Below are 57,295 nucleotides of genomic sequence, written 5' to 3'. Positions count from 1 at the left end.
TCGCACCAGCCGACGACCCTGCCGCCGTCCACCGCCACGAAGTGCGGGAAGTCGCTGGCGATCACATTCCGGTAAAAGGCGATCGATTGCGCCAGCGGCGGCGCCTCGGTCAGCGCAAGGTACTTGTGCTCGCGGGCGACGACATCGAGCGCGCGGTGCAAGCTCTCGAAATGCGATTCGGTGGTGGGGACGACGACGGCCTGGCTCATGGCCTGGGCCCCTGCGATGCGTGGAAGCGGGCCTCGAGCCGGGCCTTCACCTCCGGCCACTCGTCGTCGATGATGCTGAAGCGCACCGAGTTGCGCTTGCGGCCGTCCGGCATGATGCGCTCGTGGCGCACGATGCCTTCCTGCTTCGCGCCCAGCCGCAAGATGGCCGCGCGCGATTTCGCGTTGATCTCGTCGGTGGTGAACTGCACGCGCACGCATTGCAGTTCCTCGAAGGCATGGCGCAGCATCAGCAGCTTGGCCTCGGTGTTGACGAAGGTCTTCTGCCAGGATGCCGAGATCCAGGTGCTGCCGATCTCGAGCTTGCGGTTGATCCGGTCGATCTTCCAGAAGCGCGTGGAGCCGATCACGCGGCCGGTCTCGCGGACCACGGTAGCGAACGGCATCACGGTGCCGGCGGTGCGGCCGTCGAGGGCGTTGCCGACATAGGCATCGACCGTCTCGGCCGAAGGAACCACGGTGAACGGCAGATTCCAGAGTTCGCCGTCGGCGGCGGCATCGACAAGGGCGGCCGCGTCGGATGCGAGCAGCGGGCGAAGAAGGATCCGGGGGCCGGCAAGGGTGGGCTGTGGTTGCGACATGCGCAAGACCATAGCCGATGAAGGCCCGGCGGACCTGACTCGCCGGTCGTGCAACCCGGCGTCCGAGGCTACCGCTGCTGCGCCGACAAGGCGGCCTCCACCGCCAGCGCCACCGCTGCCAGCCGGGCATCGTCGCCGCGCACCGAGGCCAGCATCAGACCCACCGGCAGTTCGCCCGGCGCATGGCAGGGCAGGCTGAAGGCGCAGCCGTCGAGCAGGTTGACAGCGAAGGTGTTGCGCAGCAGCAGTCCGTTGACCTTGAAGAAGGCCGCGTCCTCAGCCAGCGCGGCGATGGGCGGTGCGACGATGGGCACGGTCGGGCACACGAGGGCGTCGAAGCCTTCGATGGCGTGCTCGACACGGCCGATCCAGTCGCGACGGCGGTCCTGCATGGCGATGTAGTCGGCGGCGCGCACCTCGGTGCCCAGCGCAATGCGCGCTGCCACGCGGGCGTCGAAGCCGTCGCGCTTCGCGGCGAAGCGCTCGCGGTGCACGGCCGAGGCCTCGACGGGCGAGAAGCCGCCGGGCGCGTTGACGGTCGCGATCTCGGCGAGTTCGGCCAGCGTGATGTCCACCACCTGCGCGCCGGCCTTCGACAGCGTCTGCAATGCGCGATCGAAGGCGCCAGCCACCGCCGGCTCGATGTCGTCGAACATCAGCGTGCGCGGCACCGCGAGGCGCATGCCCTGCAGCGGACGCCGGCGCACCGCCAGCGGCGTGTCGGCAATGGCGGCGTCCACCGTCAGGCAGTCTTCCACGCTGCGAGCCATGGCGCAGACGGTGTCGAGCGAGCGCGCGAGTTCGAAGGCGCCGGTGCGCGGCACGCGCGACTGCGTGCTCTTGAAGCCGACGAGTCCGCACAGCGCGGCGGGAATGCGGATCGAGCCGCCGGTGTCCGAGCCCAGCCCGGCCACCGCGAGGCCGAGCGCCACGGACACCGCCGCGCCGGAAGACGAGCCGCCCGGGATGCGCGGCGTTTGCGCGTCGGCCGGGTTGTGCGGCGTGCCGTGGTGCGGGTTGATGCCCACGCCGGAGAACGCGAACTCGGTCATGTTGGTCTTGCCTACGATGGCCGCGCCCTGCGTGCGCAGCCGTGCGACGGAGACCGCGTCATGCTCGGCCGCAGGCTCGCCCGCGCACACGGCGGAGCCGGCCATGGTGGTCTCGCCGGCGATGTCGTAGAGATCCTTGACCGACACGGGCAGGCCTGCGAGCGGACCGAGCTCGATGCTGGCCTTGCGCGCCGCATCGGCATGGCGCGCGGCGGCGAGTGCCCCATCGGCATAGAGCCGAGTGAACACATGCCGCGCGGCGGGCTGCGCGGCCGCTTCGAGCACCTGCTCGACCAGCGCTTCATGCGACAGCTCGCCGCCTGCGATGCGTGCGCGCAAGGAGGAAATGGTGAAGTCGTCGTTCATCGTCAGGCCACCACGGGCAGTGCTTCGACCGCATAGCGATGCACGATGCGCCGCCGCAGCAGCGGGTCGTGCAGTTCGATTTCCATCTGCGCGGCGGGGCGGATGCCTTCGCCCTTCGCGTTGGGCAGCGCGCCGAGCGTGCCGCAGGTCATGAACAGGCCTTCGGGTGCGTCTTTGGCATGGGCCATGCCTTCGCGCAGCGCCGCCAGCGGACGGATCGATGCCAGCGTGCCGCGCTGGTAGTCGACCCAGCGGCCGTCCTCGAAGATGCGCGAGCGCAGCTCGAGCGTGTCCTGGTGCGCCTCGATGTCGGACCAGCGCCAGGCGGTCTCGGCCACCGGCTTGGCGCACATCTGCTTCGACACGGCGACCGAGTAGCTCTCCACATGGCGGTCGGTGTGGTCCGAGGCCACGCTCAGCCACCACTCGCCGTGCGAGAAGAAGAACACCGGCTCGGCCTCGCCCGAGCTCTGGTCGCCCAGCGCCTCGATAGTTGGCGACTGCGTCAGCAGTTGCGTGGCGACGCGGTAGTACAGCGGCACGCTCGACGGGCGCGGCACGCCGAGCGCGGCCAGTTCCTCGATGTGGTGTTCGATGGCCGCGACGTCGCGGCCGGTCCAGCCGGCCACCACCAGCGCGCTGGGCGCGACGGTGTGCAGGGCGGTGGTGCGGGTGCCGTCGGCTTCGACGGCTTCGCAGGCAAAACGCAAGCTCATGCGCACCTCAGTTTTCCAGCGGGCGCTTGGCGGTCTCGCGCGCCACCACCAGGGCGACCAGCGTGACGCCCAGCGCGGCCACCACGTACAGCGACACGGCCACCGTGCTGCCCCACGACTTGAACAGGCTGGCGATGATCAGCGGCGCGAAGCCGCCGCCCACGATGCCTGCCAGCGTGTAGGCCAGCGAGGCGCCGGCGTAGCGCACGCGGCCGGGGAACTGCTCGGTCACGAAGGCGGCCTGCGGGCCGTACATCATCGCGTGGATCAGCAGGCCCACCACCACCGCCGCGCAGATGGCGACCGGGTGCGCGCTGTCCATCAGCACGAAGAACACGAAGGCCCACACCATGCCCAGCAACGCGCCGGCAATGTAGACCGGGCGGCGGCCGATGCGGTCCGACAGGCTGCCGAACCACGGCACCGCAATCGCGTTGCAGGCCGCGCCGATCATCGTGGCGGTGAGCGCCAGCGGACGCGACAGGTGCAGCACCGTCGTCACGTAGGTCAGGGTGAACACCACCACCAGCGCATACAGCACGTCGGAGCCGATGCGCGAGCCGCCGGCCACCAGCAGGCGGCGCCAGTGCTGCGTGAGCACTTCCTTGATGGGCGTCTTGGCGGTGGCCTTCTTTTCTTCCATCTCGCGGAACACCGGCGTCTCGTCGACCCCGCGGCGCAGCCACAGGCCGAACAGCACCAGCGCGACGCTGGAGATGAACGGAATGCGCCAGCCCCAGCTCTGGAAGTCTTCAGGGCTCAGCCAGGCCGACACGATGGCGATGAAGCCGGTGCCGATCAGCGTGCCGCACGACGGGCCGACCTGCGTGAACGAGGCATTGCGGCCGCGCTCGTCGGGCTTGCCGTGCTCCATCGACAGCAGCACCGCGCCGGCCCATTCGCCGCCGAGCGCCACGCCCTGCACGAAGCGCAGCGCAACCAGCGCCACGGGCGCCCAGATGCCCCAGGCCGCGTAGGTGGGCAGCAGGCCCATGAGGCCGGTGGACACGCCCATGATGACCAGCGTGGCCACCAGCACGAAGCGCCGGCCCAGCCGGTCGCCGAGGTGGCCGAACACCACGCCGCCCAGCGGGCGCGAGATGTAGCCGACCGCGTAGGTCGAGAAGGCCAGGATGGTGCCGGTCAGCGGGTCGAACGACGGGAAGAACACCGCGTTGAAGACCAGCGCCGCCATGATGTTGTAGACGGTGAAGTCGTACCACTCCAGCGTGGTGCCGATGGAGCTGGCCATGGCCAGCCGGCCCATCTTGGCGGACGGCGCATCGGGCGCGGTGCCGGAGGCGGCCGGCGTGGGAAGAACATGTTCGGTCATGGAGATACCTTTGTTCGGTGAAGACATGAAAGTCGGATCGGGTCAGCGCAGCTCGGCCGCGCTCAGCTTCCAGCCGAGCGCGAGCAGCCAGCCGGTGGCGGGGTCGGCGTCGAGCGCGGCGGCGGCCGTGGCGCGCGCGGCGCGGGCGGCGTCGGCGCTGCTGGTCTCGATCACCAGCATCGGCTGCAGCACGCGGCCTTCTGTGGCTTCGCGCGGCAGCGGCGTGCTGAGCGTGGCGTCGGGCACGAGCAGGTACGACTGCACGAAACCTGCCTGCTCTGCCAGCTGGCGGCCGGCGCGTTCCGCCCCAGCCACCGGCGCCTGTGTGTCGGCGGCCACGGGCAGCGGCAGCACCACGGCATGGCTGCCGCTGCCGAAGCCGGTGACGGCCTGCACGGCGCACACGCGGCGAATCGGCTGGCGCATGCGGTCGAGGTTGGCCACCGACCAGGGCGTCTGCTTCTCGAACGCGGCGCGGTAGCCGGCGGAGCGGAACACGGCCAGCGATTCGGTGCGGTACAGGCCCAGGTACTTGCGTCCGCCCTCGAGCGAGAAGTAGCGCGCGCCCGACAGGAAGCCGGGAATGCGCACGCGCTCTTCCACATGCTCGCGGTCGTACCAGCGGTTGAAGTCGGCGTCGTCGGCGGGGTCGACGTCGGAGGCGACGAACAGCAGGCCGTTGATGTTCGCCGTGGCGTTTTCAGGGGAGAGTAGGGAGTCGCTTGCAGTCATGGCGGCACAGGGGCGGGCGGGCCTTCGAAAAATGAAGGCGCGATCTTCCGCCGCAGTGCCGTGCTGTCACAAACGAGTTTTTCTGGGCGGCAGCCACAAGAATTACTGGCCCCCTCATGGGGCGCGAATGCGCTGTTTTGAGGGTTAACCCTCTGTCGTTCCGCGCCAGGTTGGTGCGACGGCGGAGGCCGTGAACTGGTCGGACGCGCGGCAGGCCAGCTCGGCCACGAGGCGGATGGCGTCGGAATCGGCCGCTTCCAGGTGGCTCACCACCAGCCGCTGCGGCGAGATGAGCGCGTCGCATTCGACGATGCGCACGTCGCCGGCGGCCACGTACTCGTACACCGGCGGCAGCGGCACAAGCGCGTTGCCGAAGCCCGCCTTCACCAGCCGCGCCAGCGCGGAGATCGAGCTCACGCAGTGCACCTTGCCCAGCGGAATGCCGACGGAGCGGTAGAGGTTCTTCAGCGCCTCGTGCGGCTGCGAGCCGGGGCTCATGGTCAGCACGGGCTGGCGCAGCAGCTGGTCGACGGTCTGCACCGGCTCCGCACCCGGCGCGCCGACCCAGCCCATGGGCATCGGCAGGCAGGGCGTGCTGACGATGCCCGCACCGGCGATGTGGTCGGTCTGCAGGGCGATGTCGAGTGCGCCTTCGCGCAGGCCGCGATGCAGCGCCAGTGTGGTCTCGGAGGTCAGCTGCACCTCGATGCCCGGATAGGTGGAGCGCAGGTTGGTGAGAAAGCCCAGCAGCCAGGTGTGCACCACAGTCTCGATGGCGCCGATGCGCACGAGGCCGAGGATGTCTTCGCGCGGACGCCCGAGAGAGACGATCTCGCGGCGCAGCTCGAGCAGCCGCTCGCCGTAGTCCATGAGCCGCACGCCGACCGGGGTGAGCCGCAGCTCGCGCGCGTCGCGTTCGAACAGGCGCGCGCCGATGTCTTCTTCGAGGGAGGCGACGCGGTTGGACACGGCCGCCTGCGTGATGTGGAGCCGGTCGCTGGCAGCGCGGAAGCTGCCCAGCCGCGCGGCCCAGAGGAAGGCTTCGACAAATCTTGTGTTCATGAGGGCACCTCCGGGCATTTTGCCGGTATTAGGTCCGGCGGTGCGCTGAGGGCCCTCATGGCTGACCCGCAAGCGCCGTGAGGCGAAACGGGCGTTCCGGTCAGCGCGAGGATCGGCGCCTGGCGGGTGCCGGCGGCGGCAGGGTGATGTCGTCCGCCATGCGCGCCGCTCCGGCCGACGCATTGCTGGCCACCATCACCGCGGCCTCCTGCGTGGCCGGCGCGAACACCAGCAGCGCGCGATAGCCGCCGGTCTGGCCTGTATGGAAATAGAGCCTGCGTCCGGCGTTCTCGCGGATGCGCACGGCGTAGCCCAGCTCGTAGATGTCGCTGTGGCCCTGCGGGGTGAGCGCGCGTTCCGCCGCGGCGCCCAGCGGACCCTTGCGACCGGCCATGAGCGCACGCGCGAACACCAGCAGGTCGGCGGCCGTGGAGCGCAACGCGCCGGCACCCGCCAGTGCATCGAAGTCCCATGGCGCGCGCGGTGTGCTGTCCTCGTAGCCGGGCGCCAGGCGGCCGGTCTCGGGGCCGAGGTGCTGCATCGTGTCCTTCATGCCCAGCCGCACGGCGATGTTCTCCTGCACCAGAATTTCCCAGGGCTTGCCGTAGCGGTCCGCAAGCACCTGCCCGAGCAGGCCGAGGCCCAGGCTGCTGTAGGGGCCGTTGCAGGGCGGCACCCGGTCGAGCCTGAGCGTCGACAGGCCAGTGAGCAACCGCGCGCGATCGGTATGCGCGAACGGGTTGCCGCCATCGGCAACCGGGGAGGCCGGCAGCATGCCGGGCAGGCAACCCGTGTGCGTGACCAGTTGGCGAAGCGTGATGCCCGCGGTCTCCCGCGGCAGCGTCGCCTGGCCGGCCAGCAGCGTGCCGAGCGTGTCGTCGAGCGACAGGTCGCCGCGCTCGACCGCCTGCGCCAGCAGCACGCCCGTGAAGAGCTTGCTGATCGAGCCGACTTCGAAGATCGGCTGGCCATCGGCGGCGATCTCCCGGACCGGGCCCGCCTGCGCGACGCTGTTGCGCTGCATCGCGAAGCGTGTTTCGCCCTGGCGCAATACGCCGACCACGATGCTGCCGGGCGCGTCGCGCATCACGTGTGCGGCGATCTCGGCCGGCGGCGTGGCGAAGCTCAGCGGCTCGGCTTGCGCGCAGGCCGCGGTTAGCAATGGAGCAAATGTGGCAATGGCCCATGCGATGAGGTGAAGGTGGCGCATGTCGTGTCGCCTCAGCGCGATGTGTCGGGCATCACGCCCAGGTCGGCCAGCAGCGCACGTCCGATCGTGATGCGCTTCGGCGCATCCTCGTCGCGGCGCATGTCCATGTTGAGCGCGAAGCTCTTCACGCCGCCGTCCGCGCCGGCGACCCAGCCCACCCACCAGCCGAGAGATTCCGGCGGCTTGTAGTACCAGCCGGTCTTGGCGTGCAGCGCATGGGTGGGCGTTTTTTCGACGAGGGTGATGTCGTGCACCATGTCCTGCGTGCGCGCCGACAGCGGCAACTGTCGCTGCCCCAGCCGCGCAAGAAAGCGCGCCTGCTCGATCGCGGAAATCTTCAGCGGCCCGTCGAGCCAGAAGCGGTCGGCCACGTCGCCCAGCGCCTCGTTGCCGTAGTGCAGGCGCGCGATCCACTCTTTCATGCGCGCCAGGCCAATGCGCCGCGCCACGCCCTGGTAGACCGGCAGGTTCGACACGCGAATCGCGTCGCGCAGGTTCATGTCGTGCGCCCACTCCGCGCGGCGCTGTGGCTTGCCGCCGTAGGGCAGCACCTCGTCGATGTCTTTCACCGCGCCGGTCTCCAGCGCGATCAGGCTGTTGGGAATCTTGTAGGTCGATGCGGGCACGAAGCGCTGGCCGGCGCGCCTGGCATCGACCAGCGTGAGCTTCGCCGTGGCGGCGTCGAACAGCGCGAAGGTGCCGGGCGTGCCGGCGGCGGTGAAATGGCGGGCGAGGTCCGCGCGCTCCTGGGCGGCAGCATCGGGCGCGGTGGCTGCATGGGCCAGGCCGCCGTGCCACGCGGCGGCGAGTGCGGCGACGGTTGCGCTGCCGCGTACCAGCAGTGCGCGGCGGTGTTCGTCGGGTGTGGAAGAGGGCATGAAAGCACGAGAGCGGAAGTTGTGACGGCGCGAATCATCCGGCCGCCCTCGCGCCGCGACAACGCGGGCGGCGATGCCTGTCGTCACTGCCGTAACCGGCGTAACCGTTACGCCGGTTACGCCGGTTATGGGAGGCGGCTACGCGCCCATCGAATAGAAGAACTCTTCCCGCACGATCGCGCCGTCGCGCACCGTGTACAGGCCGGCTTCTTCCATCTTGAAACGCTGGCCGGTGGCCTTCATGGTCACGTCGAATTCGAAGCCGACGATGAAGCGGTCGTCGTGCGGCCACGGGCCCGTGACCTTGAACGAATGCACCTCGTGGTTGTCGCTCCACCACTTGCCCTTGGCCTCGATGGCCGCAAGGCCCACCGCCTCGCGCTGCTGGCCCGGCGGAGCGCCCGCCTCGACGCTCACGGCGTCATCGGCATAGAGCGATTTCGCGTCTTCGAACTTTCCCTGCCGGCACAACGCGACGAGCTGGTTCGCGATTTCAAGCGTGGTCATGGCCTGTCTCCTGAGGAAGAGGGGAAGGCAGTTTAGGCCGATGCGTGTCTTGCTGGGCGTGCGATTTCAGGAGTAGATAAAACCGACGGTCAAAAAGTAGATGACCAGGAGAACAGCCATTACACCCTTGGCGTTTTCTATGGCGAACTGAATCCGGCTCGATATGGCTTCGTCCGTGAGTCGCGATTGAAGCGCATGTCCCGGAGGCAGAAGCCTGCGAAGCAAATAGCTGCCGACGCCGATGACGAGGGCAAGAACAATCACGAAGAGTATGGGCAACAGGTAGACCATCGATCGGCTCGTAACAAGATGAAGCGATTGTGCGTGCCTACCAGCTGCACTTCTTGCCGTCGTCGGACCCGACATCCTGCGAGAACGAATACTGCTTGCCGTTGCGCAGGTTCTTGTAGTCGAAGCCGTAGATGTTCGCGCCCTGGGTCGTCACCACGTACTGGCCGGCGATGCGGCCGTCGAGGATCTCGGCCCAGGTGGTGATGTATTCCCACGGACGGCCTTCGGGCTTGTCGCCGACTTCGTTCTTGACCGGGACGATGGTGATCACGCGGGAAGATCCCTTGTACCTGACGTAGCCACCGGACCAGTTGCTGTTCGGGTCGGAAAACACCCGCCATTCCAGGCGGATCGATTGCGCGGAGGACTCCGTCAGGCAGCGGTAGTCGACGGAAACCGGCGCATCGCCCGATGCGGCCAGTGCAGACAAGGGCAGCAGAAGTCCTGCGAGCGCGAGGCGGATATTTTTCATTTCGCCGCTATGCGTCGTCGTTGGGTTGGATCAGGTCCCATTTGTTGCCGCAGAGGTCCTGGAAGACCGCCACGGTGCCGTGCGGCTCGTGGCGCGGCTCCTCGAGGAAGCGGACGCCGTGCGATGTCATGTGGGCGTGGTCGGACGCAAAGTCCGAGGTGTGAAGGAACAGGAAGACGCGGCCGCCGGCCTGCTTGCCGATGCCGGCTTCCTGGTCGTCGGTCACTGCCTTGGCCAGCAGCAGCGCCGCACCCGCATTGCGCGCGGGCGCGACCACCACCCAGCGCTTGCCGGGTCCGCGCGGTGTGTCTTCGAGCAGCTCGAAGCGCAGCGCCTCGGTGAAGAAGCGGATGGCTTCGTCGTAGTCGTGCACGAGCAGGGTGACGGTGGCAAGTTGGCGTGCGGCGGGCGAGGCCGTTTCTTCGAGCGTGTCCCATGGCTTGGTGCACGCCAGGGCCTCGTCGTGCGGCGTCGTCGGCGTGGAAGCCGGATGAAGAGGCGCGCGGCCGATGCGGACGGGCTTCTTCATCTTCATGGCCTCCGGGGTTGCTCAGTTAAAAACAATCGCGGTCTTGTGCGCAATGCTCAGCTGGGCCGCTTCGTAGAGCCGCAGCCACGAAACGTATTCCCGGTGGAGGCCCTCGTCGGCGTCGATCAGCCTGCCGATTCGCGCCACTTCCTCGTCCGACAGCTGGCCGTCGGTGAGGGTGATGCCTAGCGCGGGGGCGACCAGTACCAGCTCGTCGCGCAGTCGGTACGAAGAGCCGAGCATGCCGCCGGCCAGTTGCTTGTCGTCATCCGGTTCGGAATACAGCACCTCGTCGAAATCGACCGGCACATAGAACCCCTCTGCGTCCGAGTGGCAGACCAGGTGGCTCTCCGAGCTATAGAGCACGTCTTCGACTGCCGGATCTTCCGAGGGGTCGACACCGTCTTCCACCGGCGTTGCCATCCAGTCGGGCGAGTTCGCGCGGTGCGCGTAGGCCCGGCGCAGGTAGTGGATGAACGAGTACGGGAAGCCGCCGATGGCCGCACGCGAGTGCAGCGGCGGCAGTTCACGGGGCTCGGCGTGCGGCGGAAGGCCCGCCGCCGCCAGCACCTTGTTCACCACCGCGAGTTCCTCCTGGAGCCATTCGGCTCCTTCGGGATCGTGTTCGAGCAGATCGACGAGCACGCCGATGCTGATTGCGAGGCCCACTGTGTTCTCCCTTTCTTTTGATCGTCGGCAGGGGAAGCGGCTACTTCGCCGCCTCCACCTTCACCCGCGCGTTCGGCGTCTCGCCGAACATCTCCGGCGCGTACATCGCTTCGACGCGGCTCGGCGGCAGCGCGAAGTCGCCGACGTTGTTCAGGCGCACGGTGTATTCCATCTTCACCACGCCCTTGGGCAGGTACTCGTAATAGCTGCGGAAGGCCTCGAAGCTGCGTTCCTCGAACGCAGGCCAGCCCGCGCCGCTCTTCTTCTCGCCCTGCGTGGCGATCTGCGAGTCGCGGCCCAGGCCGCTGCCGAGGATGGTGGCGCCGCCCGGAATCGGGTCGCTGATGACGACCCAGGTCATGTCGGCGCTGGCGTTGACTTCGATGCTCACACGCAGCACGTCGCCGCGCGTGTACTTGCCGGCCACTGCCTGCTCGACCGGGGTGACGGTCTTCTTGATGGCGTAGCCGGCCGCGAACGGCGCCTTCAGCTGCACGGCGGCAATCGACTGCAGCGTGAGCCACGGCTTGCCGGTGCCCTGCTGCGTTACCAGCAGCGTGTCGCGCGTCGGCGCGCCCGATGGCGATGCGGCCCACGGCAGGAACATGGTGTTGTTCTTCAGGTTGCCCGGCGAGGCGGGCGCGCCGAAGAAGGTGGTCTGGTTGGGCGCGCCGGCCGGGTCGCTGGCCTTCACGCGCTCGACCTTGCTCCAGTCGACCTGTGCCTTCACCGCGCCCAGCGTGGCGGCGGTAACGCCGGACACCGGCGTGCTCTCGAACACCTTGCTGAACTTCTCCAGCGCCAGCCCGCCCCACAGGTTGGCGGTGGTGGTGTGCCACGCGCCGTTCTGCTGGCGGCCGATGAAGCCGTTGGCGAGCTTGCCGATGTCGTCCTTCCAGCCCGGGTCGTCCATCACGCTGAGCAGCAGGCGGGCGGTGTTGACGTCGCCGTTGGTCATCAGCCACCACCAGTAGTCGTCCTGCTCGGTGCTGAAGATCAGCTTGGTGCCCTGGTATGACAGGCGCGCCTTCAGCACGTTGTTGGCTTCGTCCAGGCGTTGCTGGCGCTGCGGCACGTCGTTCACGCGTTTGAGGATGTTGAGCCAGTCGATCACCGCGCTGGTGGGCCACTGGTTCGGCGCGATGGTGATGCTGCCGAGCATGCTCCCCTTGGCCTTGCCGTAGCGCGAGAGCGCTTCGAGCGCGGCGAGCTTGCGCACGTCCAGGTCCTTGCGCGGGCTCCAGAAGTCGCGCGTGATGCGGCCTTCGACGAAGGCGATCAGGCCCGACTCCATCGGCGCGCGCACGTCGTCGGCGAGCGCGAAGGCGGGGTCGAGCGCGGCGGCTTCGTTGGTGGCCGCGAGCAGGTACGACGTGAGGATGTCGCTGCCGCGGTTGGCCTCGCCGTCGCGCGGCGGGAAGTAGCTGGCCAGGCCGTCGCTGTCCAGGTAGGTGGGCAGTTGGGCCAGCACGCCCTGCCACATCTTCGCGTCGCGCAGGCCGACCGACTTGCTGGTCTTCTGCTCGAGGCAGATGAAGGGGTAGTTGGCGAACCAGTCGCGCACGCCCGGCAGGCCTTCGGCCAGCTTGGGTTGCAACGCGAGCTTCAGGCCGCCGCGGCCGGGGAGGGCGTCGGCGGGCGGGGCCACGTCGAGCGTGAACGGCCCGTCGAGCTGCACCAGCGTGGCCTGCTGCACCGTGAGCGGCACCGAAGGCACGATGCGCTGGCGAACCTTGAGGGCATCGCGCGCGCCGCCGATGGTGTCCTTGGCCTCGATTTCCCAAAGGATGGCTTCGGCGCGCGTCTGCGCGAGCTGCGCGGGCGCGGTCACGTTCCATGCGACTTCACGCGCTTCGCCGGCCGGGATGTCCACGGTCTGCGGCTCCAGCGTGAGCAGGGTGGCGCGCGGCGTGGCCTCGACCTTCATCGGCTTCTGCGTGGTGTTGCGCAGCGTGATCTGGGCGCGGAACTGGTCGTCCTCGCGCACCAGCGGCGGCAGGCCGCTGATGATCTGCAGGTCCTGCGTGGCCTGGATGCTCGCCTGGCCGGTGCCGAACAGGCCCACGCCCGAATCGGCCACGGCCACGATCTTGAAGGTGGTGAGCGCGTCGTTCAGCGGCACCGTCACCACGGCCTGGCCGTTGGCGTCGAGCACCACCTTCGGGTTCCACACCAGCAGGGTGTCGAGCAGCTCGCGCGTCTGGCCCTTGCCACCGCCGCCGCCCGCGGGCACGGCCTTGCGACCGTAGTGGCGCCGGCCGACGATTTCCATCTGCGCCGTGGAGGTGCTCACGCCCCAGCTGCGCCGCTGCAGCATGGCGGTCAGCAGGTTCCAGCTGTCGTTGGGCATCAGCTCCAGCAGGGCCTGGTCGACCGCGGCCAGCGCCACTTCGGCGCCGGCGGCGGGCTTGCCGTCGGGCAGCTTGGCGTTGATGGTCACCTGGGCCTTGCTGCGGATCGGGTAGCTGGGCTTGTCGCTGGTGACGGTCACGTCGAGCTGGTGGGCCTGCGTGCCCACGCGGATCTCGGCCATGCCCAGGCGATAGGCGGGCTTGCTCAGGTCGACCATCGCCGTGGGCGCGACGTATTCCTTGCCCTCGTACCAGAAGGCCGTCCACCACTCGCGCGGCGACTTGAAGCCCCAGGTGAAGAAGCTGTACCACGGCACTTCGCGCAGGCGGCCGCGCAGGGCGAGCACGCTCACGTAGGCGTTGGGGCCCCACTCGGGCTTGACCTCCAGGGTGACGGTCGGATCCTTGCCGTCGAGCTGCACCACGTGCGTCTCGATGATGCCTTCGCGTTCCACGGCGACCAGCGCGGTCGCGAAGCGGAACGGGCTGCGCACCTGGAACTTGGCGACTTCGCCGGGCTGGTAGCTCTTCTTCTCGGGCAGCACGTCGATGCGGTCGTTGTCCTCGCCGCCGAACCAGAGTTCGCCCTGCTTCGTCACGTAGACGGAGCTGACGGCCTTGGCGTCGCGCCCTTCGCTGTCGGTGGCGCTGGCGATGAGTTCGACTTCGCCCGCTTCCTTCAGCTCCGACTCGCACAGCAGCAGGCCGCGCGCGTCGCTCTTGCCGCTGCAGACGGTGCCGATGTCCTTGGTCTCGGTCTTGTTGTCGTAGGTGTAGAAGCCGCCCACCATGCGCTTGCGGCTGGTGGTGGTGATGCGCGCCACGGCGCGCACGTTGAGCGTCACGCCCGCCTGGGGCTTGCCCGTGAGGTCGAGCGCGAGCGCCTGGAACTTCAGCTTCTGGGCGGTGGAGACCCAGCCCTCGGTCTTGATGCCCGCGATGACGGAAGCCGGCCACAGCGTCTGCGTGCTGCGGATGGTCTGCACTTCGCCGTTCGGGTCGGCATAGGTGGCTTCGAGCAGCAGTTCGCGCGCCGACTTGACCTTGGGCACCTTGTCGATCGTGACCTTGCCGGCGCCGTCCTTGTTCAGGGTGAGCGGCAGCTTGTCGGCGATCACGCGGGTGTCGTTCACGCTGTTGAGGTCTTCCTCGCCCGCGTTCGAATCCGACGCGGGCGCCGCGGCCTCGCTGCCGTCGCCCTGCGTGGCGCGCGGCGGGTTGAAGCTGAAGGCGTCGTAGTCGGAGAAGCTCAGGCTCTTGCCGCGCACCATGGCCGACACGCGCACCGGCAGGTTGGCCGCGCCGCCGCCGGCGACGTAGTTGATCTGCACGTCGGCCGGCACGCTGGTGGCAGCGACCAGCGGTTTCTTTTCGGTGGGCGCGATGCGGCCTTCGAGCACGGGCAGGCGGAATTCCTCGACGCGGAACATGCCGGTGCTGAAGCTGCGGTCGTAGCCCCCGTCGCCGTCACCTTCGCTGTCGCCGTCCTTGCCGCCGCCGGAGCGCAGCATCACCTCGTACACACCGAGCTTGGCGGCGGGCGGAATGGCAAAGCTGTTCTCCGCGCTCAGGCCGCCGGTGGCGGTCTTGCGCCAGTTCAGCGGCTGGGTGAAGCGCTGGCCGCTGCCCACGTGGGTGATGACCAGCGTGTCGGGGCGGTTCTCGGGCAGGCCGAAACCCTTGCTGGTCTGCGTGCGGATCAGGCTCTTCATCGACACCGTCTCGCCGGCGCGCAGCAGCGTGCGGTCGAAGATGGTGTGGGCGATGCGGTCGGGCTCGGCCTGCAGGTTGGTCGGCACGTTGAAGCGCCAGGGCTCGATGCCGCGCTGCCAGTCGCTCCAGGTGAAGGCGAGGTCTTCCACGCCCTTGTCGTCCTTGGCGCGGGCGCTGACGAACCAGGCGCCGCTGTCGTATTCGTTCGGGCCGTTGCACGACGGCGCCTGCGGCGAGATGCCGTTGAGCATGACGATGCCGTTGGCGTCGGTGGTGCCGCTGGCCACGGCCTTGCCGTCGCAGCTGGACACGCGCACTTCTGCGCCGGCCACGACCTTGCCCTTGTCGAGCGTTGTCACCCAGGCTATGGAGTTCTCGCGGCCCAGCTTGAAATGCACCGCCAGGTTGGTGGCCAGCGCGGTGGTGCGCACGTACATCGTGCGCCCGGCGTTGTAGCGCTCGTCGAGCAGCGCCTCGCCCAGCTTCTGCGAGGCGATTTCCAGCACGTGGAAGCCCGGGGTCAGCGGCACGCCGATGACTTCGAAGGGGCGCGGATCACCGGCGTCCGACTTGGGCATGTCCAGCGTCTTCACGCCTGCCTGGCCCGACAGCAGCGACAGCATGCGCGTCTGCAGCGTGGTGCGGTCGTCCTTGTCGATCACCGGGGGCAACTGGCCCTTGACGTCCTTGCGCGCCTGTTCGCGCGAGATGGTGAAGCTGTCGTAGCGGCGCACCTTGCGGAACCACGCGATGATTTCGGCGTCGGTCTTCGGGTTCATGTCGCTGACCTTGCCGGGCGTGAGGGCCTGCACCATCAGCTGCGGCTCCACGCGGCGCACGGTGACCGGCATCATGGCCGGGGTGTCGGGCTCGGCCAGCCGCTCGACCACGCCGAAGGGCGAGGCGGCGAACTTGGCCAGCGGCGGCATCATGCCGGTGGCCACCTTCATCGGGAAGCTGCCGGGCGAGGCCAGCGGGCGGCCCGAGGCGTCCTCGAACTTGGAAGGCAGCTCGATGGTGAACTGCGTGCTCTCGCTCAGCGGGGGCTCGAAGCTCACGCTGTTGACCACGTCGTCGTCGCTCTGCGTGCCGCCGTCGTTGTCGAGCTTGGCCTTGATGGTCTTGTCGCCCTTGAGCTGGATCTGCGAGGCCAGCTTGCGCGTGACCGGCGCATTGAACTGCAGCTGCATCGGGCGCAGCGGCAGGCAGGCGGCCTGCGCGTTCTCGCGCTCGCAAGTGAACGATGCCGCGAAGGGTTCGCGCACCTGGAACTCGAGGCGGCGTTCCACGTTGTTGGGCACGCCGGAGGGCGTGGCCACGCCCTTGCCGTAGACGATCTGCACCTTGGCGCCGGGCGTCAGCGTGCGGTTGCACTGCATGGTGACGAAGCGCAGCGGCTCTTTCTCGGCCGCCTTGTCGCGGCCGAAGGCCTTGAGCAGCCCGGCGCGCTGGTCGCCGTCGAGCAGCTTGACCGGAATACGCTCGCCCACGCCGTCGGCGGAGCACCAGACGTTCTGGCGCACGCTGTCGAGCGTGGCCGCGCCGTTGAGTTCGAGCACGAACATCTGCTGTTCGTCGATGCGGCTGTAGCTGCCCGGCATGTAGCCGCGCACGAACGGGCCGCCGCTGTTGAACTGGTAGCGCTCCGGGCCGGTCAGCTCGCCGCTGGCGGGCTTGAAAGTGGGAATGCGCGTGACGGTGCAGCGCACGCCGGGGGGCAGGTCGTTCTCGAAGTCGTAGACCCAGGCCTTGGCGTCGGTCCAGCGGCCGGTGCCCTTGCCGGCCTGCGCGTCGGTGCAACTGACCGACAACGGCGAGGGGGCCTTTGGGTCGCCGAAATTGATGGCGGGCTGGTCGAACTTGGCAACGATCTGGCGCACGCGCGCCACTTCGCCCTGGGGCGTGAGGCTGGTGATCTGGAGGGCATGGCCCGGGCCGGACAGGAGCGCGCCGCCGGCCAGGAGCAATGTTGGAAGGAAACGGTTCACTTTTTTGTATCTCCACCTAGAGGCAGCGCGCAGCGTAGCCGATTTGAACGACGATTCGACAGTGCCAAGGGTCATATGTCCTTCGCGTTCGCAGCGCGGGTACGCCGGTCTTCTTACAATCGAGGCCCTCGTGCGTGCGCCGCGCGGACCGCCACCAAGACCTCGCCGCCGACCGATGAAACGCTACTGGGAAATAGACGCCTTGCGCGGGCTGATGCTCGTGCTCATGACCGTCACCCACCTCCCCACGCGACTGACCGACCCGCTGGGTCAGCCTTTTGGTTTCGTTTCCGCCGCCGAGGGCTTCGTGCTGCTGTCGGCTTTCGTGGCCGGGCTGGTGTACAGCCGCATCGGCTATGCGCGCGGCGTGGACTCGATGCGCCAGGCCTTCTGGCGCCGCGTGCTCAAGGTCTACCTGTGCCAGGCGGCGATCCTGCTGTTCCTGTTCACCGTGATCGCGGCGCTCGGCCTGCACATCGACCAGCCGGCCGTGAAGAACCTGGTGTCTTACTACCTGGCCGAGCCGCGCGACGGCTTCCTGTACGGGCTGCTGCTGATCTACGAGCCGGCGCTGCTCGACATCCTGCCGATGTACATCTTTTTCATGCTCATGAGCCCTTGGGTGCTGGCTTTTGCCATGCGCCACGGCTGGTCATGGGTGATGGCGGTGAGCGCGACCGTGTGGGCCGCGGCGCAGTTCGGCCTCAGCGAATGGGTGTACGGGCTGGCCGTGCATTACCTTGGCGTGCCGGTGCCGTTCCACGAGATGGGCGCGTTCAACACCTACGCGTGGCAGTTCCTGTGGTTCGCCGGCCTGTGCATCGGCGCCACCCGCAACGGGCCGGGCGCGAAGCCCTTGAACTTTCCGGTGTGGGTGCTGCTGCTGGCGGCGGGCATTGCGCTTTACGGCCTGTACTGGCGCCACCACGGCATCAACGGGCAGGCTCCGTTCGGCGGCGACGTAGAACTGAACCTGCTATTCGACAAATGGCAGCTCGGCCCGCTGCGGCTGGTGAACCTGGTGGCACTGGGCATCCTGGCGGTGCGCTTCGGACCGTGGCTCATGCGTCGCATACCGCGGCTGCACTGGCTGGAAGCGATGGGCTCTGCGTCGCTGCCGGTGTTCTGCGCGCACCTCGTGGCGGTGCTGCTGGTGCTGGCCTTCTACGGCGACAGCCAGACCGCGCGGCCCTGGTGGGGCGACGGCCTGCTGCTGCTGGCGGTGTTCTCGGGGATGTACTTCGTGGCGCGCTTCACGCGCGGTGCCGACGTGCCGCCGCCGGCCGACGACGTGCCGACGGAGCCGGCACGGGCCTGACCGGCTTCAGGGCTGGGCGGTGACGGGCGCTGCCGGCAGCGGAGCGGCCGGCAGGTGCGGCGCTATCACCGAGTGCCACAGCCGGTAGCCCTCGTCCGTCATGTGCAGCTTGTCGCCTCGGAACAGTTCCATGCGCGGACGGCCGTCAGCGCCGAGCATGGGGGTGTAGATGTCGATGAACTCGCTGTTGGGCAGCAGGTTGAGGTAGGCCGAGATCACGTGGTTGGTCTCGCGGATCTGCGGCAGCAGCTGTTCGCGCGAGGGGCTGGGCTTGACCGAGACGAAGCTGATGCGCGTATCGGGCAGCTCGGCGCGCACCGCGTTGGCAAAGCGCGCGAAGCTGTCGAGCACCTGCAGCGGGGTGCGGCCCTCGGCCAGGTCGTTGTCGCCGGCATAGACCACCACCTGGCGTGGCTTGTAGCGCACCACGAGGTCGCGTGCGAACAGGCTGCAGTCGTTCAGCGTGGAACCGCCGAAGCCGCGGTTCACGACGCCGCCGGGCACGCGGGCGAAATCTTGCGCGAGGCGGGTCCACATGCGCACCGTGGAGCTGCCGACGAACACCACGCCGCCGGGGGCGGGAAAGCGCTCCTGGTCGGCGCGCGCGAAGGCCGCGAGCTCGTTGTGCCAGCGCTCCTTGGCGGCCAGGTAGTCGCGCGCGGAAGCGGCCTCGGCCGCGGCCGTCTCGGACTCCTGGGGGAAGAAAGCAGGCTGGGCGTGGGCGGCGAGCGTCGCCGTCAGCAGGGCGACCGCGGCGAGCGCGGTTTTCATCGAAAACATCGGAAGGACGGGAAGAAGTACGAAGGGCGGGCGGGGTTTTCTACCACGACGCCCCAGGGCCCGTGGCCGTTGACAGGCAAGCCGCCCGGCCTAGATGGTTTTCTCGATCAGCGCGCCCTTGAACACGACCGGTCCCTTCGGTCCGCTGCCCGGCGGCACGCCGCCCTTGGCTTCCAGCGTGATGGCCAGCGTGGGCACGGCATGCACGTCGGACTCCGATGCGGCAAGGCGAAGGCCCGGCGCGTTGTCGAGCACGCCCAGCGAGCGCGGCGCGCCGCCCGGCGGCAGCGCCCAGAGCTGCAGCGACTTGTCGTTGCCCTCGTTGAAGCCACCCACGCGCTGCAGCACCAGCTGCTTCTTCCTGGGGTCGAAGGTCACGAGCATCGAGGCCGCGTCCTTGTCGTCGTTCAGCACGGCCACGTACTGCACCGCGGGGGCGTTGTGCAGCTGGTCGCGCAGGTTGAGGCCGACCGTCACGGCCAGCACGGTGGCCAGCGCGCCGGCCGCCGTGGCGCCGCGCCAGAGGGTGAGGCTGCGCAGCCAGCCTCCTTGCTGCGGCTGCCGGGATTTGTCGGCGTCGCGCGCATTGGCGGCGTCGCGCTGGCGTTCGATGGCGAGCGTGGCCTGCTCGGCGTCGATCATGTTGCGGATGCGGGTCCACACCGCGGGGTCGGGCGTGACGGAGGGCTGCAGCTCGGTCATGCTGGCGAGCCGGCCTTGCCAGACCAGCGCCGCGGCGCGCACCGGCGCCTGCTCGCGGGCCAGGGACTCGAAGCGGCGGCGGGCGCCTCCGCGCAGGGTGCCGAGGGCGTGGCTCGCGGCCAGCAGCTCGAGCAGTTCGGGATGTGCGATGAGATTCATAGGAGGACCGCCTTCGTCGTCGTCATCGCATTCATGCAAAGCGTCCCATGCAGACGCGCAGTTTCTCCAGCCCGCGCCGGATCCATGTCTTGACCGTGCCAAGCGGCAGCTTGAGCTGGTCGGCCAGTTCGCCGTGGCTCATTTCGCGCAGGTAGGCCAGGCTGACCACCTCGCGCTGCCGGCCCTCGAGCTGGCTGAGGCACTGGTGCAGCGCCCACGCCTGCTCGCTGGCATCGGCGGTATCCGCCGGGTTGGGTGCATCCGATTCGAGGGTGTCGGCCATCAGCTCGTCGAATTCCTGGGTGAGCTGGGCGCGGTCGGCGGTGCGCCGGCGCAACAGGTCGAGCGCCCGGCTGCGAACGATCAGGCCCAGCCATGCCAGCGGCGGACTGAGCGAGGAGCGATAGTCGCCCGCGACTCGCCAGACAGTCAGAAAGGCTTCCTGGAGAACGTCCTCCGCCCACTCGCGTTGCCGTACGACGCGCATCGCCAGGCCCATGAGCTTGGGCGAGGTCCGGTCGTAGAGCAGGCGCAGTGCGGCTTCGTCGCGATGGCCGATCCGGTCGATCAGCGCCATCAGTTCGGCGTCGGGGCTGGGTACTGTCATCGACGGATTGTCGGGCATGGGGGCGCATGCCTGATATACGGGCGTCTCCCCGGGTCGGATTCAGACAAGAGGCCGTCCGCGTGTCAGGCGCATGAAAGCAAGTAGTCGAAACTTTTGTGTGCTTATGTGACCGTATACTGCCCCGAAAAACCGAGGGGCCGCGCGCGGTCGGGGAAGAGGAATGAAGCAACTTGCGATCGTCGTGGCGCTCTGCGTGGGCGCGTGGTACTTCTTTGTCGGCGGCCGCAAGCTCGACGAGCCGATGGTGCGCGACTACTACCGTAAGCAGGCAACGGCCATCGCGGCCCATGATGCCGACCGCCTGTGCAAGCAGCTCAGCCGCAAGGTGGTGATCGAGACGAAGATCACCGTGATGGGGCGCACCGAAGAGCACACGCACGACCGCGAAAGCGCATGCGCCGATGCGCATAAGACCATCGAGAACCTGCGTGCCATCAACGACCGGATGGGCGCCATCCTCAGCGTCGAGTACGACTACCACATCGATTCCGTCGAGGTCGCCACCGATCGCAAGAGCGCGATGGTCAAGGGCACCAGCGTGCTGAAGATGGGCGAATCGGCGGTGCAGCTCAAGACCAGCTTCAACCAGCGCCTGGAGCGCGAACTCGGCCAGATGCGCCTGGTGCATGCGGAGGACAGCACCGTGATGCGCCTGGGCGGGCGCGGCGCCATGAGTCAGGGCGATTTCTTCCGCAAGTAGAAGAAGACACCGAAAAAACCAAGCAAGGAAGTTGTCGCCATGATCGCCAGGGATTCGCTGCCTCCGCCTCCGCCGTTCTGGCACCGCCTCAACAGCTTCTTCGCCTTTCCCTTCCAGCTGCGGCCGCTGGCCTACGGCCTGCTGCTGTCGTTCTGCAGCCTGCTGTTCGAGGGCGTGTTCTTCCTGCCCGACGCGCTGGCGCTGGTCATCATCGAGATCGGCATCATGCTGGCGGCCAGCCGCTACAGCTTCAAGATCATCGCGCTGGGTGCGCGCGGCATCCGCGATTCGGCCGACTTCGGGCGCGAGTCGAGCGACGAGTGGACCTACCTGCCGTGGAAGCTGTTCGCCATCACGCTGGTGCAGGCCTTCCTGATCGGCTGGCTCGGCTGGTACGCGCCGATCCTCGGCACGGTGGGGCTGTTCGTCATGTCCTTCACCTTTCCGGCGGCGGTGATCGTGCTGGTGCAGTCCGGCAGCTTCTTCCAGGCCATGAACCCCGGCCACGTGATGGACGCGATGCGCATCATCGGCTGGCCGTATGCGCTGCTGTGCTTCTTCCTGTTCCTGCTGAGTTCGGGCGCGCAGGTGGCGCTGGCACTGGTGCTGCCGATGTTCGACGGGCGCATCGTGCTGCCGATCGCCAACTTCGCATTCATCTACTTCGGCTGGGTCATGGCGAGCCTGCTGGGCTACGTGATGTTCCAGCACCACGACGCCTTCGGCTTCGATGCCGCGCCGGGCAGCGAGCTCGACGGCGGCGCCCCGGCGGACCGCCGCACCCCAGAGCAGATCGCCGCGCAGCGCACCGATGCCGAGGTGGCGCAGCTGATCACCGAGGGCGACCTGGCCACCGCGCTGGGCACCGCCTACGAAGCGCAGCGCACTGCCGCGTCGGACGACCTCTCTGCACAGCGCCGCTACCACCGCGTGCTGGCCATGATGCCGGAGAAGAAGGACACCATGCTCGACCAGGCGCGGCGCTTCATTCCGCTGCTGATGCGGCGCGACCTCGCCTCCGAGGCGCTCAAGGTCTTCAAGGCCTGCCGCGAGCGCGAAAAGACCTTTTCGCTCGACGACCCGGCCATGGTGATTTCGATGGCGCGCGCCGAATGGCGCAACGGCGATGCGCACGCCACGCTGGCGCTGCTGTCGGGCTTCGACAAGCGTTTCCGCGGCCACGAGGCGATCCCCCAGGCTTATGAATTGGCGGCGCGCGCGCTGGTGCAGGGGCTGGGCCGCTCCGACATGGCGCAGCCCATCCTCACGACGATGGAGGCGCGCTACCCGAACAGCGAGCAGACGCAGGAAGTGCGGTGGCTGTTGCGGCCCACGCCGGCTGCGCAATAAGAGAGAAAACCAGAGAGGACCAATGAGAAAGAAAGAAGAAAAGACGTCCGCGCGCGCCGCGACGATGCGACCCGTGGCATTGGGCGCCGCGTTGTTGCTCAGCGCCTGCGTGACCACCCAGCCGCCGCTGACCGCGAAGCTGCCGCAGGAAGCGGCCGTTGCGGCGCCCGCCCTCGGCAGCTATGCGGCAGCCGACGGCTTCGTGCCCGTTGGCAAGACGGAAGTGCGCCTGCGTGGCAAGTCGTATCCCGAGGGCTTCGACCAGCTGCGGGTGGTGCGCCGCGATCACACGGGCGGCGCGGTGGCGGCGCAGGTTGCAATCAGCGTGCTGGCATCGGCCGTGGCAGGAGGCACCGTCGTCGGAGCGCAGGGGTTCTCCAAGGACGACCTGTCGGGCGACCCGGTCACGGAACTGGCGGGGCAGGCATGGGCCAGCAACCCCGGCATGAAGGAATTGCCGGAGGCGCTCGGCGATATCGCCACCCGTGTCTATGCCGCCCGGGCGTGGAAAGAGCTGCAGCGCGGCCGCAGTGAAACCGGATGGACGCGCGAGGACATGGAGTTCGCGGCCAGGCTGCCGGCCGTGGCCGACGCGCCGGTCAACCCCGGCCCATGGCGCCTGATCTACGAGAACCTGTCGGGTACCGACGAGCTGTACCGCCTGCAATTCCGCGCGGGGCTGGCCCTGGCGAGCCCGCGCTTCGGACTTCCGCCCATGCCGGCCAACTGCTTCTATCAGTCCGAACCGGTGGCCTGGACCGCATGGAAAGCCGACAACTGGCAGCGCCTTCGCGAAGAGCGCGCCAAGGCCCTCGACCAGTGCGTCAGCACGCTCGCGCAGACCCGCGCCGACCTGTGGTGAAGGTCGCCGCTCAGGCCTCTCCCGTCAACTCTCTTCCCAGCCGCCGCCGAGCGTCTTGTAGATCGTCAGCCGGTTGGTCTGCTCCGTGAGCTGCAGGCCGATCAGCGTCTGCTGCGCGGCGTAGTAGGCACGCTGGGCGTCGAGCACGTCGAGGTAGCTGCTGGCGCCGCTCCTGAACAGCGACTGCGACAGCTCGAAGCTGCGCGAGGTGGCGCCCAGCAGCGAGCGCTGCGCGTCGAGCCGCTCGGCCAGCGTGCGCCGCTCGGCCAATGCGTCGGCCACTTCGCGGAAGGCGGTCTGCACTGCCTTTTCGTAGGTGGCGATCTGGATCTTCTGCTGCGCCTCGGCCACGCGCAGGTTGGCGCGGTTGGCGCCGCCGTCGAAGATCGGCACGCTGATCGAGGGCGCGAAGCTCCAGGCCTTGCTGCCGCCCGTGAACAGGCCCGACAACGTGCTGCTCGCCGTGCCCGCCGACGCGGTGAGCGCGATGCGCGGGAAGAACGCCGCGCGCGCGGCGCCAATGTCGGCATTGCTCGCGCGCAAGGCGTGCTCGGCGGCGCGCACGTCGGGGCGCCGGTGCAGCACGCTCGAGGGCAGGTCCGGCGGCGGCACCAGCAGCTGTGCGGCGGTGGCCGGTGCCGCGGTGTCCGAAGCAGGCGCTGCAGGCAGCAACTCGGCCGGCGGCATCGCGCCGACCAGCAGTGCGAGCGCATTGCGGTCCTGCTCGACCTGGCTGTCGAACGCCGCCGCGTCGGCACGCGCGGCATCCACCGTGCTCTGCGCCTGCGCGAGCGCCAGGCCCGATTGCGCGCCGAGCCGGTGGCTGCGCTGGACCAGGTCGAAGGACTTGCGCTGGCTCTCCAGCGTGTTGCGCGCTAGCAGCAGGCGCTGCTCGTCGGCCGCCAATTGCAGCCACGCGGTCGCGACCGATGCAATAAGGCTGATCTGCGTGCTGCGCCGTGTTTCCTCGGTCTGGAAGTAGCTCTGCAGCGCCGATTCGCCGAGGTTGCGCACGCGGCCGAACAAATCGATCTCGTAGCTCGTGAGGCCGAGGTCGGCGCCGTACTGCGAGCTGATGCGCGCCTCGCCGCTGGTCGACAGGCTGCCCGGCGTGCGCGAGCGGCTGCCGCCTGCGCCGGCTTCCACCGTGGGGAACAGACCGGCTCGCGCAATGCCGTACTGCGCCCGCGCGCGCTCGATGTTGAGCGCCGCCACGCGCAGGTCGCGGTTGTTGGCGAGCGCAAGCTCGATCGTGCCGCGCAGCCGGGGCTCGACGAAGAAGCTGCGCCAGCCCACGTCGATCGGCGTCGGCGCCTCGACGCCGGAAGAGGGCAGCGCCTGCGGCACCGGCGATGCGGGCGCCTTGTATTCGGGCGCCAGGTTGACGCAGCCTGCGAGCACGGCCGAGGCCATGGCCGACAGGGCCAGCGAGCGAAGGGGGAGTGCGCGCTTCATCAGTGGCCTCCCTGTTCCGCCGTCGTGCCGGCAACGGTTTCCCGTGCGGGCTTCGCCTTGCGCCTTCCCTCCAGCCAGCCGCGAATCAACGCGAAGAACAGCGGCACGAAGAAGATGCCCAGCGCGGTGCCCACCACCATGCCGCCCAGCACCGCGGTGCCGATCGACTGGCGGCCACCCGCGCCCGCGCCGGTGCCGATGGCCAGCGGCAGCACGCCGAAGCCGAAGGCCAGCGATGTCATGAGGATGGGCCGCAGTCGCAGGCGTACCGCCTGCAGCGTCGCCTCGATCACGCCCTTGCCCTGTTCCTGCAACTGCTTGGCGAACTCCACGATCAGGATCGCGTTCTTCGACGACAGACCCACCGTGGTCAGCAGGCCGACCTGGAAGTACACGTCGTTGCTCAGCCCCCGGAAGCTGGTGAACAGCAGCGCCCCCACGATGCCCAGCGGCACCACCAGGATCACCGAGAACGGCACCGACCAGCTCTCGTACAGCGCGGCCAGGCACAGGAACACGAACAAGATCGAAATGGCGTAGAGCAGCGGCGCCTGCGCGCCCGAAAGCCGCTCCTGCAGCGACGCGCCGGTCCATTCGTAGCCGATGCCGGGCGGCATCTGCTTCATCACCGCGTCCACCGCGGCCATGGCGTCGCCCGAACTCACGCCGGGTGCGGCGTCGCCCACGAACTCGTAGCTCGGGCTGCCGTTGTAGCGCTGCAGCTGCGGCGAGCCGTAGCTCCAGCGCGAGCTGGAGAACGACGGGAACGGCACCATCTGGCCCAGGCTGTTGCGCACGCTCCAGCGGTCGATGTCGGCGGGCAGCATGCGGAAGTCGGTGTCGCCCTGCATGTACACGCGCTTGACGCGGCCCTTGTCCAGGAAGTCGTTGATGTAGGTGCCGCCCATGGCGCTCGACAGCGTGCTGTCGATGTCCGACGTGGCCAGGCTCAGCGCGCCGGCGCGCGCGTCGTCGATGTCCACCGCGAACTCGGGCGTGTCGTCGAGGTTGTTGCTGCGCACGTTGGCCACTTCGGGCCGCTGGCCCAGCAGCTCGATGGCCTGGTCGCGCGCCTTCACCAGCGCATCGTGGCCCAGGCCGTTGATGTCCTTCAGGTGGAAGTTGAAGCCCGCGTTGGCACCCAGCCCGCGCACCGCCGGCGGCAGCAGCACGAAGACGCGCGCATCGCGCACCGTCGACAGGTCCTTGTTGGCGCGCCGCGCCAGCTCGGCCGCCGACTGGCCCGCGCCGGTGCGCTCGGCCCAGTCCTTGAGCTTGACGAAGGCGCGCGCCGAACTCTGGTCGCCGTTCTGCCCGGTGATGACGTTCACGCTCAGCACCTCGGCCTGTTTGTCGAAGTACTGCTGCACCTGCTCGACCACCGGCTGCAGCCGCGCGTTCGATGCGCCCGGCGGCAGGGTTACCTGCACCTGCAGGAAGGCCTGGTCTTCGTCTGGCAGGAACGAAGTGGGCAGGCGCATGAACAGCAGCGCCATCACGCCCGCGATCAGCAGGTACACCACCAGGCTGCGCTTGCCGCGCCGCACGATGCCGCCGACGATGCCTTCGTAGCGATTCGCGCTCTTGTCGAAGCCGCGGTTGAAGGCCGCGAAGAAGCGGTCAAGCCGCCCCAGCATCCCGCGGCGTGGCACCGCGCGTTCGCCCTTGTGGACCGGCTTGAGCAAGGTGGCGCACAGCGCCGGCGTGAGCGTGAGCGCCACGAACACCGACAGCGCCATCGCCGAGACGATGGTGATCGAGAACTGCCGGTAGATGACGCCGGTCGAGCCGCCGAAGAAGGCCATCGGAATGAACACCGCCGACAGCACCAGCGCAATGCCCACCAGCGCCGGCGTGATCTCGGCCATCGACTTGCGCGTGGCCTCCTTGGGCGAGAGGCCTTCCTCGTGCATGACGCGCTCGACGTTCTCCACCACCACGATGGCATCGTCCACCAGCAGGCCGATGGCCAGCACCATGCCGAACATGGTGAGCGTGTTGATCGAGTAGCCCGCCAGCGACAGCACGCCGAAGGTGCCCAGCAGCACCACCGGCACCGCGATGGCCGGAATGAGCGTGGCGCGCATGTTCTGCAGGAACACGTACATCACCAGCACTACCAGCAGCATGGCCTCGAGCAGCGCCTTGACCACCTCGTCGATGGAGGCGCTCACGAAGGGCGTGGTGTCGTAGCTCACGAAGGTCTGCAGCTGGTTGGGGAAGAGCGGCTTGAGCTCTTCGATCCTGGCCTTCACCGCCTCGGCCACCTGCACCGCGTTGGCGCCGTCGGCCAGCACCACGCCCAGGCCCGCGCCGGGCCGGCCGCCGAGCTGCGAGCGCACGGTGAGGTTCTCGGCGCCCAGCTCCACGCGCGCCACGTCTTTCAGGCGCACCACGGCGCCGTCGGGCGTGGAGCGCAGCACCACGTTCTCGAACTGCTCGGCGGTCTGCAGCTTGCTGCGCGCGGTGATGGTGGCGTTGAGCTGCTGGCCGGCGGCCGCGGGCAGCGCGCCCAGCAGGCCGGCCGAGACCTGTGCGTTCTGCGCGGTGATGGCCGCGCTCACGTCGGAGGGAATGAGCGCGTACTTGCGCAGCTTGTCGGGGTCCAGCCACAGGCGCATGGCGTAGCCGGTGCCCAGCGTCTGCACCTCGCCCACGCCGTCGATGCGGCTGATCACGTCCACCAGGTTGCTCGAGATGTAGTCGCCCACGTCCACCGCCGATGCGCTGCCGTCGCCGGAGTACATCGACACGATCATCAGGAAGTCGTTGCCGCCCTTGGTGACGGTGACGCCGCGGCTTTGCACCTGCTGCGGCAGGCGCGACATGGCCTGCTGCAGCTTGTTCTGCACCTGCATCTGCGCCACGTCGATGTTGGTGCCGGCGTCGAAGGTGAGCGACAGCCGCGCCACGCCCGACGAGTTGCTGGTCGCCTGCATGTAGAGCAGGTTGTCCAGGCCCTTCATCTGCTGCTCGATGACCTGCGTGACCGAGTCTTCGACCGTCTTGGCCGAGGCGCCGGTGTAGGTGGCGTTGATGGACACGCGCGGCGGCGCGATGTCGGGGTACTGCTCCAGCGGCAGCGTGCGGATGGCCATCAGGCCCGCGAGCATGACGACGATGGAAAGCACCCACGCGAAGAGGGCCGGTCGATGAAAAACTGAGCCATGCCCGGACCTCAGCGCGCCACGGGGTCGGATGCCGCGTCGGCGGCGTCGGGCCGCACGCTGGCCACGGGGCCGGATGCCGGGCTGACGGCCTTGGCGCCGAGGTCGACCACCTTCACCTTGTCGCCCACCTTCACCCGCTGCGCGCCTTCGGTCATCACGCGGTCGCCCGCGGCCAGGCCTTCGAGCACCTGCCAGCGCGTGCCGACCGCGCGGCCGACCTGGATGGGGCGCTTGGCGACCTTGTTCTCCGCATCCACCACCAACGCCGATGCGCTGCCGTCGGGCGCGCGCGTCACCGCCTGCTGGGGCACCAGCAGCGCGGTGGCATCGGTGCCTTCCTGCAGCACGGCGCGCACGTACATGCCGGGCATCAGCAGTTTGTCGGGGTTGGGCACCACGGCGCGCAGCGTGACGCTGCCGGTGCCGGCATCGACCGTCACGCCGCTGAAGGTGAGGCGGCCGGCGTGCGGGTACTTGCTGCCGTCTTCCAGCACCAGCTGTATGCGGGCTTCGGCGTCGCTCGCGCGCTGCAGGCGGCCGCTGGCGAGTTCACGCTTCAGCCGCAGCAGCTCGCGGCTGGACTGCGTGACATGCACATGAATGGGGTCGAGCTGCTGCACCGTCGTCAGCACCGCAGTCTGGTTGGCCGTGACCAGCGCGCCGGGCGTGACCGTCGACAGCTCGGCCCAGCCGGCGATCGGCGAAGTGATGCGCGTGTAGCCGAGCTGGATGCGCGCGGTCTGCTCGGCGGCGCGGGCCACGCCGAGGTCGGCCTCGGCCTGTTGCTCGGTGGCCTGCGATTCGTCGAACACCTGGCGGCTGATGGCGTCGATCTTCACCAGCTCGGCATTGCGGCGCGCCACCGTGCGCGCGGTGGCCAGGGCCGACTCGGCCTTGCGCACGCTGGCCTGCGCGCTGGCGTGTGCCGCCTGCAGCGGTGCCGGGTCGAGCTGGTAGAGCACCTGGCCGGCCTTGACCTGCGAGCCTTCGGTGAAGAGCCGCTCCTTGAGGATGCCGCCGACCTGCGGCCGGATCTCTGCGATCACCGGCGCGGCGGTGCGGCCGGGCAACTCGGTGCTCTGCTCCAGCGTCTCGTGCTTCAGGGTGACGGTGCCGACTTCCTTTTCCGGTGCGGCGGCAGCCTTTGCGGTGGCGCTCACGCCCTGGTCGGTGCGTGAGCAGCCGGCGATCGTCGCGAGCGCGCAGACCGCGACGACGGTCATGAGCAACGGGAAACGGGAGTTTTTACAGGCGTGCATGGCGCAGGGAAAGTGACGAAGGTCCCAAATGGAGCGGGCATGTGCTTGCGAGTTCAATGCAACGCGCGGCCGCGGGCGAGCTTTACAGAGTGGCAATGCAAGTGCGGTGCCACCGAGGGGCAGGCGCGGGCACACAAGGCCTTTCGGTGCCGAGGGACTTGTCGTGGCTGTTGCCGATGCGGCATGCGCCGCCGCTGTCACGCGAGACCGAATTCCTTGCGGCGGTCGAACACGAAGACCCGGTCCCGTCCCCAGCCCGCCGACCAGCCGCCGCGCCACAGCCGATAGTCGGCCTCGGTGGCGTCCGGCGCGCCGGGCGGCGCGCACAGCGGCCAGAGCACCCAGTGCAGGATCGGGTACGAAGTCTCCAGCCGATAGAGCGGCTCGACGAGGAAGTGGTAGGCGTCCCGCCCGGCTTCGCCAGTCTCGCGCAGGGCCATCTCGGCGAGCGCGTCGTGCAGTTCGATGAAGGGGCTGTCGGCCTCGGAGAAGGCCTTGAGCAGCGTCGTCGCGCCGGTGTCGAGCACTTCGATGGGGCCGTTCGCGTCCGGCACCTCCAGCCCCATGGGCTCGACCAGCGCCAGGCCGTCGCGCAGCAGTTGCACGGCCTCGTCGGGGCCGATGGCGCGCGCCGGCGTCGACTGGTACTGCTGCAGCCGCGCGAGCATTTCCTCGTGGCGCGGGAAGACCGAGAAGGCCTGCCGGCGCGCCTCGGCGTCGAGGTCTCCGAACTCGAACTGCAGCCGGAGATCGTTGTCGACGTTCTCGGGCGGTTCGTCGTCCTCGGGGCCCAGCGCGGCGTCGAATACATCGTGCCAGTGGCGCTGCCAGGCTTTGTGGTTGGTCGGTTGGGACATGTTGTCTCTATCGCGGTCAGGCGCGCTGCAGGGCGCGCGTCACCATGTCGTTGGGCGCGAGGCGCAGCAGGTCGGGCAGCAGGCTCACGGCACGGTCGCGTTCGCCCGCGTGCAGCAGGCCGTTGGCGCAGGCCGAGAGCGTGTCCGGCAGTTCGGCATGGTCGGGCGCCGTCTTCAGCAGGATGCGGCAGAGCTTGTCGGCATCGCCGAACTCGCGAATGCGCGCGAAGCGGCGCGCGAGCCGCGCCATGTCGTCGGGCTTCAGGCGCGCGCCGGGCTTGGCCTGGTCGAGGTAGGTCTTGTAGCTGGCGTGCTGCAGCGCGAGCGTTGCCGGGTCGGTGGCGGGCAGGCGGAAGATGCGGCGCGCGGCATGGTGGAAGTCGTCGCTCGCGGGCTGCAGCCGCGCCGTGTTGAACCAGGCGCGCAGCGTGCCGGCGTCGGTGGGCCGCAGGGCAGCGGCGGCCCGCCACTCGGCGCAGGCGCGGTCGAACTTCATCGCGGCGCCGTATTTCTGCGCGGCGGCCACGTGCTCGTCGAAGCGGTCGGGCTCGGGGGCGGATGCCGCTTCGGGTGCCTTCACGCGGCGCAGCAGCAGCGCGCCGGCCATCAGCGCGGCGCCGCTCAGCAGGCCGCCCAGGTGGGCCATGTACGCGATGCCCTGGCCGCCCAGCCAGTGCTGCATCAGTTCGTTGGCGATCCATGCCGGCAGCAGCAGCAGGGCCGGTGCGGTGACGTAGTTGAAATAGAAGAACAGCTGGTAGAAAAAGCGGATGCGCTTGAGCCGGTACATCACCGCGTACATGCCCATCAGCGCCGAGATGGCGCCCGAGGCGCCGAGCCCGTAGCTGCCCTTGCCGGCGTAGGCCCAGCCGGCCAGCAGCGAAGAGCCCAGTGCGCCCAGCAGGTAGAAGCTCAGGTAGGTGCCGCGGCCCAATGCCAGCTCGACCGAAAAGCCGAACAGGAAGAGGAACAGCATGTTGCCCAGCAGGTGGCCGGTGCTGCCGTGCAGGAAGGCCGAGGTGATCCAGGTCCAGGGCTTGAACTCCGCGTCCTTGCCGTGGTCGTGCGACCAGCGCCTGGTGAACGGCGCGGGCAGCATCGCCTCGTACTGCTGGCGGTCGCGCTTCCATTCACCGTATTGCGGGTTGGTGGGCGTGACGACTTCGTCGGCCTGCAGCTTCTGCAGGAATTGCCTGTCGCCCTGCAGTCCCTCGAGCAATTGCGGGTAGGCCTCTTCGTGCGCCAGCATGCGCCGGGCCAGCTTGCCGCGCCTGGGGTCCGTCTTTTCCAGCCATTCGACGAAGGGCGGCAACTCCAGCGCGGGCAGCACGCTCTTGACGTAATAGTCGGCGGCGCGCTCCCGCGCGTTTTCTTCACTGCGCTGCGGCCCCCAGAACACGATCATGTTCAGGAGGATCAGCAGCACCGTCATCCACGGTGGGTTGCGCCAGCTCGGTTTGTTCTCGAGCGGGATGGCGTAGAACACGGTGCTGCCTGGAGTGCGCTCAGCCCAGGCGCGCGCGGTGGCGCGCCACTTGCGCCTTCACCTGCGCCGGGGCGGTGCCGCCCAGGATGTTGCGTGCGTTGAGCGAGCCGCGCAGGCTCAGCACGTCGTACACGTCCTTCTCGATGCTCGGGTTGAACTGCTGCAGCACGGCCAGCGGCAGTTCGGCCAGGTCGACCTTGTGCGAGGTGGCGGCCTTCACGGCATGGGCCACGGTTTCGTGCGCGTCGCGGAAGGGCAGGCCCTTCTTCACCAGGTAGTCGGCCAGGTCGGTGGCAGTGGCGTAGCCGCGCAGCGTGGCGGCTTCCATGGCCTCGGGCTTCACGGTGATGCCGCCGATCATCTCGGCAAAGATGCGCAGGGTGTCCTTGAGCGTGTCGACGGTGTCGAACAGCGGCTCCTTGTCTTCCTGGTTGTCCTTGTTGTAGGCCAGCGGCTGGCCCTTCATGAGCGTGATGAGCGCCATCAGGTGGCCGACCACGCGGCCGGTCTTGCCGCGCGCCAGCTCTGGCACGTCGGGGTTCTTCTTCTGCGGCATGATCGACGAGCCGGTGGTGAAGCGGTCGGCGATCTGGATGAAGCCGAAGTTCTGGCTCATCCACAGGATGAGTTCTTCGCTCATGCGGCTCACGTGCACCATGCACAGGCTGGCCGCGGCGGTGAATTCGATGGCGAAGTCGCGGTCGCTCACCGCGTCCAGGCTGTTCTGGCACACGCCGTCCATATCGAGCGTCTTGGCGACCAGCTCGCGGTCCAGCGGATAGCTGGTGCCGGCCAGCGCGGCGGCGCCCAGCGGCAGGCGGTTGACGCGCCTGCGCACCTCGCCCATGCGTTCGGCGTCGCGGCTGAACATTTCCACGTAGGCCAGCATGTGGTGGCCGAAGCTCACCGGCTGCGCCACCTGCAGGTGGGTGAAGCCCGGCAGGATCACGTCGACGTTCTTCTCGGCGATGTCCACCAGTGCCTTCTGCAGGTCGACCAGCAGGTCGCCGATGAGGTCGATTTCGCCGCGCAGCCACAGGCGCACGTCGGTGGCGACCTGGTCGTTGCGGCTGCGGCCGGTGTGCAGGCGCTTGCCGGCGTCGCCCACCAGCTGGGTCAGGCGGGCCTCGATGTTCAGGTGCACGTCTTCAAGATCGAGCTTCCACTCGAAGGCGCCGGATTCGATTTCGGCGCGAATCTGCGCCATCCCGCGTTCGATCGCGGCGTGGTCCTGCACGCCGATGATCCCCTGCGCGGCCAGCATGCCGGCATGGGCCAGGGAGCCCTGGATGTCGGCCTGCCACAGGCGCTTGTCGAAGAAGACGCTGGAGGTGTAGCGCTTGACGAGGTCGCTCATCGGTTCTGAGAACAGGGCCGACCAGGCTTCGGATTTCTTGTCGAGTTGGTTTTGGGTCATGGGAGCCGTCCAGGAGGCAATAATGGGTTGGTCACCCGATGTAACTGATGTCTGCGATGCGCAACCCGGCGATTTTATCGGCCAGCTCTTCAACCACGTCCCCGCCATCGTCGGAAAGGGCGCGCAACGCCTTGCGCGGGGCGCCGTCGTTGTTCGACGCCTGCCGCATCGGCGTGGTGCTGCGCACGGTGGTGTTCGTCGAGGCGGTGGTGGCCATCGCCACGCTGTTCGTGGTTTCCACGCCGACCGACTGGCTGGTGCAGGCGGCCACCGTCACCGGCGGGGCCTTGCCCGCGACGCTGCTGTGGCTGGTCGCGGCCTGCGGGCTGAAGAAGCCGCTGCGCCGGCTGCCGCGCCAATGGCAGTACGCGGCGGGCGGGGTGCTCGGTGCCGTCGCGGCGCTCTATGGCTGCGGGCTGCTGCGGCTCACCGGGGTGCTGTCGAATGCGCCCTGGCTGGCCAGCGCGCTGACCGGCGCCCTGTTCGCGGGGCTGGTGATGGCCGCGATGGTGCTGCGCGCGCAAGGGCAGACGCCCGCCGCCACCACGGCCCGGCTCGAGGAACTGCAGTCGCGCATCCGCCCGCACTTTCTGTTCAACACGCTCAACAGCGCCATCGCGCTGGTGCGCGAGGAGCCGGCCAAGGCCGAGACCATGCTGGAAGACCTGGCCGAGCTGTTCCGCCAGGCGCTGGCCGACCCCGGCGAGTCGTGCACGCTGGCCGACGAGATCGCACTGGCCGAGCGCTACCTGGCCATCGAGCAGGTGCGCTTCGGCGACCGGCTGCGCATCCGCTGGGACCTGGACGCCGCCGCCAGCAAGGCGCGGCTGCCGCCGCTGTTGCTGCAGCCGCTGGTCGAGAACGCCATCAAGCACGGCGTGGAGCCCAGCCCCGAGGGCGCCAGGCTGCGCATCCGCACCGAGAGGCGCGGCTCCATGGTGGTGATCGAGGTGGTCAACAGCCTGCCGCCGCTGCGCTGGGCCGACGAGCCGCTGCCGCGCGGCCACGGCATTGCGCTGGCCAATGTGAGAGACCGCCTGCGGCTCCTGCACGACATGCAGATGCAGTTCAGCGCCGGCATGGACCAGAAAAACTACCGGGTGCGCATTGCGATCCCGGCTGAATCATGAACATGAGCACACTGAAGACACTCATCGTCGACGACGAAGCCCTGGCCCGTTCCCGCCTGCGCACCTTGCTGCGCGACTGCAACTCGCCCGGCGCCGAGGTGGTGGCCGAAGCCGCGCAGGGCGCCGAGGCGCAGCAGCAGCTGGCCACGCTGGCGCTCGATCTCGTGCTGCTCGACGTGCACATGCCCGGCATCGACGGCATCGAAGTGGCACGCGCGCTGCGCAGCCGGGCCGACGCGCCTGCGGTGGTTTTCGTGACGGCGCATGCGGCCCATGCGGTGACTGCCTTCGACCTCGACGCGGTCGACTACCTCACCAAGCCCGTGCGCGCCGAGCGCCTGCAGCAGGCGCTGCAGAAGGCCGAGCGCTTCCTGAAGGAGCGCCGCGCCCTGCAGGCCGAAGCCGCGCCGGAAACCGTGCTCATCCAGGACCGCGGCCGGGCCGAGCGCGTGCCGCTGTCCGAAGTGCTCTACCTCAAGTCCGAATACAAGTACCTCACGGTGCGCACCGCCACGCGCAGCCACATCCTGGACGGCTCGCTCAACGAGTTCGAGGAGCGCTATCCGCACCGCTTCCTGCGCGTGCATCGCAACGCGCTGGTGGCGCGCGCGGCCATTCGCGCGCTCGAGAAGTACGACGACGGCGAAGACGCCGAGGGCTGGGCGCTGAGGCTCGACGCCATTCCCGAGCCTGTCGCGGTGTCGCGCCGCCAGCTTGCGGCCGTGCGCGAAGTGATCAAGGAAGCGCGATGACCGCCGAGCACGACGCATCCGGGGGCGAGGCCCCGAAGCCCGCGCCGGAGCCTCCGGCCGCCGAGCCTGCGCTTGCCGCGGCTGCGGTGCCCGCTCCGGAGGCAGCGCCGTCCCCGGAAGCGCCGGCCTCCGCGACCGCGCGCAAGCGCGAGCGCGAACGCCTGATGCTGCACATGCCCGTCGACGTGCGCAGCGCCTCGCTGGTGGTGCTCGCGGTGCTGGCCAGCGTGTTCGCGCTGCAGTGGGGGCAGGCCGTGTTCATTCCGCTGATGCTGAGCCTGCTGCTGACCTACGCGCTGTCGCCGCTGGTCGACATGCTGCATCGCTGGAAGCTGCCGCGCTGGATCGGTGCGGCGCTGATCCTCATGGGGTTGTTCGGCGGGCTCGGCTGGACCGGCTATTCGCTGTCGGGCAGCGCTTCGCAGCTGCTCGATTCGCTGCCGGTCGCCGCGCAGAAGCTGGGCCAGGCCATGCGGCGCGACAAGAACGCCAGCGCCACGCCGCTCGAGAGCGTGCAGGCCGCCGCCGCGCAGCTGGAGAAGGCCGCCGAGGAAAACTCGGCCAAGGTGGCCTCGCGCCGGGGCGTGGCGCGCGTCATCATCGAGCGGCCCGGCTTCAACGTGCGCGACTACCTGCTCAGCGGCACCGTCGGCCTGTTGAGCGCGATGGGGCAGCTCACGCTGGTGGCATTCCTCACCTACTTCGCGCTGTGCTCGGGGGACACCTTCCGCCGCAAGCTCATCAAGATCACCGGCTCGAGCCTGCAGAAGAAAAAGGTCACGGTCCACGTGCTGGACGACATCACCCGCAACATCGAGCGCTACCTGCTGGTGCAGATCCTGGTGAGCGTGGTGGTGGGCGTGGCCACCGGCCTGGCGTTCTGGGTCATAGGGGTGGAGAACGCGGCCGTCTGGGGAATCATCGCGGGCGTGACCAACCTCATTCCGTACATCGGCTCGGTGATCGTGCTGGTGGCTGCGGGGCTGGTGGCCTTCCTGCAGTTCAACAGCCTGCAGATGGGCATCGTCGTGGCTGGCGTGTCGCTGGGCATCCACACGCTCATCGGCAACCTGCTGATGCCCTGGCTCACCAGCCGCACCAGCCGCATGAACCCCGTGGCGGTGTTCGTGGGCGTCATCTTCTGGGGCTGGCTCTGGGGCATCTGGGGGCTGCTGCTGGGCATTCCCATCACCATGGTGATCAAGGCGATCTGCGACCGGGTGGAAGACCTGCAGCCGATCGGGGAACTGCTGGGGGAATAGGCAGCCGCGGGCCCGCGCCCGGCGCGCCGTTGAGTTACCGTGGTGTCTCGGCCCTTTCTCGCCGGCAGCCAATGGAGCCCCGACATGCCCTACCTCCAACTCGACGTGAACGGCCACCACGCCGTGGCCGACAAGAAGCGCCTCGCCAGGCAGCTCAGCGAAACCTACGCCCGCATGATGAGCGTCGACATCCGCCGCATCAGCATCGCGATCCGCGAGGTGGGAGAGGGCGGCGTGTGGCGCATGGTCGATGGCGAGCCGGTCGAGGTGTCGGTGCTGATGTGCGACATCCGGCGCGGCCGCTCCGCCGAGCTGCGGCTCGAGGTGGCCAAGGCGCTGTGCCGCGACTGCATCGACATCCTGGGCCTGCGGGAAGACCGGCTCAACGTCGAGTTCACCCAGCATTCCGGCGACGAGATGTACCACCCGACGCTCGGCGGCTACAGCCCCGAGTGGTCCGAAGACGAGTATCAGTGAACGGCCAGGCGCGCGCGGTGCAGCCGCGAGAAGCGCGCAATCATCCACGGCCCCAGCAGCGCACCCAGGCCGACCGAGCTCCACGCCGCCACCCAGCCCTGCGTGCTGCCGATGCCGAAGCGCGTCTGGCCCCAGTCGAGCGCGATGCCGAAGACCCAGGGGCTGAGCGCGCCCGCACCGAAGCCCATCACCGAGCGCACCGAGAACGCGACGCCCAGCCGGTGCGGCGCCACCACGTCGGCCAGCGCGGTCGAGTAGACCGACGAATCGGCGATGGCGCAGAGGTTGTAGACGGCGGCCATCGCGGCCAGCAGCCACAGCGGCCAGGTCCACATCCAGCCGAACGCGAAGGACATGCACAGGCTCGCGAGGGTCGCGGCCATCATCACCCGCGCGCGGCCGAGCCTGTCTGACGCGGCGCCGCCCGCCACGCTGCCGAATACGCTGACGAGGTGGGCCAGCGCCGCCAGCGCGACGCCCGTGCCCTGCCACGACGCGGTTCCGCCCGACGAGGCCATCAGGTAGGCCGGCAGCCATGCCCACAGCGCCATGAGTTCCCAGCAGTGGAAGGCGTAGGCCCAGTTGCCTGCCATCGCCGGCTTGTCGCGCACCGTGGCGCGCAGCGCCTGCCAGGTGCCTTCGCGTTCGGCGTGCGGCACGGGCGCGGAGGGCGCGCGCATGCGCCGCAGCGCCAGTACCGTGAGCAGCGCGCCCAGGGCGGTGCAGCTTGCCGCCGCCAGCAGGCCCAGCCGCCAGTGCTGCGCATGGCTGAACGCGGCCACCACTCCGAGCGACAGCGCATAGCCCATCGACGATGCGCCGATGAACAACCCCATCGCCCGGCCGCGAACTGCCTGCTCGGTGTTGCGCGCCAGCAGTTGCAGGCCCGGCGTGTACGAGGCCCCGGCGCACAGGCCCGCCAGGCCGTAGAGCAGCATCGCCGACATGTGGTCGTGCGCGAACACCGCGAAGGCCAGCGCCGCCATCGAGCTGACCGCGCTGCCGGCGAAGAAGATGCGGTGCGGCCCGTAGCGGTCGGCCAGCAGGCCCACCGCGAACAGCGAACTCATGTAGCCCACGTGCCAGGCGCTCTGTATGGAGCCGGCCTGCGCCGCCGTCATGTGCCAGTCGGGCATCATGAAAGGCAGCACGCCGGAATAGGCGGTGACGATCATGGCCTGCAGCAGGCGGCTCGCGCACAGCAGCGCAAGCCACCCGCGCACAGGCGCGGTGGTGTCGTTGGGCATGCGCCAGGCTCAGCGCAGCGCGCGCTGCATCAGCACGGTGTCCACCCACTGGCCGAACTTGAAGCCGACCTCGCGCAGCACGCCCACCTGCTCGAAACCCAGGCTGCAGTGCAGCCGCTGCGAGCCGAGGTTGGCGCTGTTGCCCACGCACGCGACCATCTGGGTGAAGCCGCCGTCGGTGCAGCGTTCGATCACGGCGCGCAGCAGCGCGGTGCCGATGCCGTGGCCGTGCATGCCCTGCGCCACGTACACCGAGTCTTCCACCGTGTGCCGGTAGGCCGAGCGCGCGCGGTAGGCGGTGGCGTAGGCATAGCCGACGACCTCGCCGTCTTTCAGCGCGACGAGGTAGGGCAGGCCGCGCGCGGCCACGTCGGCGCGGCGCGCCTGCATCTGCTCGACGGTGGGCACTTCTTCCTCGAAGGAGCACAGGTCGTGCAGCACGTAGTGGCTGTAGATGGCCTGCACGGCGGCGATGTGATGGGGCTCGGCGTCGATGACCGTGACGATGGCGGAGGCGATGGATGGCGATGACATGGCCCGATCTTGACGATCCATCATCGATAAGTGAAGCTTGGGTGAGCTATACGGAGCATAAGAAATACTTTGGAAAAGACGCTCAACCTCGACCAGCTGCGCTCCTTCGTGCTGGTCATCGAAACCGGCAGCTTCTCGGCCGCCGCCGACCGGCTCGGCATCTCGCAGCCGGCCGTGAGCCTTCAGGTGCGCCAGCTCGAACGCCGGCTGTCGGTGCGGCTGATAGAGCGCGTCGGCAAGCGCGCCAAGGCCACGCCCGCGGGCATGGAGCTGCTGCGCCATGCGCAGCACATCGGGAGTGCGGTGGAAAACGCCGTCGATGCACTGGCCGACCACGCGAGCGGCGTCACCGGCCGCGTGCGGCTGGGCACGGGCGCCACGGCCTGCCTGCATTTCCTGCCGGCGGTGCTGCGCACGCTGCGCGAGCAGTTCCCGGCGCTGAGCGTGGTGGTGAGCACGGGCAACACCGAAGACCAGGCGCGCAAGGTCGAGGAAAACAGCCTCGACCTCGCGCTGGTCACGCTGCCCGCCGCGGGCCGTGCGCTGGCCGCCATGCCGGTGCTGGAGGACGAGTTCGTCGCCATCGGCCGCGCGGATGTCGCACCGCTGAAGGCCCGCGTGGCACCGGCCGACCTGGGGGCGCTGCCCCTCGTGCTGTTCGAGCCCGCGGCCAACACGCGCAAGCTGGTCGACCGCTGGTTTGCCGCCGATGGCCTGCAGCCGCAACCCGTGATGGAGCTGGGCAGCGTCGAGGCGATGAAGGAAATGGTGGCGGCGGGGTTGGGCTATGCCATCGTGCCGGGGATGTCGATGACGGGGCGCGGCGCCCATCCTGAGCTGAAGACCAGCCGGCTGAATCCCCGCATGCACCGTACGCTGGCCGTCGTGCTGCGACGGGACAAGCCCGTGAGCAAGGCCTTGCGCGTGGTGCTCGATGCCATCGTGGCGGCCGGCAAGCCCGGCCGCCGCTAGGCACAAGAAGTTATTCCGGAATCGCGGCCAGCGGCGCACCGCCGCGCGCACGGCCCAGCGTGCCGACGATCAGCGCAGCGATCAGCACCAGAGCGCCGCTGAGCACCATCGCGCTGGAGATGCCGTGGTTGTCGACCGTCACGCCGCCGATCAGCGCGCCGGAGGCAATGGCCACCTGGAAGCCGCTCACCAGCAGCGCCTGGCCGGCTTCGGGTGCGTCGGGCACGGCTTCCATCATCCAGCCGGTGAGCGCCACCGGGATCAGGCCGAAGGCCACGCCCCAGATCACGACCACCACCGCGCCCGGCACGAAGCCGGTGCCGATCACCGTCGACAGCAGCAGCGCCGTCGCGAGCATCAGCGCCGCCAGCAGGGTGGTGGCGCGCACGCTGCGAGCCACCAGGCTGCCGCCGAGGAAGGTGCCGATGAAGCCCACCGCGCCGTAGACCAGCAGCAGCGTCGACACCGAGTTGGGCGCGAGGCCGAACACCTGCTGCAGCAGCGGCTTCAGGTAGGTATAGGCCGCGAAGTGGCCGGCAATGAAGAACAGCACCGCGAGCAGCCCGACCTGCGCCATGCGGCGCGTGAGCGGCGTGAGCAGGTCGCGTGCGCCGATGGCGCGCAGCGGCGGAATCGCCGGCAGCAGCCACAGCTGCACCAGCAGCACCACGGTGGCGAGCGCGCCGGTCACCGCGAACGAGGCGCGCCAGCCGAACAGCGTGCCGAGGAACGATCCGGCCGGCACGCCGAGCACGGTGGCGGCCGACACGCCGGCCAGCACGTAGGACATGGCACGGGCCTGCGCCGCATGCGGCACCAGCTGGGTGGCGGCGGCCGGCGCAAAGGTCCAGAAGCCGCCCACGCACAGGCCGAGCAGCAGGCGCGCGACAAGCATGGTGGCGAAGTTGGGCGCGAACGCGGCCAGCAGGTTCGACGCGATGAGCAAAGTGGTGAGCGCGATCAGCACGGTGCGCCGGTCGAGCTTGCCCGAGGCGACGATCAGCGCCGGGCCGGCGAAGGCGGCCAGCACGCCGGGCATCGTGACCATCAGGCCGGCCGTGCCGTCAGATACGTTGAGGCCGCGCGCGATGTCGGTCAGAAGACCGATGGGCATGAACTCCGTCGAGACCATCGCGAAGGTGCCGACCGCGATGGAGCCGACCGCGAGCCATGCGGAGCGGGTGGCCGCCACCGCTGGAGCTGCCGGGGCCGCCGGCACTGCGCCGACGTCGTCGATGCACGGGTTGCTGCTGGGTGAATTCATCATGGATGCTGTCCTGGAGAAGCACCGGCGGCGCACGCGCCAATGCTGGTAAGAGGGCATTGGAGTGTGCGAGGCGTCGCCTTCGCGACAAAGGGGCCGGCCAGCAGTAGTCAGTTTCCCTGCGGCGAACAATCGGGGGTTTTGGTGGCTATCGCCACCCGGTTGCAGGCCTCAGGCCTCTGCCCGCAGCACGCGGCCGTCGGCAATGAACGAATCGCCGATCAGCACGCGGAAGGCCGTGCCTTCGGGAAAGCGCGGCCGTGCCAGGGCCGGGGACAGGAATTCGATGGCCAGCGATGCGGGCAGCCCGCGCTCCAGCGCGTCGCCGGGCGGCACCACCCAGCGCGCGGAGAAGCCTTCCTTGTCGAGCACCAGCGCGCAGCGGTATTCGCCCGGCGCCACCGGCACGTCCTGCGATGGGATGGCCGGCTTGCGGAAGGTGAGCTCGACCAGCGCATGCGGCGTGAAGGCGCCCAGCGTGTCGAAGCTCGGCGGCGCATCGGTCACCGGCTTCGGCGCGCGGCGCGGCCGCTTGCCGATGAGCCACGCAATGACGTTGCCGATGATCGGCACCCACAGCACCATCAGCAGCGTGGCGATGTCGCGCGTGGTCGTGCCGGGCGCCGCATAGTGCCGCACCACCGCGCCGCCGACGGCCACGCACAGCAGGACTGCGACGATGAGCTTGCGCCGGAACTGGATCTTGGTGGTGCTCATGCCTTGGGCGGCGCCGCTTCCGGGTAGGAGGGAATGTCGGCCTCGTGGTCGAGCCATGGTTGCTCGTGCGAGGTCCAGATGTGCATCGACGGCCGCTCGCCCGGGTCTTCGTCGAGCGAGCCCACGCGCAATATCACCTGCGGCTGCGCCACCCATTCGGCGATCAGCTGCGTGCCGCAGCGGGTACAGAAGTGGCGCAGCTTGCCCGGCGTCGACTCGAAGGAGCCGATCGCTTCTTCGCCCGCGGTCCAGCGGAAGTCGCTGCGGTTGGCGCGCGCGGTGGTGGTGAAGGCCGCGCTGTGCGCCTTGCGGCAGGTCTGGCAATGGCAGTGGACGATGGGGCCGGCGAGGCGCGTGGCCTCGTACCGGACGGTGCCGCAGAGGCAGGAGCCCTTCATGGCTTTTCCTTTATCGGTCGCAGGATGGGAGTGGGGTTGCGAGTCTAGGCCAGCGCAGGGCCCGTCACGCGACCCGCAGCACTGCACTCGCCGGCAGCGCCTGCCAGTCGATCCATTCGCCAGCCGCCAGGTGCTGTGTTGGCGCTGCGGCGCCCGGCACGTCGCCCCACTGCAGCGTGAGCGTGCGCGCGCCCAGCCGCAGCGCGATCTCGAAGCCCGGCCAGTGCGCCGGCACGTGCGGCGCCAGCGAAAGCAGCCGGCCCTTCACGCTCAGGCCCAGCAGCGACTCGACCGCCGCGCGGTGCATCCATGCGGCCGAGCCGGTGTACCAGCTCCAGCCGCCCCGGCCGACGTAAGGCGCGGAACCGTAGATGTCGCCCGCCATCACGTAGGGCTCCAGTTCGTAGGCCGGCCCGCGCACGGGATGGCGCGCGCGGTGGGCCGGGCTCAGGCCCTCGAAGCTCTGCCATGCCGCTTCATGGTCGCCCTGCTGCGCCTGCGCCATCAGCGCCCACACGGCGCCATGCGAATACTGGCCGCCGTTCTCACGCACGCCCGGGGGGTAGGCCTGGATGTAGCCGGGGTTGTTGGGCGAATTGGCGAAGGGCGGTGTCAGCAGCCGCAGCAGGCCGGCCGGTTCGTCGTGCAGCAGCTTCTTCACCGAGGCCATCGCCGGCCCGGTGTGGGCATCGTCAGAGGCGCCAGAAAGCACCGACCACGCCTGCGCGATCAGGTCGATGCGGCACTCGTCGTTGGCCGACGAGCCCAGCGGCGCGCCGTTGTCGAAGAAGGCGCGGCGGAACCAGGCGCCGTCCCAGCCGGCCTCGTGCAGCGCGGCGATCCAGCCGGTGCGCGCGGCGGTCCAGCGCGCGGCGCGCTCGTGCTCGCCGCGGGCCTGGGCGAGGGGCGCGAACTGCTCGACCACGCGGCACAGGAACCACGCGAGCCACACCGATTCGCCGCGGCCTTCGTTGCCGACGCGGTTCATGCCGTCGTTCCAGTCGCCGGTGCCCATCAGCGGCAGGCCGTGCACGCCGGTCTTCAGGCTGCGGTCGATGGCGCGCGCGCCGTGCTCGAACACGCTGGCCGTCTCGCCGCTGCGCTGCGGGGCGTAGTAGGCGTCTTCGGCGCCGTCCGGAATGGCGGGGCCTTCGATGAAGCCGGCCATCTCGTCGAGCAGCGAGGCGTCGCCCGTCACCTCTACGTATTGCGCCGATGCATACGGCAGCCACAGCAGGTCGTCGGAGAAATGCGTGCGCACGCCGGCGCCGCCGGGCATGTGCCACCAGTGCTGCACGTCGCCTTCTGGAAACTGCCGCGCCGCGTTCAGCAGGATCTGCTCGCGCAGCCGCGCCGGATCGGTGAGCGCGAAGGCCATCGCGTCCTGCAGCTGGTCGCGAAAGCCGAAGGCGCCGCCGGCCTGGTAGAAGCCGGCCTTCGACCAGAGCCGGCAGGCCAGCGTCTGGTACACGAGCCAGCGGTTGACCAGCGCGTCGAACAGCGGATCGGGCGTGTGCACCTGCAGCCGGCCGAGCAGGTCGTCCCAGAAGGCGCGCACCTGCGCCAGTGCCTCGGGCACGTCGCGCTGGCGCCATCGGCGTGCGAGGCCGAGCGCGGACTCGGCGTTGTCGGCGTGGCCCAGCACGAAGCTGAAGCTAGCCGTTTCGCCCGCTGCCACGACGAATTCGCCGCCGATGGCTGCGCATGCGTCGAGCCCGCTGCCCGCACGCTGGGCCAGGGTGTCGGGCACCTCGACGATGCCGCGCCCGGCAAAGAACTCGTTGCGGTCGCAGGTCCATTGCGTGGCACCGGGCAGGCCCGCGAGCAGCAGGAAGGCCGCGCTGCCGCCGAAGCCTGCGCTCGACTCGCGCTGCTGGCCGAACACGGCCGGCTGGTCCTCGGGCTTCCAGCAATGCACCGTGCGGCGCTCTCCGCGTGCCGAGCCCATTTGCCACTCGACCATCGAGAGCGCGCGCAGCCGGCGCTGGCCGCTGCCTTCGTTGCGCACGCGCACATGAACGATCTTCACGGCCTCGTCGCGGTCCGCGAAGAAGGTGGTTTCCAGCATGAGCGAGCCCTGGCGGCACTCGAACACGGTGTAGCCCTGGCCGTGCCGCACCCGGTGCCGTGACTCGCCATCGCCGCTGCCGGCGGGCGTGAGGGGCAGCATCTTGCGTGTTGCCACGTCCTGCAGCAGGTAGTGCTCGAAGGCCGGGTCCTGCACCGGGTCGTTCGCCCACGGCGTGACCTGGTGCATGCGGCTGTTGCCTGCCCAGGTGAAGCCCGTGCCCCACTCGGACACCTGGAAGCCGAAGTTCGCGTTGGCGATCACGTTGACCCAGGGCCGAGGCGTGCGGCGGTCTGCGCCGACCTCGAAGTGGAACTCGCCCGTTCCGGCGTCGAAGTCGCCCGTGGGCGCGCCGGCCGAAGGCGTGGCGGCGGTGTGCGACAGCAGCGGCACGCCGCGCGGCGCAGCGGCATCGTCGGCGGCCGGTGCCGTGTCGTTGCGGGCCTCATTGCGGGCTTCGTGCAGCGCCGCCACCTGCATTTCGAGCGAGCGCCCCTCGGCGGTGAACACCACCCGCGCCAGGCTGGAAAGCGCGGCCTTCTCCGAGGGCACCACGTCCTGGTCGCGCAGCAGGTAGAAGCCGGCCGTGTCGTTGCGCGGAAAGCTGTTCTGCGTCTGCTGCGCCACGCGCGAGCGCAGCGTCTCTATCTCGCGCTGCAGCGGCATCAGGTAGGAGTTGGGTTCGCTGTTGAGCACCACCAGGTCACAGGCCACGCCGCCGAAGCCCCACCAGGGCTGCGCGCGCAGCAGCGTATTGATCAGGCCCATGCCGATCATCGAGTGGATGTGCACCAGCAGGATGGGCTTGTCGCCGGAAATGCCGAAGCGCCAGATCTGCCGCAGGTCGATCAGCCCGCGGTCGCTCATGACGCGCGGCGTGGTGTAGGTGAGGATGGTCGTCAGGTCCTGCAGCGCCACGTTCTGCGCGGGCGCGATGCTCAGGTCGCGCAGCCGCACTTGTGCCAGCGTGGCGGCCATGCGGGTGGCGCGTTCCACGTGCATCGGCTGCATGTAGCGGTCGATGCCGGGCATCAGCGCCTCGATGCTCTCCGCGGCGGCGGTGGCGAAGCTCAGGCGCGCGGTGGCGCCCGGCGCGAGCGACAGGCGCACCCGCAGGCAGGCGATGGGGTCCAGGCCGTTCACCGGCCGGCCGTTGTGCGCGAGCGGCTGCGCATCGAGCGCCGGATCGGCCAGTGTGCGGTTGCGGCCGATGAAAGCGCGCCGGTCGGTCATGCAGTCGACGGACAGCACGTTGGCGTCCACCGAGGCCAGGAAGTGCGCCGCCGCGGCCACCGCGTCGCCGTGCAGGCGCGGCTTGCGCGACATCTGCAGCGCGCGCCATGCGGGCTCCCAGCGCGACTCGACGAACAGGTTGGCGAACGCCGGATGCGCCTCGTCGGCCTTGGGGTTCGACAGCACCGGCTCGAAGTACGACAGCAGCTCGAGCGTGCGTGTCTCGTCGCCCGAGTTGTGCAGCGTGATGTTGCGCAGCTCGGTGTCGTCCTCCGGGCTGATGAGCACGGTGGTGCGCACCTGCAGGCCCGGGCCGGCGGCGTCGAACTGCACCTGGTCGGCCAGGAAGCGGGTGCGGTAGCGCCAGCCATCGCCGGGGGCGGGCAGGGCGGTGAGGGAGGTCAGCGCCTGCTGCCCCTCGTCGCGCAGGTAGAAGAAGGTGCCGTAGCTGTCGCGCAGCGGGTCGTCGCGCCAGCGCGTGACGTTGAACGCATGCCAGCGGCTCACGCCGGCGCCGTTGGCGCGCAGGGACACGGTGTAGCGGCCGTTCGACAGCAGGTGCGTGGGCTGGAAGCCGGGCGCCATCGGGTCGACCACGCGTGGCTGGAACAGCGGTGCCAGCTCGGCCTGGCCGGGCTCGGGCGGGGTGCGCGGATCGGCGCTGCCGATGATCTGGCGCGGCGTGCGTTCGTGCAGCAGCGACTCGTGCGCCTGCACCAGTGCTGCGCTGCCGAACCAGCGGCGCGGCGCGTCGGCGCACAGCAGGTTGCACAGCGCCACCAGCGACATGCCCTGGTGGTGCGCCATGAAGTTGCGCACCACGGTGAAGTCCTGGCCTTCGGTCTGGCGCGAGACGGTGAAGTCGATCGCGTCGTGAAAGCCGAACTCGCCGCGCGCGCCTAGCGATTCGAGCAACTCCAGGTTGACAACGGCGGCCTCGGGCGCGAACGGCGCCGCCATGACGCTGGCATAGGGCGCCACGACGCGGTCGGCCGGCGGCGTGCGCCGCAGCGCCAGGCGCGGCACGCCGAAGGGCGAGTACTGGTAGGCCAGCGAATGGTCCTGCCCGAAATAGGCCGACTCCGAGACGCCCCACGGCAGGTTCTGCGCGCGGCCGAAGGCCTGCTGCTCGGCAATGGCGGCCACGTTGGCCACCTGCAGCAGGCCGTCTTCGGGCTCGGTCATCACGAGCGCGGGCATCACGTACTCGAACATCGAGCCCGACCACGATTTCAGGCTGGGCTGGAAGCCCACCAGCAGGAAAGGCCTGCCCAGCGCCATCCAGTGGCGGCGCGGCACGTCGCCCTTGGCGATCGCCAGGAAGCTCAGCAGCCGCGATTCCGAGGCCAGCAAGTCGTAGTAGCTGGCGTCGAGCGCGTTCTCCTCCACGCGCAGGCCGATGTGGAACAGGTGGCGCTTGGCGTCGTAGAGGCCGCTGAAGTCCATGCCGTCGTGCAGCAGGTCGCAGCGCCGGGCCAGCGCTTCTAGCGCCGCCGCTTCCTGCGGATGGCCCCCTTCGGCAGCGAATGCGCGGCAGGCCTGTGCCACCGTCACCAGGTGGCCAGCGAAGTTGCCGCTGTCCACGCTCGACACATACTGGGGCGGCAGCGGCGCGAGCGTCTGCGTGTCGTACCAGTTGAACAGGTGGCCCTCGTGCTTCTGCAGGCGATCGACGGTGTCCAGCGTTGCCGTGAGGCGCAACAGCAGCGCGGTGGTGTCGATCCAGCGGAACTCGCGCGCGCAGCATGCGGCCAGCAGGTACATGCCGATGTTGGTCGGCGATGTGCGGTGCGCAATGGTGGGCTGCGGTTCCAGCTGCAGGTTGTCGGGCGGCAGGTGGTTGTCCTCCGGTCCCACCACGCGCACGAAGAATTGCCAGGTGTCGTACGCGAGCTTGTCGAGGTAAGTGCGCTGCCCGGCGCTGAGCGGGTCGGCCGCCTTCGGTTCGACGCGGCTGCTCCACCAGGCCGCGACCGGCGCGAGCGCCCACAGCAGGAACAGCAGGGGGCCGACCACCGGGTATGCGCTCCAGTGCGCGGCCACCGCTAGCACGAGGCACAGCACGCTGCTGACGGCCGCATTGCGCAGGAACGGCGCCAGTTGCTGGCTGGCTTGCGCCTGCGCCTGCGCCGCCGTCGTCCATTCGAGCAAGTGCCGCCGGCTCACGACGAGCCGCCACGTCGCGCGGAACCATGCGTCGAGCAGCAGTCGCGTCTGCGCCGCCAATTGCGCGAACTGCCATGCCGCGCCCGCCATGGAGCGCAGCAGCTCGACCGCGCCCACGTCGAAGAAGTGGCGCAGCTCGATGGCGCGCCGCGTCGGCACCAACCCGGCCAGCGCGCCGAGCAGCGGGCCCAGCGTGAGCGCCGAAGCCACTGCCGCCAGCGTCCAGCCCAGCGGCATCGCCTGCGTGAAGATCACCAGCGCCAGCAGCGCGAAAGAAGCGGGCACGACCAGCGAGCGGCGCAGGTTGTCGCTCATCTTCCAGAGGCCCAGCGCGTCGATGCCGAAGCGGTGCGCGCGCCACATCAGCGGCAGCAGCTGCCAGTCGCCGCGCACCCAGCGGTGAACGCGCGACGCCGCAACGCCGGCATGGTGCGGATGGTCCTCGACAAGAACCACGTCGCTCACCATCGCGCAGCGCGCCACCGTGCCTTCGAGCAGGTCGTGGCTGAGCACCGCGCCGTCGGGCAGGCGGCGGTCGAGCGTGGCGTGCAGGGCGCGCACGTTGAGCAGGCCCTTGCCGGTGAAGGAGCCGCTGCCGAACACGTCCTGGTAGATGTCCGAGGCGCCGCTGCCGTAGGGGTCGAGGCCGCACTGGCCCGCAAACATCCAGTGGTACGGCGAGCGCTCGTTGCGCATAGGGAACGGCGTGACGATGCGCGGCTGCAGGATGCCGAAGCCCGCGACCACGCGCCGGCTTTGCGCATCGATCTCGGGGGCGTTGAGCGGATGGGCCGCGATCGACACCAGGTCGCGCAATGCGCCGGGCGGCAGGCCGGTGTCGCTGTCGAGCGTGAGCACGTAGGGCGTGCGGCCGGCCGCAAGCTGCTGGCCAGGCGCGAGCGGCAGGAAGCCGCTGGCGTCGCCGGCCGCGAGCAGGCGCACCAGCATCTCGAGCTTGCCGCGCTTGCGCTCCCAGCCCATCCAGCGCTGCTCGGTGTCGCTCCAGCTGCGCGGGCGGTGCAGCAGCAGGAAGCGCGGGGCGGCGCCTTCGGCCGGGGGGTACTTGGTGTTCAGCGCGGCGATGCGTTGCAGCGCGTCGTCGAGCAGCGGCGTGTCGGTGGGCAGCAGGGCCTGGGCGGCGTCGGCCCAGTCTGTCAGCAGCGCGAACTGCGCGTGGGCTTCGCGGTTGGACAGCCAGTGCAGTTCGAGCCGGTGGACCAGCTGCGAGTTGTTGGCGGACGAGCTCAGCAGCGTGGGGATGACGACGAGGGCGCGGTGCCGTTCGGGAATGCCGGTGGCGAAGTCGAGGCGCGGCAGCGCCTGCACGCGCACCGATTCCGCCATGATGCGCTGGGCCAGCGCGATCAGCGCCTCGGACAGCGGCCATGCCAGCAGGACCAGCGCCAGGACCGTGGTCCAGTCTTCGCGGTGCGGCAGGCTGTGTACCACCCAAGCCAGCAGCAACGCGGTGCCGAGGGCCACCGCGCTCACGTAGACGGGCAGGCGCCAGCCGCGACGGCCGCGCGCCCGGCCCAGGCGTTCGGTGCGCGGAGCGGCGCGGTCCGCCGGGCTGCCTGCCTGCAGCGCGGCAATCAGCGAGGGGCGCCCTTGTCCGAAGAGGTAGTAGCCCGCCGTGCCGTCGGCCCGGTCGGTCTCCGCCCCGGCGTCTTCGGCCGGCGCGGCGGCGGCCAGCATCACAACGGCCTGCGCCACTTCGCGCTCTGGCCGCTCGGTGCCGCGCGCCACCTGCTCCATCGCATGCGTGATCTGCTGGCGAGTGATTTCGCTTTCGTTCGCGAAGCTCGGCAGCTCGCGAAGCACGCGCAGCGAACGGCTCACCGGCTCGATCAGGTCGCTCCACTCGACCTGGCCGATCATGCGCAGCGTGGTGATGATGTTGCCGACCGTGAGGTTGGCGGCCGCCTGCGCGTTCTGCGCGTCGCCGATCAGCACCGGGCCGTTGGGGCAGTGCTGTTCGGTCCAGCGCACCAGCGCGGGCGTGTCCTCGCTGCGCTCCACCGGCAGGCGCTGCCACAGTTGCGTGAGGTAGTTGTCCTGCAGGCCGTGGCTTTGCAGCGCGCGGTAGAGCACGTCGAGGTCCTGCTCGGAGAGCTTGGCCGCGCCGTCCCAGGCGGCATGCGCGACTTCGCGCGCGACCTTGTTCTCGGCGATGCTCTCGGCCATGCGCCGCAGGTTCTCCAGCAGCACCACGCGCAAGGTGGTGGGCAGCGCCCACAGCTCGCCGAGCGTGAGTTCGTCGATGTCCTGGTAGGCGTTGAGGAAGGCGGTGAACAGCGTCTTGTTGAGCACGCTGTCGGTGTGGGCCACGTAGGCCCAGGCAATGCCGTACACACGCGGCAGGCCCGCGAGCGGCGGCGTGGCCAGCTTGGGCAGCCGCGCGTAGTAGCTGCGCGGCACGCCGTCATGAATCTGCTGGAGCTGCGCCTCGACCAGGTGGAAGTTGTCGAGCAGCCATTCGGCGGCCGGCGACACGTAGCGTCCGCTGAGCGATGTCAGCGCGATGTAGTCGAAGGCGCTGCGCAGCGAGGCGAGGTTCTCGTCCACGCGCGGAAAAAAAGGCGCGCCCTGGCGGGTGCGGCGGTGCTCGTCTTCCACCACCTGGGCACGCGCCAGGCTGTGGCCGTGCTGTTCGAAGCGTTGGGCGCCGAAGAGCTCGGCGCGGATCGGAGGTGCTACCGGGTCGTGCGGGCCCAGCAGAAGGGTTCGGGCGTAGTGACTGAGCCCCTCGAGGCGGTCGACAACGGCTGCGGCGCTCAAGTGAGGGCGAACAGGCCAACGCCCAGAACAACGGCCACGCAGGCCATCGTGACGATGCGCCCGGCAGCCAGTGCACGCACTCGCTGCATGTGGCTGCGCACCGAGAACCATCGCCCGTGGGCGCGCGCGCAGTGGCGCATGTGGGAAGCCAGCGCTTCGAAATCGCTGCCGACGAAATCGATCTGCGAATGGGTAAGGGACTGCGGGACTGGCATGGCAACGGGCTCCTTTTAACGACTTCGAGCTGCCGCGCGATTGCGAGAACTTTGACCGTGTCCGACCGTACCCTTTTAAATGACCTTACGGGTGCCTCATTGCCTCGTGTTCACGTAGGAAGGGGCGCACAAGGCGCCCCTTTCGACAGCTAAGCGCCGCGGTGCATCAGCCCGTGTTTCGCAGCCCCGCCGCCACCCCGTTGATCGAGATGTGGATACCGCGCTGCAGCCTCTCGCCGCCGTCGCCCGCGCGGTAGCGGCGCATCAGCTCGACCTGCAGGTGGTGCAGCGGATCGATGTACGGAAAGCGGTGGCGCACCGAGCGCTGCATCTCGGCATTGCCCTCGAGCCGCTGCTTCGCGCCGGTGATGAGCGTGAGCGCGTCCGACGTGCGGTGCCATTCGGCGTCGATCATCGAGAACACCTTCTGGCGCAGCTTGCGGTCGGTCACCAGTTCTGCATAGCGCGAGGCCAGCGCGAGGTCGCTCTTGGCCAGCACCATGTCCATGTTCGACAGCAGCGTGCGGAAGAACGGCCACTGCTCGTACATGCGCTGCAGCAGCGCCTGGCGTTCCTTCTTGCCGGCTGCGTTGCCCGCCGCGGCCAGGAACTGCTCGACGCCCGAGCCGAAGCCGAACCAGCCCGGAATGGTGAGGCGGCACTGGCCCCAGCTGAAGCTCCACGGCACCGCGCGCAGGTCGTCGATCTTGTGGCTCGGGTTGCGCGAGGCGGGGCGCGAGCCGATGTTGAGTTCGGCGATCTCGCGGATCGGCGTGGAGCCGAAGAAGTAGTCGCCGAAGCCCGGTGTCTCGTACACCAGCTTGCGGTAGGCGGCCATGCTGGCGCTCGAAAGCTCGCCCGCGGCCGACAGGAAGGCGGCGGGCGCCGACTTGCCCTGCGGCAGCAGCGTGGCCTCCAGCGTGGCGGCCACCAGTGTCTCGAGGTTGCGCCGGCCGATCTCGCGGTTGGCGTACTTCGAGCCGATGACTTCGCCTTGCTCGGTCAAGCGGATCTGCCCGCGCACCGTGCCGGGCGGCTGCGCGAGGATGGCCTGGTAGCTCGGGCCGCCGCCGCGCCCCACCGTGCCGCCACGGCCGTGGAACATGCGCAGGCGGATCGGGTTGGCCTTCTTCTTGTTGAGCTCGTCGAACAGCGCCACCAGCGCGATGCCGGCGCGGTACAGCTCCCAGTTGCTGGTGAAGATGCCGCCGTCCTTGTTGCTGTCGGAGTAGCCGAGCATCACGTCCTGCTCGGCGCCCGAGCGTTCGATCAGCGCCTGGATGTTGGGCAGCGCATAGAAGGCGCGCACGATGGGCGCGGCGTTGCGCAGGTCTTCGATGGTCTCGAACAGCGGCACCACGATCAGGTCGCAGGTCGCGTTGCTGTTCATCGCGCCGCGCAGCAGGCCCACTTCCTTCTGCAGCAGCAGGGCTTCGAGCAGGTCGCTCACCGTTTCGGTGTGGCTGATGATGTAGTGGCGGATGGCCGCCGCGCCGTAGCGCGCACGCGCGGCGCGGGCGGCGGCGAAGATGGCCAGCTCGCTCCTGGCGAGCGGCGAGTAGTCGGCGTCGGGCACGCGCAGCGGGCGGGCGTCGTCGAGCAGCTTCAGCAGCAGCGTCTGCTTGGCTTCTTCGGCCAGCGATGCATACGAGGGCTCGATGCGCGCGGTGGCCAGCAGTTCGGCGATCACGGCTTCGTGCTTGTCCGAACTCTGGCGCAGGTCGACCGTGGCCAGGTGGAAGCCGAACACCTCGACCGCGCGGATCAGCGGACGCAGGCGCGGCGCCGCGAGCACGCTGCCGTGCTTCTCGTCGAGCGACTCCTCGATGGTGCGCAGGTCGGCCAGGAACTCTTCGGCCGTGGCATACGGGTTCTGCGGAGCGACCGCGTGGCGTGCGGCCTCGCCGCCGGTGAGCTCGCGCAGCGTGGCCGCCAGGCGCGCATAGACGCCGGTGAGGGCGCGGCGATAGGGCTCGTCCTTGCGATGTTCGCTGGTGTCGGGCGAACGCTCGGCCAGCGCCTGCATTTCGACCGTCACGTCGACCAGCGTGGCCGAGAGCGACAGCTCGCCGCCCAGGTAGTGCACTTCGGTGAGGTAGTGGCGCAGCGCCAGTTCGCTCTGGCGGCTGAGCGCGTAGTTGAGCGTATCGGCGGTGACGTTGGGGTTGCCGTCGCGGTCGCCGCCGATCCACTGGCCCATGCGCAGGAAGGGCGCGACCGAAGGCGCGTGGCCGCCTTGGGCCAGCGCCTTCTCGAGGTCGGCGTACACGCGCGGGATCTCGCGCAGGAAGGTGGCTTCGTAGTAGCTCAGCGCGTTCTCGATCTCGTCGGCCACGGTGAGCTTGGAGAAGCGCAGCAGGCGTGTCTGCCATATCTGCGTGACGCGGATGCGCATCTGCGTTTCGTTCTCCGCGAACTCAAGCGGCGAAAGCGTGTCCTTGCCACCGGCATAGGCGCTCTGGCGCAGCCTGATTTCGTCGCGGGTGGTGAGCAGCAGCGCGATGGCGCGCTCGGCATCGAGGATGCTCTTGCGCTGCACTTCGGTCGGGTGCGCGGTGAGTACCGGCGACACATAGCTGTGGGCCAGCGAGGCCACGATCTCGTCGGGCTTCACGCCGGCCTTGCGGATGCGGGCCAGCGCAGTCTGCAGGTCGCCTTCGGCGCTTTCGCCGGCGCGCTCGGCCTCGGTGCGGCGGCGGATCTGGTGGCGGTCTTCCGCCAGGTTGGCCAGGTGGCTGAAGTAGGTGAAGGCGCGAATGACGCGCACGGTTTCCGCGGCGCTCAGGCCCTTGAGCAGGTTCTTCAGCGCGCGGTCGGCGGCGTGGTCGGCGTCGCGGCGGAATGCCACCGACAGCGTGCGGACCTTCTCGACAAGCGCATAGGTTTCTTCGCCTTCCTGCTCCCGGATCACGTCGCCGAGGATGCGGCCCAACAGTCGGATATCGTCGATCAGCGGCTGGTCTTCGGCTTGGCGGCGCTTGGGAGGAGCAGTTGTCTTGCTGGCTTTCATTCGATTTTTTTCCTGGTCTTGAATGGGTGCGCCGCCTGCGTTGTTGCGGCGCAACATGCTAGCATTCCAGCGGTTTGAAACATGTACTTTTGGGAACGGCCTTGAGCAATATCGTGATCGCCACGCGCGAAAGCCGGCTGGCCTTGTGGCAAGCCGAACACGTGCAGGCGCTTCTGCAGGAAAGAGGCCACACGGTCAGCCTGCTGGGGCTCACCACCACCGGCGACCAGATCCTCGACCGCACGCTGAGCAAGGTGGGCGGCAAGGGCCTCTTCGTGAAAGAACTGGAACTCGCGCTCGAAGAAGGGCGCGCCGACATCGCCGTCCATTCGCTCAAGGACGTGCCGATGGAGCTTCCCCAGGGCTTCGTGCTTCCCTGCGTGCTGGAGCGCGAAGACCCGCGCGACGCGCTCGTCTCCCCCCGCCATGCCTCGCTCGACGAACTGCCGCACGGCGCGGTGGTCGGCACCTCCAGCCAGCGCCGCGTGGCATTGCTGCGCGCGCTGCGGCCCGACTTGCGCATCGAACCGCTGCGCGGCAACCTCGACACCCGCCTGCGCAAGCTCGATGAGGGCCAATACGACGCCATCGTGCTGGCTGCCGCCGGACTCAAGCGGCTGGGGCTCGAAAGCCGCATCCGCGTGGCCTTCGACCCCGACACCATGCTGCCCGCAGCCGGGCAGGGCGCCCTGGGCATCGAGGTGCGGGCGGATCGCGCCGACCTCATCGAACTGCTCGCCTCCCTCACCCACAAGGGCGACTGGCTTTCCACCGCCGCCGAGCGCGCCGTGAGCCGCGCCATGGGTGGCAGTTGCTCCATGCCGCTCGCGGCCCATGCCCGCTGGCAGGCCGACGGCACGCTGCGCATCGACGCCGCCTGGGGCGACCCCGAAGGCAAGGTGCCGCTGGTGAAGGTGCACGCGCTGGCGCAGGCCGGCGACTTCGCCCAGGCCGATGCGCTCGGCCAGCAAGCCGCCGCCTTGCTGCGCGACGCCGGGGCCCACTGATTCCGGTGGTCATCGCATGACCGCCCGTCCCGTCATCGTCACGCGCCCCGAGCGCGAGGCGGCGCAATGGGTCGACGACCTGCGCGCCGCCGGGCTCGACGCGGTGGCATTGCCGCTGATCGTGATCGCGCCGGTGGCGGATGCCGAGCCGCTGCGCGCGGCCTGGCGCCGCCTCGACGGCTATGCGGCGCTGATGTTCGTGAGCGCCACCGCGGTCGAGAATTTCTTCCAGCATGAAACACCGGGCATGACGGCCGGGCGCCGTTTCTGGGCGACAGGCCCGGGCACCACGCGCGCCCTGCTGCGTTCGGGCGTGCCGCCGGAGCAGATCGACGCACCGCCGCCCGAAGCCACGCGCTTCGATTCCGAGGCGCTGTGGGAGCGCGTGCACGGCCAGGTGACTGCCGGCGTGCGCGTGCTGATCGTGCGTGGCGGCGACGAGTCGGGGCAGCCCGCCGGACGCGACTGGCTCGCCAGGGAAATCGACGCCGCGGGCGGCCAGCGCGACACCGTGGTCGCCTATCGGCGCCTGCCGCCGTCGCTGGACGTCGTACAACTCCGCATCGCGACGGACGGCGCGCAGGGCCGCGCGATCTGGCTCTTCAGCAGTTCCGAAGCCATCGGCAATCTGCAACGCGCGATGCCAGGCACCGACTGGCATGCGGCGCGCGCCGTCGCCACCCATGCACGCATCGGCGAAGCCGCGCGCGCCGCGGGTTTCGGGGCGTTGCGTGTGTGCACACCGTTGCGGGATGCGTTGATCGCGTCGATAGAATCCCTCGCATGAGCGCCGCGTCCCCGTCCGACGACCTTTCTCCCCCTTCCGCCGCAACGGTGCCCGTGCCTGCCACTGTCGCCCCCCACCAGACCCCTGCCGCCCAGGCTGCGGGCGCAGTGATCCTGTCGCGTCTCGGATTCGGCCTCGTGGCCTTCATCGCGCTGGTGGCGCTGATCATGGCTATCGCGCTGTGGCAGAAGGTCAGCGGCATGAAGGAACAGCTGGCGCGCCAGAGTGCCGATGCCCTTTCGCAGTCGATGGAAGCGCGCACGCTGGCGCGCCAGGCCAGCGACACCGTGCGCGATGCCTCGGCCCGCGTGGCACTGGTCGAGACCCGGGTGGCAGAAGTCGCGCTGCAGCGTTCGCAGCTCGAAGAACTCATTCAAAGCCTCTCGCGTTCGCGCGACGAGAACCTCGTGATCGACATCGAGTCGGCCGTGCGCCTCGCGCTGCAGCAGGCCCAGGTCACCGGCAGCGTGGAGCCGTTGCTGGCCGCGCTGAAGGCCGGCGACGTGCGCATTTCGCGTGCGGCGCAACCGCGGCTCGCACCGTTGCAGCGCGCCATGCAGCGCGATGCCGACCGCCTGCGCAGCAGCGCCAGCACCGACAACGCCGAGGCCCTGCAAAGGCTCGACGAACTGATGCGCGGCGTGGACGACCTGCCCACGCTCAATGCGGTGGCACTGCGCGGCACCGGCGCCAACGCATGGCAGGCCGAGCCGATTCCCGCCGACGCGCCCTGGTGGCAGCGCATGCTGCTGGCCATTCGCGGCGAGGCCCGCTCGCTGGTGCGCGTGGGCCGCATCCAGAGCCCGGAAGCGGTCCTGCTGGCGCCCGAACAGTCTTACTTCCTGCGCGAGAACCTCAAGCTCAAGCTGCTCAACGCGCGGCTGTCGCTGCTGTCGCGCCAGGTCGATGCCACCCGCACCGAACTGTCCCAGGTCGCGGCATCGCTCAACCGGTACTTCGACCCCGCATCGCGCCGCACGCAGGCTGCCGCCACGCTGCTGCAGCAATTGCAGCAGCAGGTGAGGACGACCGAGCCGGTCCGCATCGACGACACGCTGGCCGCCCTGGCTACCGCCGCCGCAGGACGCTGACCAGCAAATGCGCGCAGCAATCTGGCTCCTCGCACTGTTCGCCGTCGCCGCGGCAGTCGCTCTTTTCGCAGGCAACAACCAGGGCACGATCACTGTGTTCTGGCCGCCGTGGCGTGTCGATCTCTCGCTGAACCTGGTGCTGGTGATCCTGCTGGTGGTGTTCGTGCTGCTGCATGCCGCGCTGCGTGCCCTGGCGGCGCTGTTCTCGCTGCCCAAGCAGGCGCGCCAATGGCGGCTGCAGCAGAAGGAGCGCACGCTGCATGCGGCGCTGCTCGATGCGATGGTGCAGCTGATTTCTGGTCGTTTCTCGCGTGCGCGCAAGGCCGCGCAGGCCGCGCTGACGCAGGAAAAAGCGCTGTCGGCGCTCGGCGCCAGCCTGCCGCAGGCGCAGCAGGTGCGCGTGCTGTCGCACCTGCTCGCGGCCGAGAGCGCGCAGGCATTGCAGGACAAGCCGGCGCGCGATGCCCATCTGCAGCAGGCACTGAACGAAAGCGCCGACCGCACCGTGCTGGCCAGTCCGGAAACGCGTGAAGGCGTGCAGCTGCGTGCAGCACGCTGGGCGCTCGAAGACCGCGATGCGGCCGCTGCGCTCGCCCGCCTCGAAGAACTGCCGCAGGGCGCGCAGCGTCGCACGCTCGCTTTGCGGCTGCGGCTCAAGGCGGCCCGGCAGGATCGGCGGACGCTCGAGGCACTCGAAACCGCGCGCCTGCTCGCCAAGCACCGCGCTTTCTCGGAAGCCGCCGCACAGAGCATCGTGCGCGGCCTCGCGACCGAATTGCTGTCCGGCGCGCACGACCCGGCGCAACTGCAGCGCGCATGGTCCGAACTCGATGCCAACGAACGCCAGATGCCCGAGGTCGCGATCCACGCGGCCCAGCGCATGGTCGCGCTGCGTGGCGACCTGGCGCTCGCGCGCGGCTGGCTGCTGCCGGCCTGGGAGCAGATGGTCGGCAATCCGCGCAGCCTGGGTGATGCGCTGCGCGTCAAGCTGGCGCGCGCGCTCGAGGCGGGGCTGGACTCGGTCGATGCGGAATGGCTGGCGCGCATCGAGAGTGCGCAGCGCAACAATCCGCGCGACCCCAATCTGCAGTACCTCGCAGGCATGGCCTGCATGAAGCGCCAGCTGTGGGGCAAGGCCCAGCAACTGCTCATGCAGGCCGGGCTGGGCTTGCAAGACACGGATCTGTACCGCCGCGCCTGGCTGGCGCTGGCCCACCTGGCCGAAGACCGCAACGACACCGCGCAGGCCGCCGAAGCCTGGAAGCGCGCGGCGCAGGTCGAGAGCGCCTGAGCGCGCCGCGCGGCGGCTTCAGGAGCAGGCGGATTCCTTCGCCGCTTTCAATCCGCCTGCCGGCACCGGCAGCCGG

At 69.3% G+C, this 57,295-nt stretch carries 46 protein-coding genes and 1 pseudogene (2 of these 47 cut by a window edge); 13 read left to right on the top strand and 34 right to left on the bottom strand.

All coding sequences use genetic code 11. The features are described 5' to 3' along the window. The 15 genes from ACWV14_RS24645 to ACWV14_RS24575 all read right to left on the bottom strand — a co-directional run. A protein-coding gene (locus ACWV14_RS24645) for an N-acetyltransferase family protein (protein WP_454904232.1) crosses the window boundary here: on the bottom strand, positions 1 to 209 show its beginning. 286 nt of this gene lie to the left of the window's left edge; 209 of the gene's 495 nt are visible here — the first part of the coding sequence; it begins with the start codon at positions 207 to 209; the stop codon falls past the left edge of the window. Further along, a complete protein-coding gene (locus ACWV14_RS24640) occupies positions 206 to 808 on the bottom strand; it encodes a GNAT family N-acetyltransferase (protein ID WP_454904230.1) in 603 nt (200 codons plus the stop codon). The genes ACWV14_RS24645 and ACWV14_RS24640 overlap by 4 nt, the downstream gene beginning before the upstream one ends. Before the next feature lie 68 nt (positions 809 to 876). Beyond that, positions 877 to 2,226, bottom strand: a complete 1,350-nt coding sequence (locus ACWV14_RS24635; protein ID WP_454904228.1) for an amidase — start codon at positions 2,224 to 2,226, stop codon at positions 877 to 879. A 2-nt stretch (positions 2,227 to 2,228) separates the two neighbouring features. Beyond that, positions 2,229 to 2,942, bottom strand: a complete 714-nt coding sequence (locus ACWV14_RS24630) for a DUF2848 domain-containing protein (RefSeq protein WP_454904227.1) — start codon at positions 2,940 to 2,942, stop codon at positions 2,229 to 2,231. Between the two features lie 7 nt (positions 2,943 to 2,949). Beyond that, entirely contained in the window at positions 2,950 to 4,275 is a 1,326-nt protein-coding gene (locus tag ACWV14_RS24625; protein ID WP_454904226.1) for an MFS transporter, read from the bottom strand. 42 nt (positions 4,276 to 4,317) lie between these two features. Beyond that, on the bottom strand, positions 4,318 to 5,007 hold the full coding sequence (locus tag ACWV14_RS24620) for a hypothetical protein (RefSeq protein WP_454904224.1): 690 nt from the start codon (positions 5,005 to 5,007) through the stop codon (positions 4,318 to 4,320). A gap of 144 nt (positions 5,008 to 5,151) precedes the next feature. Next, positions 5,152 to 6,069, bottom strand: coding sequence for a LysR family transcriptional regulator (locus ACWV14_RS24615; protein ID WP_454904222.1), 918 nt, complete (start codon positions 6,067 to 6,069; stop codon positions 5,152 to 5,154). A 100-nt stretch (positions 6,070 to 6,169) separates the two neighbouring features. After that, the gene (locus tag ACWV14_RS24610) at positions 6,170 to 7,279 is read right to left on the bottom strand and encodes a serine hydrolase domain-containing protein (RefSeq protein ID WP_454904220.1); all 1,110 of its coding nucleotides are present in this window, start codon (positions 7,277 to 7,279) and stop codon (positions 6,170 to 6,172) included. Between the two features lie 11 nt (positions 7,280 to 7,290). Next, complete coding sequence (gene blaOXA / locus ACWV14_RS24605) at positions 7,291 to 8,157, bottom strand: class D beta-lactamase (protein ID WP_454904218.1); 867 nt, start codon at positions 8,155 to 8,157, stop codon at positions 7,291 to 7,293. A gap of 138 nt (positions 8,158 to 8,295) precedes the next feature. Further along, positions 8,296 to 8,664 (bottom strand): SnoaL-like domain-containing protein, encoded by a 369-nt coding sequence (locus ACWV14_RS24600; protein ID WP_454904216.1) that lies wholly within the window; start codon positions 8,662 to 8,664, stop codon positions 8,296 to 8,298. A gap of 66 nt (positions 8,665 to 8,730) precedes the next feature. Then, on the bottom strand, positions 8,731 to 8,955 hold the full coding sequence (locus tag ACWV14_RS24595) for a hypothetical protein (RefSeq protein ID WP_454904215.1): 225 nt from the start codon (positions 8,953 to 8,955) through the stop codon (positions 8,731 to 8,733). A gap of 37 nt (positions 8,956 to 8,992) precedes the next feature. Beyond that, positions 8,993 to 9,427 carry a hypothetical protein gene (locus ACWV14_RS24590; RefSeq protein ID WP_454904214.1) on the bottom strand — a complete coding sequence of 145 codons (435 nt, stop codon included), beginning with the start codon at positions 9,425 to 9,427 and terminating at the stop codon, positions 8,993 to 8,995. Between the two features lie 7 nt (positions 9,428 to 9,434). Continuing rightward, positions 9,435 to 9,956, bottom strand: a complete 522-nt coding sequence (locus ACWV14_RS24585; protein ID WP_454904213.1) for a VOC family protein — start codon at positions 9,954 to 9,956, stop codon at positions 9,435 to 9,437. 21 nt (positions 9,957 to 9,977) lie between these two features. Then, positions 9,978 to 10,625 (bottom strand): hypothetical protein, encoded by a 648-nt coding sequence (locus ACWV14_RS24580; protein WP_454904212.1) that lies wholly within the window; start codon positions 10,623 to 10,625, stop codon positions 9,978 to 9,980. A gap of 40 nt (positions 10,626 to 10,665) precedes the next feature. After that, on the bottom strand, positions 10,666 to 16,677 hold the full coding sequence (locus ACWV14_RS24575) for an alpha-2-macroglobulin family protein (RefSeq protein ID WP_454904211.1): 6,012 nt from the start codon (positions 16,675 to 16,677) through the stop codon (positions 10,666 to 10,668). A 175-nt stretch (positions 16,678 to 16,852) separates the two neighbouring features. Here ACWV14_RS24575 and opgC point away from each other — a divergent pair, with 175 nt between their 5' ends. After that, positions 16,853 to 17,995 carry an OpgC domain-containing protein gene (gene opgC / locus ACWV14_RS24570; RefSeq protein WP_454904210.1) on the top strand — a complete coding sequence of 381 codons (1,143 nt, stop codon included), beginning with the start codon at positions 16,853 to 16,855 and terminating at the stop codon, positions 17,993 to 17,995. Between the two features lie 6 nt (positions 17,996 to 18,001). Here opgC and ACWV14_RS24565 read toward each other — a convergent pair whose 3' ends face one another. The 3 genes from ACWV14_RS24565 to ACWV14_RS24555 form a co-directional block, all read right to left on the bottom strand. Then, positions 18,002 to 18,766 carry an SGNH/GDSL hydrolase family protein gene (locus tag ACWV14_RS24565; RefSeq protein WP_454904209.1) on the bottom strand — a complete coding sequence of 255 codons (765 nt, stop codon included), beginning with the start codon at positions 18,764 to 18,766 and terminating at the stop codon, positions 18,002 to 18,004. A 99-nt stretch (positions 18,767 to 18,865) separates the two neighbouring features. Beyond that, a complete protein-coding gene (locus tag ACWV14_RS24560; protein ID WP_454904208.1) occupies positions 18,866 to 19,636 on the bottom strand; it encodes an anti-sigma factor in 771 nt (256 codons plus the stop codon). 31 nt (positions 19,637 to 19,667) lie between these two features. Continuing rightward, positions 19,668 to 20,243 carry an RNA polymerase sigma factor gene (locus tag ACWV14_RS24555; protein ID WP_454904206.1) on the bottom strand — a complete coding sequence of 192 codons (576 nt, stop codon included), beginning with the start codon at positions 20,241 to 20,243 and terminating at the stop codon, positions 19,668 to 19,670. Positions 20,244 to 20,424: 181 nt separating this feature from the next. Between ACWV14_RS24555 and ACWV14_RS24550 the strand changes: the two genes are divergently transcribed. Genes ACWV14_RS24550 through ACWV14_RS24540 form a run of 3 tightly spaced genes read left to right on the top strand, consistent with a single transcriptional unit; the run spans position 20,425 to position 23,176 of the window. Further along, positions 20,425 to 20,964 carry a hypothetical protein gene (locus ACWV14_RS24550; RefSeq protein WP_454904204.1) on the top strand — a complete coding sequence of 180 codons (540 nt, stop codon included), beginning with the start codon at positions 20,425 to 20,427 and terminating at the stop codon, positions 20,962 to 20,964. 39 nt (positions 20,965 to 21,003) lie between these two features. Further along, positions 21,004 to 22,314, top strand: a complete 1,311-nt coding sequence (locus tag ACWV14_RS24545) for a hypothetical protein (protein ID WP_454904203.1) — start codon at positions 21,004 to 21,006, stop codon at positions 22,312 to 22,314. 22 nt (positions 22,315 to 22,336) lie between these two features. After that, a complete protein-coding gene (locus tag ACWV14_RS24540) occupies positions 22,337 to 23,176 on the top strand; it encodes a hypothetical protein (protein WP_454904201.1) in 840 nt (279 codons plus the stop codon). A 24-nt stretch (positions 23,177 to 23,200) separates the two neighbouring features. Here ACWV14_RS24540 and ACWV14_RS24535 read toward each other — a convergent pair whose 3' ends face one another. The 7 genes and pseudogenes from ACWV14_RS24535 to ACWV14_RS24505 all read right to left on the bottom strand — a co-directional run bounded on the left by ACWV14_RS24535 (position 23,201) and on the right by ACWV14_RS24505 (position 33,007). Further along, entirely contained in the window at positions 23,201 to 24,631 is a 1,431-nt protein-coding gene (locus ACWV14_RS24535; RefSeq protein ID WP_454904199.1) for an efflux transporter outer membrane subunit, read from the bottom strand. After that, positions 24,631 to 27,800 (bottom strand): annotated as a pseudogene (locus ACWV14_RS24530) (efflux RND transporter permease subunit). The gene ACWV14_RS24535 and the pseudogene ACWV14_RS24530 overlap by 1 nt, the downstream one beginning before the upstream one ends. A 9-nt stretch (positions 27,801 to 27,809) precedes the next feature. After that, positions 27,810 to 29,024 carry an efflux RND transporter periplasmic adaptor subunit gene (locus ACWV14_RS24525; RefSeq protein WP_454914175.1) on the bottom strand — a complete coding sequence of 405 codons (1,215 nt, stop codon included), beginning with the start codon at positions 29,022 to 29,024 and terminating at the stop codon, positions 27,810 to 27,812. A 233-nt stretch (positions 29,025 to 29,257) separates the two neighbouring features. After that, positions 29,258 to 29,917 (bottom strand): hypothetical protein, encoded by a 660-nt coding sequence (locus tag ACWV14_RS24520; protein WP_454904197.1) that lies wholly within the window; start codon positions 29,915 to 29,917, stop codon positions 29,258 to 29,260. Positions 29,918 to 29,933: 16 nt separating this feature from the next. Further along, on the bottom strand, positions 29,934 to 31,403 hold the full coding sequence (locus ACWV14_RS24515; protein ID WP_454904196.1) for a rhomboid family intramembrane serine protease: 1,470 nt from the start codon (positions 31,401 to 31,403) through the stop codon (positions 29,934 to 29,936). Between the two features lie 19 nt (positions 31,404 to 31,422). Then, a complete protein-coding gene (argH, locus tag ACWV14_RS24510; protein WP_454904194.1) occupies positions 31,423 to 32,820 on the bottom strand; it encodes an argininosuccinate lyase in 1,398 nt (465 codons plus the stop codon). Positions 32,821 to 32,851: 31 nt separating this feature from the next. Next, positions 32,852 to 33,007 carry a hypothetical protein gene (locus tag ACWV14_RS24505; RefSeq protein WP_422089198.1) on the bottom strand — a complete coding sequence of 52 codons (156 nt, stop codon included), beginning with the start codon at positions 33,005 to 33,007 and terminating at the stop codon, positions 32,852 to 32,854. Between ACWV14_RS24505 and ACWV14_RS24500 the strand changes: the two genes are divergently transcribed. The 4 genes from ACWV14_RS24500 to ACWV14_RS24485 all read left to right on the top strand — a co-directional run bounded on the left by ACWV14_RS24500 (position 32,952) and on the right by ACWV14_RS24485 (position 36,441). Beyond that, positions 32,952 to 33,950: a sensor histidine kinase gene (locus tag ACWV14_RS24500; RefSeq protein WP_454904193.1), complete on the top strand. Its 999-nt coding sequence runs from the start codon at positions 32,952 to 32,954 to the stop codon at positions 33,948 to 33,950. The two genes, ACWV14_RS24505 and ACWV14_RS24500, sit on opposite strands and share 56 nt — an antisense overlap. Before the next feature lie 2 nt (positions 33,951 to 33,952). Then, positions 33,953 to 34,702, top strand: a complete 750-nt coding sequence (locus ACWV14_RS24495; protein ID WP_237679185.1) for a LytR/AlgR family response regulator transcription factor — start codon at positions 33,953 to 33,955, stop codon at positions 34,700 to 34,702. After that, positions 34,699 to 35,964, top strand: a complete 1,266-nt coding sequence (locus ACWV14_RS24490) for an AI-2E family transporter (RefSeq protein ID WP_454904191.1) — start codon at positions 34,699 to 34,701, stop codon at positions 35,962 to 35,964. The genes ACWV14_RS24495 and ACWV14_RS24490 overlap by 4 nt, the downstream gene beginning before the upstream one ends. An 84-nt stretch (positions 35,965 to 36,048) precedes the next feature. Then, positions 36,049 to 36,441, top strand: a complete 393-nt coding sequence (locus ACWV14_RS24485) for a tautomerase family protein (RefSeq protein WP_454904189.1) — start codon at positions 36,049 to 36,051, stop codon at positions 36,439 to 36,441. Here the strand turns inward: ACWV14_RS24485 and ACWV14_RS24480 are convergent. Next, positions 36,435 to 37,688 (bottom strand): MFS transporter, encoded by a 1,254-nt coding sequence (locus ACWV14_RS24480; protein ID WP_454904187.1) that lies wholly within the window; start codon positions 37,686 to 37,688, stop codon positions 36,435 to 36,437. The genes ACWV14_RS24485 and ACWV14_RS24480 overlap by 7 nt on opposite strands. Positions 37,689 to 37,697: 9 nt before the next feature. Next, on the bottom strand, positions 37,698 to 38,222 hold the full coding sequence (locus tag ACWV14_RS24475; protein ID WP_454904185.1) for an N-acetyltransferase family protein: 525 nt from the start codon (positions 38,220 to 38,222) through the stop codon (positions 37,698 to 37,700). Between the two features lie 48 nt (positions 38,223 to 38,270). On the opposite strand from ACWV14_RS24475, the gene ACWV14_RS24470 reads away from it, so the two are divergent. After that, positions 38,271 to 39,194, top strand: a complete 924-nt coding sequence (locus ACWV14_RS24470; protein ID WP_454906061.1) for a LysR family transcriptional regulator — start codon at positions 38,271 to 38,273, stop codon at positions 39,192 to 39,194. 10 nt (positions 39,195 to 39,204) lie between these two features. Here ACWV14_RS24470 and ACWV14_RS24465 read toward each other — a convergent pair whose 3' ends face one another. The 6 genes from ACWV14_RS24465 to ppc all read right to left on the bottom strand — a co-directional run bounded on the left by ACWV14_RS24465 (position 39,205) and on the right by ppc (position 53,043). Next, complete coding sequence (locus tag ACWV14_RS24465; protein ID WP_454904184.1) at positions 39,205 to 40,461, bottom strand: MFS transporter; 1,257 nt, start codon at positions 40,459 to 40,461, stop codon at positions 39,205 to 39,207. A 168-nt stretch (positions 40,462 to 40,629) separates the two neighbouring features. Continuing rightward, positions 40,630 to 41,175 carry a hypothetical protein gene (locus ACWV14_RS24460; RefSeq protein WP_454904182.1) on the bottom strand — a complete coding sequence of 182 codons (546 nt, stop codon included), beginning with the start codon at positions 41,173 to 41,175 and terminating at the stop codon, positions 40,630 to 40,632. Then, entirely contained in the window at positions 41,172 to 41,573 is a 402-nt protein-coding gene (locus ACWV14_RS24455) for a GFA family protein (protein WP_454904181.1), read from the bottom strand. The genes ACWV14_RS24460 and ACWV14_RS24455 overlap by 4 nt, the downstream gene beginning before the upstream one ends. 64 nt (positions 41,574 to 41,637) lie before the next feature. Next, positions 41,638 to 49,818: a GH36-type glycosyl hydrolase domain-containing protein gene (locus ACWV14_RS24450; RefSeq protein WP_454904180.1), complete on the bottom strand. Its 8,181-nt coding sequence runs from the start codon at positions 49,816 to 49,818 to the stop codon at positions 41,638 to 41,640. Next, positions 49,815 to 50,033: a hypothetical protein gene (locus tag ACWV14_RS24445; protein WP_237679196.1), complete on the bottom strand. Its 219-nt coding sequence runs from the start codon at positions 50,031 to 50,033 to the stop codon at positions 49,815 to 49,817. Before ACWV14_RS24445 ends, ACWV14_RS24450 begins: the two co-directional genes overlap by 4 nt. A gap of 166 nt (positions 50,034 to 50,199) precedes the next feature. Then, complete coding sequence (gene ppc, locus ACWV14_RS24440) at positions 50,200 to 53,043, bottom strand: phosphoenolpyruvate carboxylase (protein ID WP_454904178.1); 2,844 nt, start codon at positions 53,041 to 53,043, stop codon at positions 50,200 to 50,202. A gap of 101 nt (positions 53,044 to 53,144) precedes the next feature. On the opposite strand from ppc, the gene hemC reads away from it, so the two are divergent. From hemC to ACWV14_RS24420, 4 genes are read left to right on the top strand one after another with little or no spacing between them, the layout of a single operon-like run. Continuing rightward, positions 53,145 to 54,050: a hydroxymethylbilane synthase gene (gene hemC / locus ACWV14_RS24435; RefSeq protein ID WP_454904177.1), complete on the top strand. Its 906-nt coding sequence runs from the start codon at positions 53,145 to 53,147 to the stop codon at positions 54,048 to 54,050. Positions 54,051 to 54,066: 16 nt separating this feature from the next. Further along, a complete protein-coding gene (locus ACWV14_RS24430) occupies positions 54,067 to 54,837 on the top strand; it encodes a uroporphyrinogen-III synthase (protein ID WP_454904176.1) in 771 nt (256 codons plus the stop codon). After that, on the top strand, positions 54,834 to 55,928 hold the full coding sequence (locus ACWV14_RS24425; RefSeq protein ID WP_237679200.1) for a uroporphyrinogen-III C-methyltransferase: 1,095 nt from the start codon (positions 54,834 to 54,836) through the stop codon (positions 55,926 to 55,928). Before ACWV14_RS24430 ends, ACWV14_RS24425 begins: the two co-directional genes overlap by 4 nt. 7 nt (positions 55,929 to 55,935) lie before the next feature. Then, positions 55,936 to 57,219 carry a heme biosynthesis HemY N-terminal domain-containing protein gene (locus ACWV14_RS24420; RefSeq protein ID WP_454904175.1) on the top strand — a complete coding sequence of 428 codons (1,284 nt, stop codon included), beginning with the start codon at positions 55,936 to 55,938 and terminating at the stop codon, positions 57,217 to 57,219. An 18-nt stretch (positions 57,220 to 57,237) separates the two neighbouring features. Here ACWV14_RS24420 and ACWV14_RS24415 read toward each other — a convergent pair whose 3' ends face one another. Continuing rightward, on the bottom strand, positions 57,238 to 57,295 hold the final stretch of the coding sequence (locus tag ACWV14_RS24415; RefSeq protein WP_454904173.1) for an MFS transporter. It continues 1,511 nt past the right edge of the window; the window shows 58 of its 1,569 coding nt (coding positions 1,512-1,569); its start codon lies off the right edge, out of view; it ends in the stop codon at positions 57,238 to 57,240.

The sequence above is a fragment of the Variovorax durovernensis genome (assembly GCF_977011995.1).
The sequence above is the reverse complement of the archived record's forward strand: the minus strand, read 5'-3'. Positions and strand labels throughout refer to the sequence as shown.

Bases quoted from the DNA above. Each gene is read 5' to 3' on its own strand.
- ACWV14_RS24640 (WP_454904230.1), bottom strand. From the start codon at position 808: ATGTCGCAACCACAGCCCACCCTTGCCGGCCCCCGGATCCTTCTTCGC.
- ACWV14_RS24635 (WP_454904228.1), bottom strand. From the start codon at position 2,226: ATGAACGACGACTTCACCATTTCCTCCTTGCGCGCACGCATCGCAGGC.
- ACWV14_RS24630 (WP_454904227.1), bottom strand. From the start codon at position 2,942: ATGAGCTTGCGTTTTGCCTGCGAAGCCGTCGAAGCCGACGGCACCCGC.
- ACWV14_RS24625 (WP_454904226.1), bottom strand. From the start codon at position 4,275: ATGACCGAACATGTTCTTCCCACGCCGGCCGCCTCCGGCACCGCGCCC.
- ACWV14_RS24620 (WP_454904224.1), bottom strand. From the start codon at position 5,007: ATGACTGCAAGCGACTCCCTACTCTCCCCTGAAAACGCCACGGCGAAC.
- ACWV14_RS24615 (WP_454904222.1), bottom strand. From the start codon at position 6,069: ATGAACACAAGATTTGTCGAAGCCTTCCTCTGGGCCGCGCGGCTGGGC.
- ACWV14_RS24610 (WP_454904220.1), bottom strand. From the start codon at position 7,279: ATGCGCCACCTTCACCTCATCGCATGGGCCATTGCCACATTTGCTCCA.
- blaOXA (WP_454904218.1), bottom strand. From the start codon at position 8,157: ATGCCCTCTTCCACACCCGACGAACACCGCCGCGCACTGCTGGTACGC.
- ACWV14_RS24600 (WP_454904216.1), bottom strand. From the start codon at position 8,664: ATGACCACGCTTGAAATCGCGAACCAGCTCGTCGCGTTGTGCCGGCAG.
- ACWV14_RS24595 (WP_454904215.1), bottom strand. From the start codon at position 8,955: ATGGTCTACCTGTTGCCCATACTCTTCGTGATTGTTCTTGCCCTCGTC.
- ACWV14_RS24590 (WP_454904214.1), bottom strand. From the start codon at position 9,427: ATGAAAAATATCCGCCTCGCGCTCGCAGGACTTCTGCTGCCCTTGTCT.
- ACWV14_RS24585 (WP_454904213.1), bottom strand. From the start codon at position 9,956: ATGAAGAAGCCCGTCCGCATCGGCCGCGCGCCTCTTCATCCGGCTTCC.
- opgC (WP_454904210.1), top strand. From the start codon at position 16,853: ATGAAACGCTACTGGGAAATAGACGCCTTGCGCGGGCTGATGCTCGTG.
- ACWV14_RS24565 (WP_454904209.1), bottom strand. From the start codon at position 18,766: ATGAAAACCGCGCTCGCCGCGGTCGCCCTGCTGACGGCGACGCTCGCC.
- ACWV14_RS24560 (WP_454904208.1), bottom strand. From the start codon at position 19,636: ATGAATCTCATCGCACATCCCGAACTGCTCGAGCTGCTGGCCGCGAGC.
- ACWV14_RS24555 (WP_454904206.1), bottom strand. From the start codon at position 20,243: ATGACAGTACCCAGCCCCGACGCCGAACTGATGGCGCTGATCGACCGG.
- ACWV14_RS24550 (WP_454904204.1), top strand. From the start codon at position 20,425: ATGAAGCAACTTGCGATCGTCGTGGCGCTCTGCGTGGGCGCGTGGTAC.
- ACWV14_RS24545 (WP_454904203.1), top strand. From the start codon at position 21,004: ATGATCGCCAGGGATTCGCTGCCTCCGCCTCCGCCGTTCTGGCACCGC.
- ACWV14_RS24540 (WP_454904201.1), top strand. From the start codon at position 22,337: ATGAGAAAGAAAGAAGAAAAGACGTCCGCGCGCGCCGCGACGATGCGA.
- ACWV14_RS24535 (WP_454904199.1), bottom strand. From the start codon at position 24,631: ATGAAGCGCGCACTCCCCCTTCGCTCGCTGGCCCTGTCGGCCATGGCC.
- ACWV14_RS24525 (WP_454914175.1), bottom strand. From the start codon at position 29,024: ATGACCGTCGTCGCGGTCTGCGCGCTCGCGACGATCGCCGGCTGCTCA.
- ACWV14_RS24520 (WP_454904197.1), bottom strand. From the start codon at position 29,917: ATGTCCCAACCGACCAACCACAAAGCCTGGCAGCGCCACTGGCACGAT.
- argH (WP_454904194.1), bottom strand. From the start codon at position 32,820: ATGACCCAAAACCAACTCGACAAGAAATCCGAAGCCTGGTCGGCCCTG.
- ACWV14_RS24495 (WP_237679185.1), top strand. From the start codon at position 33,953: ATGAGCACACTGAAGACACTCATCGTCGACGACGAAGCCCTGGCCCGT.
- ACWV14_RS24490 (WP_454904191.1), top strand. From the start codon at position 34,699: ATGACCGCCGAGCACGACGCATCCGGGGGCGAGGCCCCGAAGCCCGCG.
- ACWV14_RS24485 (WP_454904189.1), top strand. From the start codon at position 36,049: ATGCCCTACCTCCAACTCGACGTGAACGGCCACCACGCCGTGGCCGAC.
- ACWV14_RS24480 (WP_454904187.1), bottom strand. From the start codon at position 37,688: ATGCCCAACGACACCACCGCGCCTGTGCGCGGGTGGCTTGCGCTGCTG.
- ACWV14_RS24475 (WP_454904185.1), bottom strand. From the start codon at position 38,222: ATGTCATCGCCATCCATCGCCTCCGCCATCGTCACGGTCATCGACGCC.
- ACWV14_RS24465 (WP_454904184.1), bottom strand. From the start codon at position 40,461: ATGATGAATTCACCCAGCAGCAACCCGTGCATCGACGACGTCGGCGCA.
- ACWV14_RS24460 (WP_454904182.1), bottom strand. From the start codon at position 41,175: ATGAGCACCACCAAGATCCAGTTCCGGCGCAAGCTCATCGTCGCAGTC.
- ACWV14_RS24455 (WP_454904181.1), bottom strand. From the start codon at position 41,573: ATGAAGGGCTCCTGCCTCTGCGGCACCGTCCGGTACGAGGCCACGCGC.
- ACWV14_RS24445 (WP_237679196.1), bottom strand. From the start codon at position 50,033: ATGCCAGTCCCGCAGTCCCTTACCCATTCGCAGATCGATTTCGTCGGC.
- ppc (WP_454904178.1), bottom strand. From the start codon at position 53,043: ATGAAAGCCAGCAAGACAACTGCTCCTCCCAAGCGCCGCCAAGCCGAA.
- ACWV14_RS24430 (WP_454904176.1), top strand. From the start codon at position 54,067: ATGACCGCCCGTCCCGTCATCGTCACGCGCCCCGAGCGCGAGGCGGCG.
- ACWV14_RS24425 (WP_237679200.1), top strand. From the start codon at position 54,834: ATGAGCGCCGCGTCCCCGTCCGACGACCTTTCTCCCCCTTCCGCCGCA.
- ACWV14_RS24420 (WP_454904175.1), top strand. From the start codon at position 55,936: ATGCGCGCAGCAATCTGGCTCCTCGCACTGTTCGCCGTCGCCGCGGCA.